We start from the raw sequence: 57,671 nt of genomic DNA, 5'->3' as shown, positions 1-57,671 counted from the left end.
GTCGCCGACAGCGACATTTCCATCTGCGCTTCGAGCTGGCTGTCGATGTAGTTGCTGGCCAGGGAGTTGGCGATGGCGGCAGCGGTCAGGCGATCCGGCAGATCGACGGAGATGTTGACCAGTTGGCTCTTGCCTTCGACCCAGATGTTGGTGCGGTCCATCAGGATCTTGGTGACGATATCGAGCAGCTCGGCCTCGGTCATCGGCTTGGCCGGCTCGGGCTCGTCCACCAGGCCGGTGATCGACAGGGCGCTCTGCAGGCCGCGGGTGATGCCACCGAAATTGATCAGCGGTTGCGGCTGCTGGCGCGGGTCGAAGTCCGGGTGTTCGGTGAGGTTGAGTTCACGAACCACTTTCTCGGCGACCACGCGGCTCTTGATCAGGCCGAGTTGGGTCTGCAGGTACTCGTTCACCGCACCGGTGGTGTCGGTGACCTGCTGGAAGGACACCAGCTGGGTGCCCTTGGTCTCGATCATCACCGAGGCGACGGCACGGTAGATCGGCGTCATGCGGGAGACGGCGACCGCGGTGATCAGGGTGACCACCACGACGAACAGGGCGATGGCCCACTTGCGCATCCATACGGCATTCCAGATGCGCCGCAGGTCGATGTAATCGCTATCTGCTTCCGAGGGCGAGGGTTGCCACTGTCGGATCGTTCGTGCAGGACTGTTCATATTCAGAAGAACCCTTGATCGATGGTGATGGTGTCACCCGGCTTGACGAGGGTGTCGAGCGTGGCTTTTTCCGAGGCGCGGGATTCGCCCGTGCCGCGTGCGATGGTGATGCGTTTGGTCGAGGCGCGTTCGGTCAGACCGCCAGCCAGTGCGATGGCACGGTCCAGGGTCAGGCCGGGTTGATAGGGGTAGCCACCTGGGGATTTCACTTCACCGCTGATGTAGAACTCGCGGTAGGTGGAGACGGCGACCGAGACGCGCGGGTCGACCAGGTAGCCATCGGCCTTGAGGCGCTCGGTGATGATGCGCTCGATGTCGGCTGCGGTCTTGTCGCTGGCTTCGATGGCGCCGAGAAACGGATAGGAGAAGGTGCCTGCATCGTTGAGACGGATTTCCTCGAAGGACAGATCCGGCTCGCCGAAGACGCTGATCTTGATCACGTCGCCAGAGCTCAACCGATACTGCGGGTTGGCCTGTGCGCTGGCTGCGAATGCGAGCATCAGCAGCAGCGAGAAGGCTTTGAACAGATAGTGGACTGACATCCGCATACTCCTTGTAGTTGCTAGTTCATCAGGCGCTGGAAAAAGGGCGCCCGCCGCTCGCCTGGTAGGACAAACGGGAAAAGGTTGATAGGGGTGGTGACGACTGCATCGTCACCCTGCTGAGGAGCCCGGGTGTTAGAGGCTCAAGCTCAACGACAGCTGATAGATGTTCCGGTCATAGGATTTCTCCCGCACGCTCGAATCATTTTCGGTGTGGCGGTAGCCCAGCGATACATCAGCCCAGCGAAGCGGGGAATAGGTCAGCTCCAGGCCGTAGCCGGTACGGTCGTCCTTACGATCGGTCGCCTTGTAGTCACGTTCGGAGTAGCGGTAGAACAGCTCCGAGCTGATGAAGGCCGACCATTCGTGTTCCCAACCCAGGCGTGTGGTGGTGTCCTCGACGGTACTGGCACCATCTTCGCCTTCATCGAAAGAGCGACGCGTGTCGAGTTTGACGATGGAGTAGGTGCGCGGTTCCCACTGCACACCAACTTCCCACATTGGGCTGGTGTAGTCCTGGCGAGTGCTGCTGTCGAAATTCTTGCGCTGGGCACCCAGGCGTACGGTGCCGGAGGTCTTGGCGGTGGCGTCCCAGGTGGCGCCGAACAGTGCGGCGTCATCGGTGCTGTCGCGGTCGCTGTTGCTGAGCACGTACTGGTTGATGGTGTGGCGCAGCTCCACCAGGGAGCGGGCGCTGCCACCCAGGCGGTGATACCAGACGGTGTTGAGCATGGTGCTGTCGCGATCCTGGTCTTCGTTCAGGTCGCCACTGTTGCGATAGCGAATGGATTCGTAGTTGACGCCGAAGTCGATCTGGTTGAGCCCGGTCTGGGTACCGTAGGTGTACACGGCACCGGCCACACCGCGGTTGTACTTGTCGTTTTCGTCATCGTCGGGGTCCCTCACGTCGGTGGTTTCCTCGACGCGGTGATAACCCAGATTCCAGCGCAGGCGATTGCGCGAGTTGAATTCCATGATGCTGCGAAAGCGCAGGTGCTGGTCGGTGTGGCTGGCGTTGTCGTCGGAGTGGTAATTTTGATCGTTGATTTCGTACTCGAGCTGGTAGCCGGTGTTGCGGGTCTCGGCGCTGAGCAGGAATTTCGGGTTGATGCTGGTCACCCAGGAGGAGCGAACGTTGTCGCTCAGGCCGCGGTAGTTGCTGTCGTAGCTTTCGCCGACATCCAGAGTTGGCGTGAACTCGAACCCAGCCAGGTCGATGTGTTGTGGGTCTGTGGCCCAGCTGGCTGTAGACAGCGTACCTGCTAGTGAAGCCGTCAGTATCGTGGTGAGTTTCATGGTGCCAAATCCCTTCTCGGGGTCTATCACTTGATGGGCTAGGTCGCTTGGCATCGTGATCGGGTGCTGACAAAAGGGGTGTCAGTTACCTATCGCATTGACTTGCGGCCATTTTTCATGAGTCATTGGTTGTCGGCTCTCCTAAGAAGTTCCCCGGGGGCCAGTAAACTCGTGACCTGCGACACCATAAAAAAATACTGAACTTTTTCGTGCGTGTTTTTGGCGCATGAGCGCTGTATTCGCCGCCTGCCGGTGCGCCCTCCGGCAAAGCATCGCCGCAGAGCGCTCCATTGGATACTCCGGCTATCCGTGTAATGCGCTGATTTCGCGAGTTGAATAATAGGCTCAGCGCATGACAGCCAGATTAATTGGCAGTGCTTATATATAAGGTGAGCAATGTCCGTGCCGGGCTGGATATTGGCTGAGAGCAGCGCTTTATACTCGAAAAAACCGTGGCGATAGTTGGCGCAATACTGGCGGCAGTTTTCCGTTGATGCGCACTTCATAAGACTGACGATAGCTACTCAAGGTGTCATTTCGAAAACGCCCGGCTCGTGGAGCCCCTACTCTGGAGGCATTAGGCTATCAGCAGAGTCTGGCGATGATGCCGTCCAGGTATCCGCTGCACGGGGCGTAGCCTGTAATGACAACGGCTCATTGCTGCGTGCAATGAAGCACTTTTATATATAGGCATGAGTCGTTAATTGCTGGCCAACTGCCATGGCAGGCATCGGTCAGTGCGGCATAACGACATCATTGCCGAACTTGTTCGTGGCTATATAAGGAAAGATAGAAGTGGCAGGCTATTCATTGATAGCTGCCCGCCGGTATATAGGAAAGCGGCGCTGTATACCGCCTCGTCTTTTTCATCTCTTCGAAACGACTTGCGGGTTGGCCAGCACGCAGTTTTCGCCAGCGAAGAAGGCGCGTACATTGGCGAAAGCGTCACCGAAATACAGCTCATAACCGTCGCGCTCCACATACCCCAGATGCGGTGTGCACAGCACGCCCGGATGGCGCAGCAGGGGATGATTCGCATCGAGCAGCGGCTCCTGCTCGAAGACATCCAGCGCTGCGAAACCGGGGCGGCCCTTATTCAAGGACGCTAGCAATGCGCCCGGCGCGATCAGTTCGGCGCGGCTGGTGTTGACCAGCAAGGCGCCAGGCTTCATCAGCGCCAGATCGGCAGCGGTAACCAGGTGCCGAGTGCTCTGGGCCAGGCGCAGGTGCAGGGTGAGCACATCGGCTTCGGCGAAAAAGGCTTCGCGCGACGAAGCGGCCTGGTGGCCATGGGCAACCGCGGCTTGGCGTGATGATTCGCTACCCCATACCAGCACGGGCATCTCGAAGGCCTGGGCGTAACGGGCCAGGCGTTGGCCGATCTTGCCGTAGCCCCAGATGCCCAGGGTTTGCCCGGCCAGGCGCTGACCGAGGTTGGTCTGCCACTGGCCGGCGTACATGGCCTGCATGGCCGGGAACAACTGGCGCCGCGCATTGATGATCAGCGCCCAGGTCAGTTCGGCCGGCGCGATGGGTGAGCCGCGGCCTTCCATCACCGCCACGCCATGGCGGGTGCAGGCCTCTACATCCAGATGGCTGGACACCTTGCCGGTCTGACTGATCAGCTTGAGGTTCGGCAGGCATGCCAGCAGTGCTTCACCTACGCGGGTGCGTTCGCGGGTCAGCACCAGCGCATCGGCATCGGCGAAGCGTTCGGCCAGCACCTGCACGTCATCCACGGCGTCGTGATAGAGGCTGACCTGATGGTCGGCCAGGGTGGCGAAGCAGTCGAGGCTACGAATGACGTTCTGGTAGTCATCGGGGATGACGATATGCATGGCTGCTCCAAAAACGGTTCAGGCTCCCGAGGAAGTCGGATTCGGTGGGGGTCAGCTGGCGCTGTGCAGCGCCGCTGCCTTGCAGCGGACTCGCCCGATTCGCCAGATGGGCAAGGCTACCATCATAGCCACCAGCGCCCATACGGTCTGGCTGATCGAGCAGCTGGATACTCAGGTCACCGTTGGACAGCGACAGGCCGGGGCGCAGGCTCTGTTCCATAGGCTGACGTCGGCAGGCTGCTTGGACCGGTACTTTGATTGGGCTCGGGGGCAACGGTCAGTTCGCGTTTCCGTGAGCCACCGCTATAAGGAGCCTGTGGTACTGGCCCGTGCACCTCGTGGCGATCATCACCGGTGCCATTTTCGGTAATGGGAAGCCGTTGATCCGCCTGTCGGCGGGGTCGAACGCCAGGCCGCTTCGGTCAGTCGGTTGCATATCAATCACCGAACGGAGCGAACGCGATGTCCATTTCTGATAAACAAGGCAGCAGTAACGTCCAGGGTTGGGAGCGCGCGTTGTCCATTGGCAGCGGTATCGCCATGGCCCGCGGCGGCCTCAAGCGCGGCGGCGTGCTCGGCCTGATGCGCGCGGCGTTCGGCGGCATGCTGGTGGCCCGTGGCCTGAGTGGCCATTGCCGGCTCAAGAGCATCATGGAAGACGCCCGCTCGATGCGTCCTGAAGTCGACCGAATCACTGATACCGTGAGCCGCCTGGAAGGCGAGATCGCCGAGCGGGTCAAGCCAGTCGTCAAGAAAGTCAGCGACGGCGTTTGATACCCTGCAACCCCCGACCGCCCCGCCTGAACGGGGCGGTTTCGTTTCTGCCATCGGCGAGGAAATCCCATGAGCAATCCCTATAGCGCCACCGCCCCGACGCCCGCCGAAGTGCAGGCGATACCCGGTATGACCCTGCTTGAGTTCGGCACCGACTGGTGCGGCCACTGTCAGGCTGCCCAGCCGCTGCTGGCCAAGGTGCTGGCGGATTACCCCGAAGTGCAGCACCTGAAAATCGAGGATGGCAGTGGCCGGCCATTGGGGCGCTCCTTGCGGGTCAAGCTGTGGCCGACCCTGGTGCTGCTGCGTGATGGCGTTGAGGTCACTCGCCTGGTACGGCCGACCAGCGACAGCGTGATCGAGGAGGCACTCGAGCAACTGGTCGGCGAGGGTTGAGCTCGTCACTTTTCCTGAATTTTCCCGCTGTGGGGCGAGTCCACCAGATAGACCCACAGTGGAGACCATCATGAGCACATCCAAGCAATCGCCCACGCCCCACGAGATCGACGACATGGAGGATCGCATGGGGTCGATCGAGCAGCTCGACTTCAGCGACCGCCAGGATGATCGCGAAGGGCGTATCGGCGACCGTCGCCCAGCCGACGAGGTGCAACACGAATACCCCGACGAGCGCGTTCGCGAAGCGGGGCAGAGCGGCGGCGAAACCCTCAGGGAAGGCCGCCACGAAGATGGCGTGAGTATGGACGACCTCAGCCCGGAAACCCTGATCGACGATTCCGGAGCTCGTTCGCCAAACGAGCGCGGTGACGACAAACCTGCTGATCGTGACCTGAGCATCGTCAGCGAAGGCGATATCGGTGCCGGCGAAGGCCTCGATGAAGAAGAGATGGCGCGGCGTCGCCCCCTCGATGGCGTGCCGTGGGACGGCAAGCCGCAGCCTTGAATCAATCAAAGGCATGGCCTCGGAGGCGATGCCTTTTTCGTTTCAGCCAGGCGGTTATCGATCGATTTGACAGTCATGCGGTTGCAAGCTTACGTTTACGTAAAGGTAATTGTCGGCTGGCTATCCACCATGAGCGTCTCCCACAGCATTTCCGATCTCGCCCAGGAGCTGGGCGTCACCACCCGCACCATTCGCTTCTACGAGGAGCAGGGCATGCTCGCGCCCGAGCGGCGTGGTCAGGAACGCATCTACAGCGCCCGTGACCGGGTGACGCTGATGCTGATCCTGCGTGGCAAGCGCATCGGCTTCTCCCTGGCCGAGTGCAAAGAATTGATCGACCTCTACGATCCGGCCGGCGGCAACCGCAAGCAGCTCGACCATTTCCTGGAAAAGATCGCCGAGCGCCGCGAGCACCTCGCTCGTCAATTGCTCGACATCCAACAGATGCAGCGCGAACTCGATACCGCCGAGCAGCGCTGCCTGACGGCCTTGAAGGACATTCCCATCAGCGCTTGATCGCCACCCTTGACCCATCCAAACAACTACAACAATGGAGCGTCGTGAGATGAACACCCTGCCGGGCCTGAATTTCTTCCTCGGTGAGGAAATCGACATGCTGCGCGACGCGGTCGCCGGTTTCGCCGCCAAGGAAATCGCCCCACGCGCTGCCGAAGCCGACCGCAAGGATCAGTTTCCCATGGACCTGTGGCGCAAGTTCGGCGACATGGGGCTGCTCGGCCTGACCGTGAGCGAGGAGTATGGCGGCGCCGGCATGGGCTACCTGGCACATATGGTCGCCATGGAGGAAATCTCCCGCGCCGCCGGCGGCATCGGCCTGTCCTACGGAGCCCATTCCAATCTCTGCGTGAATCAGATCAACCGCAATGGCAGCGACGAACAGAAGCGCCGCTTCCTGCCCAAACTGATCAGCGGCGACCATATCGGCGCACTGGCCATGAGCGAGCCCAACGCCGGCTCCGACGTGGTGTCGATGAAGCTGCGCGCCGACCGCAAAGGCGATCATTACGTGCTCAACGGCAGCAAGATGTGGATCACCAATGGCCCGGATTGCGACGTGCTGGTGGTCTATGCCAAGACCGATCCCGCCGCTGGCGCCAAGGGCATGACCGCCTTCATTCTCGAGAAGGGCAGCAAGGGGTTTTCGGTAGCCCAGAAACTCGACAAGCTCGGCATGCGCGGCTCGCATACCGGCGAGCTGGTGTTTCAGGATGTCGAGGTGCCGGCCGAGAACGTGCTGGGCGGCGTCGGCGAGGGCGCGCGGGTGCTGATGAGTGGCCTGGATTACGAACGCGCCGTGCTCTCTGGCGGGCCGTTGGGGCTGATGCAGGCTGCCATGGATGTGGTGGTGCCATACGTTCACGACCGCAAGCAGTTCGGCCAGAGCATCGGCGAGTTTCAGCTGATCCAGGGCAAGCTCGCTGATATGTACACCACCCAGCAGGCTTGTCGCGCCTACCTGTACGCCGTCGGCAAGCAGCTCGATGCGCTGGGCAGCGAGCACGCGCGCCAGGTCCGCAAGGATTGCGCCGGGGTGATTCTCTACGCCGCTGAAAAGGCCACCTGGCTGGCCGGCGAGGCGATCCAGATCCTCGGCGGCAACGGTTACATCAACGAGTTTGCGGTCGGCCGCCTGTGGCGCGACGCCAAGCTCTACGAGATCGGCGCCGGCACCAGCGAGATCCGCCGCATGCTGATCGGCCGCGAGCTGTTCAACGAAACGGCTTGATCGGAGCCCCTCGTCTTCCTGTTTCAGGACACCGTTGACGCTCAGCTCGTTTTAACGGTGTCCGTCAGTCGGAGCCGCGCCATGGCAACACTGCACACCCAATTGAATGTCCGCTCCCTTGAGTACGCCGCCAACCGCGAGGCGATGCTCGCTCAGGTCGATGAGCTACGCACCTTGTTGGCCCAGACCCGCGAGGGCGGCGGGGCCAAGTCCCAGGAGCGGCACACTGCGAAGGGCAAGCTGCTGCCGCGCGAGCGCATCGACCGGCTGCTCGATCCCGGTTCGCCGTTTCTGGAAGTCGGCGCGCTGGCCGCTTATCAGGTGTATGACGAAGAGGTTGCCGCCGCCGGGGTGATTGCCGGCATCGGCCGGGTCGAGGGCGTCGAGTGCATGGTCATCGCCAACGACGCCACGGTGAAGGGCGGCAGCTATTACCCGCTGACCGTCAAGAAGCACCTGCGTGCCCAGGCCATCGCCCTGGAAAACCGCCTGCCGTGCCTCTATCTGGTGGATTCCGGTGGCGCCAACCTGCCGCGCCAGGACGAGGTGTTCCCTGATCGCGAGCACTTCGGGCGGATCTTCTTCAACCAGGCCAACATGAGCGCCCAGGGCATCGCCCAGATCGCCGTGGTGATGGGCTCGTGCACCGCTGGCGGCGCTTACGTGCCGGCGATGAGCGATGAAACCATCATGGTGCGCGAACAGGCGACCATCTTTCTCGCTGGCCCGCCGCTGGTGAAGGCCGCCACTGGTGAGGTGGTCAGCGCCGAGGAACTCGGCGGCGCCGACATGCATTGCAAAACCAGCGGCGTGGCCGACCATTACGCCGAGAACGACGAACACGCGCTGGCCCTGGCGCGGCGCTGCGTGGCCAACCTCAACTGGCGCAAGCGCGGCCAGTTGCAGGTGCAAACGCCAGTAGTGCCGCGCTATGCCGCCGATGAGTTGTACGGGGTGATTCCCGCCGACGCCAAGCAGCCGTTCGACGTGCGCGAGGTGATCGCGCGGATCGTCGACGGCTCGCAGTTCGACGAATTCAAGGCGCTGTTCGGCACCACCCTGGTGTGCGGCTTCGCCCATCTGCACGGCTACCCGATCGCCATCCTGGCCAACAACGGCATCCTGTTCGCCGAGGCTGCGCAGAAGGGCGCGCACTTCGTCGAACTGGCTTGCCAACGCGGCATTCCGTTGCTGTTCCTGCAGAACATCACCGGTTTCATGGTCGGCAGGAAATACGAAGAGGGCGGCATCGCCAAACATGGCGCCAAGCTGGTCACCGCGGTGGCCTGCGCCCGGGTGCCAAAGTTCACGGTGATCATTGGCGGCAGCTTCGGTGCCGGCAATTACGGCATGTGTGGCCGTGCCTACGACCCACGCTTCCTGTGGATGTGGCCCAACGCGCGGATTGGCGTGATGGGCGCGCAGCAGGCCGCGGGCGTGCTGGTGCAGGTTAAGCACGAGCAGGCGCAGCGCGCCGGCCAGGTGTTTTCCGCCGAAGACGAGCAGCGCCTCAAGCAGCCCATCGTCGAACAGTACGAGCGCCAGGCCCATGCCTTCTATTCCAGTGCACGGCTGTGGGACGACGGCGTGATCGATCCGGCGCAAACCCGCGAGGTACTGGCCCTGGCGATTTCCGCCAGCCTCAGTGCGCCCATCGAGCCGACACGCTTCGGCGTGTTCCGCATGTAATCCGTGGGAGGGGCTTTAGCCGCAACAGCTTCAGCAGAGCTCGCGGCCAAAGCCCCGCCTACCAGAGCCAGCGCCTATTTCGAGCCTATCGCCATGACCCACTTCAGCACCATCCAACTAGAAAAAGACCCGCGCGGCGTCGCCACGCTGTGGCTGAACCGTGCGGACAAGCACAACGCCTTCAATGCCGAGATGATCGCCGAACTGATCCAGGCCCTTCGCCAACTGGCCGCCGACGACGGCCTGCGCTTCGTGATCCTGCGCGGGCGCGGCAAGCACTTTTCTGCCGGCGCGGATCTGGCCTGGATGCAGGCATCGGCCAAGCTGGATTACGCCGCCAACCTGCACGACGCCCATGAGCTGGGCGAGTTGATGAACCTGCTCTACCACCTGCCATGCCCGACCCTCGCGGTGGTGCAGGGCGCGGCGTTCGGCGGTGCGGTAGGCCTGACCGCCTGTTGCGACATCGCCATCGGTGCCAGTGACGCGCTGTTCAGCCTCTCCGAAGTGCGCATCGGCCTGGCGCCCGCGGTGATCAGCCCTTACGTGGTGCAGGCCATCGGCGAGCGGGCGGCACGCCGTTATGCCCTGAGTGCCGAGCGCTTCAGCGGTGAACGCGCCCGGGAGCTGGGCCTGCTCGCCGAGTGCTATCCGCTGGCCGAGCTGGAGAGCGAGCTGGAGCAGTGGATTGCCACGCTGCTACTCAACAGCCCGCAGGCCATGCGCGAAACCAAAACGCTGCTGCACGGCGTCGGCAGCGGCGTGCTGAGCGACGCCCTGCGCCTGCGCACGGAAAGCGTGATCGCTGGCATCCGCATCAGCGAAGAAGGGCAGGAGGGTCTCAACGCCTTTCTGCACAAACGCACACCCGCCTGGCAGGCCCAGTCATGGAAACCATCACCACACTGCTGATCGCCAACCGTGGCGAAATCGCCTGCCGGGTCATGCGCACTGCCAAGGCGCTGGGGCTTACCACGGTGGCGGTACACAGCACCATCGACCGCAACGCCCGCCACGTACGCGAAGCGGACATCGCCATCGACCTGGGCGGCGCCAAGCCCGGTGACAGCTACCTGCTGATGGACAAGGTCATCGAGGCTGCAAGAGCCAGCGGCGCCGAGGCCATCCATCCCGGCTACGGCTTCCTGTCCGAGAACGCCACCTTCGCCCGCAAGCTCGAAGCTGCCGGGCTGATCTTTCTCGGCCCACCGGCCAGCGCCATCGATGCCATGGGTAGCAAGTCGGCGGCCAAGGCGCTGATGGAAGCGGCCGGCGTGCCGCTGGTGCCCGGCTACCACGGCGATGATCAGGATGTGGAAACCTTCCGCAAGGCTGCCGAGCAGATCGGCTACCCGGTGCTGCTCAAGGCTACGGCTGGCGGCGGCGGCAAGGGCATGAAGATCGTCGAGCGCGAGGCCGACCTGGCCGATGCCCTGGCCTCGGCGCAGCGCGAAGCGCGGTCGGCGTTCGGTGATGGGCGCATGCTGGTGGAGAAATACGTGCTGCAACCACGCCACGTGGAAATCCAGGTATTCGCCGACGGACATGGCAACTGCCTGTACCTGAACGAGCGCGATTGCTCGATCCAGCGCCGCCATCAGAAAGTGGTTGAAGAGGCCCCGGCGCCCGGGCTGTCGCCCGAACTGCGCCGGGCCATGGGGGAGGCCGCGGTACGGGCCGCCCAGGCCATCGGCTACGTGGGCGCCGGCACCGTGGAATTCCTGCTCGATGTTCGCGGCGACTTCTTCTTCATGGAGATGAACACCCGCCTGCAGGTCGAGCACCCGGTGACCGAAGCGATCACCGGCCTCGACCTGGTCGCCTGGCAGATCCGCGTAGCCCGTGGCGAGCCGCTGCCGATCGGCCAGGAACAGGTGCCGCTGCTGGGGCACGCCATCGAGGTGCGCCTGTATGCCGAGGATCCCGAAGGTGGCTTCCTGCCGGCCAGCGGGCATCTCGACCCGTATCGTGAGCCCGCGGCAGGGTCGGGGCGACGGGTCGACAGTGGTGTGGCGCAGGGCGACGAGGTGTCGCCGTTCTACGACCCGATGCTGGCCAAGCTGATCGCCTGGGGCGAGAACCGCGAGGAAGCCCGGCAGCGGCTGCTGGCCATGTTGGCCGAGACGCTGGTGGGGGGCTTCAAGACCAACCTGGCGTTTCTGCAGCGCATCCTCGCTCACCCGGCTTTCGCCGCTGCCGAGCTGGATACCGGCTTCATCGAACGGCATCAGGCGCAGTTGCTGCCGCCTGCGCCAGCGTTGCCGGAGGCCTTCTGGCAGCAGGCGGGCGCGGCCATGTTGGCTACCGATGCCACCCGCCAGCGAGCAGACGATCCGTTCTCGCCTTGGGCAGCACGTAATGCCTGGCGCAGCGCCTTGCCCGCTATCACGCCGATGACGCTGACGTGTGGCGAGGTCACCCGTTGCGTACACGTCGAGCCGGTAACCGCGCCGAAAAACGCGGTGCGTGAAGGCGATACGCTGTACCTGCGCTGGGGCGTGGAGTGGCTGGCGGTGCGTCGTTTCGATCCGCTTGCCGCCGCCGCGGCCAGTACGGCGCAGCAGGGTGGGCTCACCGCGCCCATGAACGGCAGCATCGTGCGCGTCCTGGTTGCGCCCGGCCAGTCCGTCGAGGCGGGCGCCGCGCTGGTGGTGCTGGAGGCCATGAAGATGGAGCACAGCATTCGCGCGCCCCAGGCCGGCACCATCAAAGCCGTCTGCTGCGCTGAGGGCGAGCTGATCGCCGAGGGATCGGTGCTGGTCGAACTGGAGGCACAGCCATGAGCCTGCCCCGGCATGTTCGCCTGGTGGAAGTCGGCCCTCGTGACGGATTGCAGAACGAAAAGCAGCCGATCAGCGTGGTCGACAAGGTGCGCCTGGTCGATGACCTGAGCGCCGCCGGGCTTGGCTATATAGAAGTCGGCAGTTTCGTGTCGCCCAAGTGGGTGCCGCAGATGGCCGGCAGCGCCGAGGTGTTTGCCGGCATCGCCCAGCGCCCCGGGGTCACCTACGCGGCGCTGGCGCCCAACCTGCAGGGGCTGCAGGCCGCGCTCGATGTCGGTGTGCGCGAGGTGGCAGTGTTCGCCGCGGCCTCCGAGGCCTTCTCGCAGCGCAACATCAATTGTTCCATCGCCGAGAGCCTGAAGCGCTTCGAACCGCTGATGGACGCGGCTCGGCAGCATGGCGTGCAGGTGCGCGGCTATGTGTCCTGCGTGCTCGGTTGCCCGTACGAGGGCGCCATCGCCGCCGAGCAGGTGGCGGCGGTAGCGGGCGAGTTGCGGGCCATGGGCTGTTACGAGGTGTCCCTGGGCGACACCATCGGCGTGGGTACCGCAAGCGCGGTGCGGCGGTTGTTCGAGGTGGTGGGCCGGCAAGTGCCGCATGACCGCCTGGCTGGGCATTTTCACGATACCTACGGGCAGGCGCTGGCCAATATTTACGCGAGCCTGCTGGAGGGCATCGCGGTGTTCGACAGCTCGGTCGCCGGGCTTGGCGGCTGCCCCTATGCCAGGGGGGCGACCGGCAACGTGGCCAGTGAGGACGTGCTCTATCTGCTGCAGGGGCTGGGCATCGAGACCGGGGTGGATTTGCCACGGCTGATCGAAGCGGGGCAGCGCATCAGCCGCGTGCTCGGGCGTGAGTCCGCCTCGCGGGTCGCCCGGGCGTGGTTCCAGGCAGGCCACCAGTGAACTTCTGCGAGCAGAAAAACTCTTATCGGCTAGTCAGTTACGTCGCTGTTTCGCGAGATCGGCGCGGCGTGCTAACGATCAGGTTGGCTTCGATGCCACCGCTCGCCACTTCTCGCAGAGCGCGTGTGGTCTGCCTGGATAAATCCAGGCGCCGCGGCTTGCGTTGACACACTCACACACCCTAAGCTCGCGCCTTCACTCGATAGCCCTAGGGCGCAGCGGACAAGGAATCAGCATGAAACAGCATCGTTTGGCAGCAGCGATCGCCCTGGTGGGCCTGGTGCTCGCCGGTTGTGATTCGCAAACCAGCGACGTAAAACTGGAAACTCCGGCGCAGAAGGCGTCCTACGGTATCGGTCTGAACATGGGCAAGAGCCTGGCTCAGGAAGGTATGGACGACCTGGATCCGAACGCCGTTGCCCAAGGCATCGAAGACGCCATCGGCAAGAAAGAACAGCGCCTGAAGGACGAAGAGCTGATCGAGGCCTTTGCCTCTCTGCAGAAGCGTGCCGAAGAGCGCATGACCAAGATGAACGAAGAAGCTGCCGCAGCGGGCAAGAAATTCCTCGAAGAGAACGGCAAGCGTGACGGCGTCACCACCACCGCTTCGGGCCTGCAGTACGAAGTGGTCAAGAAGGCCGATGGCGCTCAGCCCAAAGCTGATGACGTGGTTACCGTTCACTACGAAGGCAAGCTTACCGACGGCACCGTGTTCGACAGCTCCATCGAGCGTGGCACCCCGATCGACCTGCCGGTTGGCGGCGTGATCCCCGGTTGGGTCGAAGGCCTGCAACTGATGCATGTCGGCGAGAAGGTCAAGCTGTACATCCCGGCCGAGCTGGCCTACGGCGCCCAGAGCCCGAGCCCGGCCATTCCGGCCAACTCGGTACTGGTGTTCGACCTCGAGCTGCTGGGCATCAAGGATCAGAACGCTCAGGAGCAAGCTGCTCCGCAAGCGCCTGAGGCCGCTCCGGCCCAATAAGCGTCAGCTGCTTGAAACAACGCCCCGCCTGTCGGGGCGTTGTCGTTTTTGGCGGGTTCCTAATCGCAAAGAACAGGAATTACAAGCCTTGACAGTGCGGTTATGCACACTGTGACAAAGCTTCTTATTCAGTTGGTCAGGTTTTTAACGAAATCTTTTGATTTTTTTAACTAGTTGATTTAGCAAGGTTTTATCGGCTGGATAAAAAATGTCCGATCTGTGGCGAGGCCGCATGGCAGGGGGCTTTGGTAAGCTAATCCCATAACTGTTCACAAGGTTATCCACAGCTATGGTGGATAACCACAGACAGCCCAGCAGCCGTGCGGGCTGACGAGGAGTGGTCATGAAAGCACCGTGGAATTTTGCCCGTTACCTGCCCGTCGCCCAGCGCTTCCTCAAGCGTGGTCGTTTGCCGGCATTGTTGCTCGCCGTGACCCGCAAGAGCGGAGGTGGGGCACGCAGCCTGTCGTCGTTGCGAAGCGACCTGAGCTTGCTGCAGGAGCTGTGCGTGGCCTGGTGGCGGGGTAGCTATCGGGCGATCAACCCCCAGGCGCTGGTGGCCATCGTGGCCGGCCTGATCTATTTCGTGTCACCACTCGATGCCATTCCCGATTTCATTCCTGGCCTCGGCCTGATCGACGACCTGGCGGTACTCGCCTGGGTGATGAAAACCTGGGGCGGCGAATTGGACGCGTTCCGCACCTGGCGCGATGCCCAGGATCGGGAAACCCGCGAGGCCATCGCCAAGCTGCCGGTGGCCGAGCGGGTAACCTGAGCGAAACGGCCTATCAGGCGCTAAAGCCGCCGTCCAGGGTCAGTGCGGCGCCGGTCACCAGCCCGGCCTCGCTGCCTGCGAGCCAGGCCACCATGCCGGCGATCTCGTCGCTGCGGGCATGACGCTTGATCGCCATGAAACTGTGCATCAACGCGTTCTGCGGGCCGTCGGCGGGGTTCATGTCGGTGTCGGTCGGGCCTGGTTGCACCACGTTCACGGTGATGCCGCGTGGGCCGAAATCACGGGCCAGGCCCTTGGCCATGCCGGTCAGCGCCGCCTTGCTGGCGCCATAGGCGGCAACGCCCTGCATGGGCGCACGGTCAGCGATGTTCGAACCGATGAAGATGATGCGCCCGCCGTCCGGCATTTGTCGTGCAGCGCTGATGGCGGCGTGGTAAGGCGCCTGGATGTTGATGGTGAACAGCCGGTCGATGGCATCGGCATCCAGTTCCAGCGGGTCGCCGGCGATGAAGATGCCGGCGTTGACCACCAACACGTCGAGGGCGCCCAGGTTTTCGATGCCTGTGGTCAGGGCCTGGCGGTCGGCGCTGTCGAGTTGCACGGCGGTGCTGCCGGTTTCCTCGGCGAGCCTGAGGGCCGGCGCCGCCGAACTGGCGTAGGTGAAGGTGACCTGCGCGCCGTCGCGGGCGAAGCGGCGTACCAGGGCAGCGCCGATACCGCGGCTGCCGCCGAGGACGAGGACGGATTGGCGATTCGAGTGGGGCATGGGATGAGCTCCTGTCAGAAGGTTCAGGTCAATGACCGGCGACGAGCACGTCGCTGCGACGCTGGCCGGAAGGGAAGCCGTGCTGGCTGGCCGCCGAGGCGATCCACAGGGCGATCAGTAGCAATGCCAGCATGGTCCAGGGGAATGCGCCGACGCCGAACTGGCCGAGCAGCAGGCCGCCACTGAGGCCGGCTGCGGCAATCGCGCTGTTCCAGATCACCACGTTCATCGACATCGCCACGTCGGCGCCGGGGCCGGCGGCATCGGCCAGGGCCGTCTGCAACAGCGTTGCGGCGCCACCGAAGGTCAGCCCCCAGACGAACACGCCGGCATACAGCACGCTGGCCGATTGGGCATACAGGCCGAACAGCAGGGCGACCAGGGCGAAGGTCGCGAGGCTGATGATCACCGCCTGGCGCAGGTGACGGTCGACCAGGCGGCCGGTGATCCAGATGCCGATCAGCGCGGCGACACCGAATGCCAGCAGCACGATATCGACCTGGCTGCCCAGCCCGGCCGGGGCGATGAAGGGCGCGATGTAGGTGTAGAGCATGTTGTGGGCGAGCATCCAGGTCAGCACCACGGCCAGTACCGGGCGCACGCCTGGCGTCAGCAATACCGCGCGCAGGGGCACACGCTGGGTACGCGCCTGGCCGGGATAGTCCGGCACCTTGGCCAGTACCCAGACGATGAGCCCGATGCTCAGCAGCGACATCAAACCGAACGCCGTGCGCCAGCCCACCATGCCGCCGAGCCAGGTGCCGATGGGCACGCCGAGGGACAGCGCGATGGGCGTGCCGACCATGGCCAGCGCCAGAGCGCGCCCCTGTTGATGCGGGGCGACCATGCGCCGGGCATAGCCGGCGATCAGGCTCCAGGCCAGGCCCGCCGCCATGCCGGCGAAAAAGCGCGCGACCAGAGTCAGCACATAGTTGGACGACCAGGCCGTGATCGAGTTGAACAGTAGAAAACCGATGATTGCCAGCAACAACACGTTGCGTCGCCGCCACCCCTGGGTGGCGATGGTCAGCGGAATCGCCGCCAGCAGCGAGCCCAGGGCATAGAGGGTTACCAACTGGCCGGCCAGTGCGGGCGAGACGTCGAGGCCGGCACTGATTTGCGGCAGCAGGCCCGCCGGCAGGGTTTCGGTGAGAATGCAGATGAAACCGGTCATCGCCAGGGCAAGCAGCGCGGACACGGGCAAGGCGTCGGGTTTCGTGGAGTCGGTCATGGGGAGGTACTCATTTATATATCGATCGGTATAAATGTAGGCCTGTCGGCTCCCGGTGGTCAATGACTTTTGTATCGACTAGTATTTATATCGTCAGGCAGGAGGATTCACATGGCACAGATGGGGCGCCCACGCACATTCGATCGGCAAGCAGCACTGGAGCAGGCCATGCATTTGTTCTGGGAGCACGGCTACGAAGCCACGTCCTTGAGTCAGCTGAAGGCAGGTATTGCCGGCGGCATTTCAGCGCCCAGCTTCTACGCCGCGTTCGGCTCCAAGGAGGCGCTCTACAACGAGGTGATGGCGCTGTATCTGCAGACCCATGGCAGGGTGACCGAAAGCCTGTTCGATGACACGCTGCCGCCCCGCGAGGCCATCGAACTGGCGTTGCGGCGTTCGTCCAAAATGCAGTGCGAAGCGGGCCATCCACGCGGCTGCATGGTGGCCCTTGGGGTGATTGGCGTATGCACGCCTCAGGACGGCGCGACGCTGCCGAGCGAGAATCGCCAGCGCACGCGAGAAGGTATTCGTGCCTGTATCGAGCGGGCCATCGCCGATGGCGAGCTGGCCGGCGATACCGATGTTCAGGCACTCACATCGGCTTACGACAGTTTTCTGCTGGGGCTTTCCACTCTGGCCCGTGACGGCATCGAGCATTCAGCGCTGGATGCCGCGGTGACCCAGATCATGAAACTGTGGGACGGCTGCCGTCGCTAGCGCCGGTACATAGCCGCTACCGTTATTCGATACTGCGATCGATACGGGCTATCTCCCGGACGGAAAGTGGCCGCCAGTCATCTTCGCCGATGCCGTAATCTTCAAAGGTGCCGTCGAGCGCTTCTTCGAGCGACAGCCACAGGTGGTCGCCTTCAAACTGACCGCTGGCGAAGTCGGTGTAGCGCAGTTCCAGGTAGACCACGTCGTCGTCTTCGCTAAGCAGCGCGAACAGCACGATAGCCGTTACGTCCGGGCGCTCAGGGCAGGGTTTGCGGCATTCGGCGAACAGGTAGTGCAGCGTTGGCAGGTCGCTCATGGGCAGCTTCATCGGGAGGAAGCCTGATCGTATCGCAAATGAGGCCTGGAAGGGCAGGCCCAGCCAATGGCTGGGCCGCCTCGCGTTCAGTCGCGCTCGAGCAGCAGCGCCACACCCTGGCCGCCGCCGATGCACAGGGTCGCCAGGCCTCTCCTGGCATCGCGCTTGAGCATTTCGTGGAGCAGGGTGACCAGCACCCGGCAGCCGGATGCGCCAATCGGGTGACCGAGGGCGATGGCGCCGCCGTTGACGTTGACCTTGTCGGCATCCCAGCCCAGCTCCTTGCCGACCGACAGCGCCTGGGCGGCGAAGGCTTCGTTGGCTTCGATCAGGTCCAGCTGATCCAGCGTCCAGCCGGCTTTCTCCAGGCTGCGGCGGGTGGCTGATACCGGGCCGATGCCCATGATCGCCGGGTCGACGCCAGCGTTGGCGTAAGCTTTGATCCGCGCCAGCACCGGCAGGCCGAGCGCCTCGGCCTTGCTGGCGCTCATCAGCAGCACCGCTGCGGCGCCGTCGTTGAGGCTCGAGGCATTGCCGGCGGTCACGCTGCCGTCCTTCTTGAACGCGGGCTTGAGCTTGCCCAGGGTTTCGGCGGTGGTGCCGGCGCGCGGCTGTTCATCGGTGGCGAAGGCGACAGGCTCGCCCTTGCGCTGGGGAATCAGGATCGGAGTGATCTCGTCGGCGAAGCGCCCGGCCTCGATGGCGGCGACGGCCTTCTGCTGTGAAGCGGCGGCGAAGGCGTCCTGCTCTTCACGGCTGATGGCGTATTTGGCCACCAGGTTCTCGGCAGTGATGCCCATGTGGTAGTCGTTGAAGGCATCCCACAAGCCATCGCTGATCATCGTGTCGACCAGTTGCCCGTGGCCCATGCGCAACCCGGTGCGGGCCTTGGGCAGCACGTAGGGCGCCAGGCTCATGTTCTCCATGCCTCCGGCGATGATCACCTCGGCATCACCGCAGCGGATTGCCTGGGCGCCCAGGTGCAGGGCCTTGAGGCCGGAGCCGCAGACTTTGTTGAGGGTCAGCGCCGGTACCGCGTGGGGCAGGCCAGCCTTGATGGCCGCCTGACGCGCGGTGTTCTGGCCGGCGCCGGCAGTCAGCACATGGCCAAGGATCACTTCGTCGACCTGTGCGCCATCCAGACCGGTCTGCTCGAGCAACCGGCGGATCACCGCGGCGCCCAGATCGGTGGCTGGCACATCGGCCAACGCGCCCTGGAAGCTGCCGATGGCGGTGCGGGTGGCGGCGACGATGACGACTTCTTGCATGACGTTCTCCTGACCAGATGGGCGGATGTTGTTATTGGCCGGTACGATCCTGACGCCGCCTCAGCCGCCATGCAAGTCCAGGCTTTTCGATTGGTTGTATCGATAATGGCGTATGCCGGGCAGCCAGGCTGCGTGCTAGATTCCGGGCGTCTTCAATTCCACCAGGAGCATTCCCATGCCTGAATCCCGTGCAACGGTCACCACCAGACAGGGGCTGCGCTGCCTGACCCGCCTGTGCCGGCACTGGAGCCACAAGTTCCAGGTGAGCTTCGACGAGCAGCGCGGCGAGATCATCTTCGACCCGGCGCGCCTAGTCCTGACCCGTTTCGAGAGTGGCCTGACGGCGGTCATCAAGGCGCCAGACACCGACACGCTCGATCACCTCGAGCCCGTGGTGGCCGACCATATGCAGCGCATGGTGGCCGACGAAACCCTGCAGATCGACTGGCAGCGCTGAGCGTCCTGACGCCTCACTCCCGAGAGCGGCGAACGTGCTGGTAGACTAGGCGGCTTTGAACGCCATCCTGGATCGTCAATGGATCGTCCCGTCTTTCGTCGCACCTTCCTTCACCCGCGGTTCTGGCCGCTGTGGGCCGGGCTCGGCCTGCTGTGGCTGACCGTGCAACTGCCCTACGGCGCGCTGCTGCGTCTGGGCCGTGGCCTGGGCTGGCTGATGTATCACACGGCTGGCTCGCGTCGGCGCATCGCCACGCGCAACCTGGAACTGTGCTTCCCGCACATGCCGGCAGACAAGCGCGAGCGTCTGCTCAAGGAGAATTTCGCCTCCACCGGCATCGCCTTCTTCGAGATGGCCACGAGCTGGTGGTGGCCGCGCCACAAGCTGGCGCGCCTGGCCCACATCGAGGGCATCGAGCATCTGCAGCAGGCCCAGGCGCAAGGGCAGGGCGTGATTCTCATGGCCGTGCACTTCACCACCCTGGAAATCGGCGCCGCCCTGCTCGGCCAGGTGCACACCATCGACGGCATGTACCGTGAGCACCGCAACCCGGTGTTCGATTTCGTGCAGCGTCGCGGCCGCGAACGCCATAACCTGGACGCCACCGCCATCGAGCGCGAGGACGTGCGGGCGATGATCAAGGTGCTGCGCGCCGGCAGGGCGATCTGGTACGCACCGGATCAGGACTACGGCCGCAAGCAGAGCCTGTTCGCGCCGTTGTTCGGCATTCAGGCGGCGACCGTCACGGCCACCACCAAGTTCGCGCGCCTCGGCCGCGCCATCGTGTTGCCGTTCACCCAGATGCGCCTGCCCGATGGCGGCGGCTATCGTTTGACCATCCACCCGCCGCTGAGCGATTTTCCCGGTGAGAACGAAGAGGCCGATTGCCTGCGGGTCAATCAGTGGGTCGAACAGGCCATCGTCACGTGCCCCGAGCAGTATCTGTGGGCGCATCGGCGCTTCAAGACCCGTCCAGAAGGCGAGCCCAGGCTCTACTGACCATCCGAAGCGGAATCGACGCAATGAAGCAGGACGCTAGCGACAACCCGGCCACCACCGGGCTCATCCTTTCCGGCGGTGGCGCACGGGCCGCGTATCAGGTCGGAGTGTTGTCGGCGATCGCCGAGCTGCTGCCCGAGGAGTCGTCGCACAATCCCTTTCCGGTCATCGTCGGCACCTCGGCGGGGGCCATCAACGCCGTCAGCCTGGCCTGTGGGGCGCTGCACTTTCGCGAGGCGGTCAAGCGCCTGAGCAGCGTGTGGCGCAGTTTCCATACCGAGCAGGTGTACCGCAGCGACTGGCCCGGCGTGCTGCGTCAGGCCAGCCGCTTCATCGGCCACAGCATGCTCGGCCTCGGCAAGCAGGTGCCGGTGGCGCTGCTCGACAGCTCGCCGCTGGCCAAGCTGCTCGAACGGGAACTGGATTTCTCCGGCATCGCCGCTGCGGTTCGCCATCGCCAGCTGCGCGCCGTGGCGGTGACCGCGTTCGGTTACGAGTCGGCCCAGGCGGTGACCTTCTATCAGGGCCGCGCGGCCATCGACCCCTGGTTCCGCCATCGTCGGGTCGGCGTGCCGACACGCCTGGCGTTGCCGCACCTGCTGGCCAGCACGGCGATTCCGCTGATCTTCGAACCGGTGAAGATCAACCGCGAGTACTTTGGCGACGGCGCCGTGCGGCAGATGGCGCCGATCAGCCCGGCCCTGCACCTGGGCGCGACCAAGGTGCTGGTGGTGGGGGTCAGCGGCAACCCGGTCGGCAACCAGGCCGGCGGCGCACCGGCGCCGGTACCGGGCGGCGTGCAGCCGAGCCTGGCGCAGATCGCCGGGCACATGCTCAACAGCACCTTCATCGATAACGTGGAAAGCGATATCGAGCTGCTCGAACGCCTCAACCAGCTGGGCCGCCTGGTGCCCGCCGAGCAGCGCAGCCGCACCTATGGGCTGACCCCGGTGGAGGTGCTGGTGATCTCGCCGAGCCAGCCGTTGGACGTGATCGCCGCGCGCCACCGCCGCGAGATGCCGGCGGCGCTGCGCCTGTTCCTGCGTGGCCCTGGGGCGACCCGCGAGGGCGGCGGCGGGGTGCTGAGCTACCTGCTGTTCGAGCCGGGCTACTGCAGCGAGCTGATCGAACTGGGCTACCAGGACGCCATCGCCAAGAAGGCGCAGATCCAGGCGTTTCTCGGTCTGGTGCCTGCTACTACGGGGTGAACCGTCGAACCTGGGTATCGCTTCGCTCAACCCAGGCTGCCTATCTGACTGCACAGGCTTTCAGCCAAACCGTTCCAGCTGCATTTCCTGCAAGCGGCTCAGGGTGCGGCGAAAGGCGAAGGCCAGATAGCCTTCGGTATACAGCGCCTCCAGCGGCACGGCGGCTTCCACGTACAGCGGCACGCGACGGTCGTAGCACTCGTCCACCAGGGCGATGAAGCGGCGCACGGCATTGTCGTGAATCGACAGCGCCGGCAGCTGGCGGTCGCCGGCTGCCACCCGTTCGGCGGCGTCTTCGGTGCCGCGGGCGATCTTCGCCGGGCGCTGCTGGGCGCTGAGGGCCGGTACGCCGCCCAGCACGATGGCCTTGAAACGATCACAGAGCAGGATGAAGTCCCCGGTCGCCAGCGGTTGCTCGCAAAGCTGGTCGAACCCACCGTGCAGCACCCGTTCGCTGTGGTCGTGCACGGTGATCCGACGATGGCCGACCTGCAGCGGCTCGTGGCTGACCGGCTCGCCCTGGCGCAGTGCCGCCAGTAGCGCGGGCAGGGCGCTCGGCTGGCCGGCTTGGCGCAGCCAATAGCGCTGGTGCCGTTGGCCGGGGTGCTGGCGATGATCCTGGCTGCCGTCCACCGCCACCACCTGCATGTGCTGCAGCAGGGCGTCGATGGCGGGCAGGAAGCGCTCGCGGTTATGGCCGCCAGCGTACAGCTGCTCCGGCGGCTGGTTGGAAGTGGCGACCAGCACCACGCCCTCGTCGAACAGCGAACGAAACAGCCGCCCGAGCAGCATGGCGTCGCCGATGTCGCTGACGAACAGTTCGTCGAAGCACAGCACGTGAATCTCCGCCGCCAGTTCCCGGGCCAGCACCTGCAGGGGCTCGGCAGTGCCAGTCAGCTCGAACAGGCGGCGGTGCACCCAGCCCATGAAGTGATGGAAGTGCTGGCGCCGGGCGGGCACCTGCAATACTCCATGAAAGCTGTTCATCAGCCAGGTCTTGCCACGCCCCACCGGGCCCCAGAGATAGACGCCCTGGGGCAAGGCACCGCGCTGCAGGGCTTCGTAGCAGCGCTGTAATTGTTCGACCGCGTGCTGCTGGGCGGCATCACTGACGAAGCCCTGCTGTTCGACGGCCAGGCGGTACGCCTCGAGCGGCGTGCGGGTGTGGATATTCATGCGTCGGGCGCCTGGAAGATGGCTTCGATAGGGTGTTCGAACAGCCGGGCGATCTTGAAGGCCAGGGGCAGGCTAGGGTCGTAGCGGCCGGTCTCGATGGCATTCACCGTCTGCCGGGAGACGCCCAGGCGTTCACCCAGCTCGGCCTGGGACAAGCCCTGGTCATTGCGCAACTCGCGCACCCGGTTGATCACCGGTAGCGCCTCCAGCCCAGCCACGCGCCAAGCGCCCACAGGGATGCCAGCACGGGCCAGACGAAGAACATCGACAGACGCGGAAAGCCGGCGGTCTCCAGAAAACCGTAGCTGAAGGTGATCAGCGCGGTACCGACGAAGGCGATGGCCAGCGCTTCGAAGTGAATGCTACGAGCCAGTTCATCGAGTTGGCGAACCTGGGCCACGACGGTTACGGCCACTGCGATCAAGGGCGGCACGGGAAGCAGTGCGCAGAGTGTGCGCAGGCCGCCTTCGGGCAGGTTGACGAGCAGCAGGGCGCTGACCACCACAGCCGTAGCGTAGGCCGCCATGGTCAGGGTGAAGTGGAGGATGAAACGACGGTTAGTGGGCACGAGAGACTACCTGAATGGAAAGCGTGCTTTACATTAGGCATTACGGTGGAGTGAGTCAAGTAAGCTTTACATCGGTCGATCAGCGTCCGTCCACGACACGACCTGCCAGCGCGAGCGAGCCACGTGATTGGTGCGCTGACAGGGGGCTGTACACGGCGCTTTCCGTGTCCTGAATATCGCCAGGAGTCCGCGACGTCTGCGGCGAGTCGGTGCCCATGGCCTGCAAAACGTCCATGGCCTTGTTGGCCAGTCAGCGCAAGGGCCGGTGAGACAGCGCGGCCCGATCACTGCTCTCGGGACGCCAACTACCGATCCCCAGGCACGCCCGCGGTCTTCCAGTCAGGCCGCGGTGCGTTCGAGGGTTTTGCGACAGTGCGCCAGGGCATCGCGAACCATGAAGTTGACCAGGGTTGGCGACACCCCCAGTTCTTCGGCGATGTCCTTTTGCTGCATGCCGTGCAGGCGGTACATCTCGAACGCATAGCGGGTGCGAGCGGGCAGTTCGCCGAGGGCGGCGTCGATCAGGCCGAGGGTTTCCCTGTGCAGGCTGGTGCTCTCCGGGGTGTCCGAGTGAACGGCCGCGTTGAGGCCTTCCTCTTCCGACCCGGTGTACTTCTGCTCCATCGCCTGCTTGCGATAATGATCGATCGCCAGGTTGCGTACGATTCTGAATACGTAGCTCATCTGGGCTTTCAGCGGCAGGCTGATGCGACTCGTTCCCGCCAGTCTCAGGTAGGCGTCCTGTACCACATCCTCGGCCCTGCTATGACAACCGGTGATGCGTGCCGCGGTCTTTACCAGGGTCGAACGGTTATCCATCAACGCTTGCATCAAGGAGGGCGATCCGTTGGAGGAGGGGTCCGCGATTCCGTAATCCTGCATGGTTGTTCCTACACGAAGAGGGGCTGCTGGGCAGGTTGATCCTTCACAACGCGGAGTAAAGTAGGCTTTGTGAGAATGCATGTCAAATACGAATGATTATAATTAATTTTATGCATTGCGGATGCCAAAGTCAGGACCTGGGCACTGATTCAGGGATGACGAACTGACGTGCCGACAATTTAAGCAGCTGCCTACTGCGTCGATGGCCGCGGCGCCTGCCGATAGCCAGATGGCCGAGCCCGGTTAATTTTTCTCGCCAACTATCCGTCATCGAGTGATGAATCTCCGGCTTGCAAGCACGCTCAGTGGTGCGCCTGCGCCGGTCACCAGCGATTAGGTGCAGACATGACGGACACTTTCGAACGCCCGACTTCCATCGCCCAGGCCCTGATGCGGGCGGCGGCCAGCCGGCCCGGACACCTGGCGCTGCGCTTCCTGGGGCAGGAGGGCGAGCAGACCCTGAGCTATGGTCAGCTCGACCGGCAGGTGCGTACCATCGCCGCCGCGCTGGAGCAACGCTGCGTGGCCGGCGAGCGTGCAGTGCTGTTGTTTCCCAGTGGGCCGGACTACGTCGCCGCATTCTTCGCCTGCCTGTATGCCGGGGTGATTGCGGTGCCGGCCTATCCGCCGGAAAGCAGCCAGGCGCACCACCTGCGTCGCCTGCTGTCGATCCTCGACGATGCCGAGCCAGCGCTGATTCTCACCACTGCGGCGCTGGTCGACACCCTGCACGGACAATTGGCCGACAGCGCCGACCTGGTGCCCGAGGTGCTGGCGGTGGATGCGCTGGCGGCCGACGGCGGCGATGCCTGGCAGCCGCCCCAAGTGCAAGCGCAGGCCATCGCGTTTCTGCAGTACACCTCGGGTTCCACCGCAATGCCCAAGGGTGTGCAGGTCAGCCATGCCAACCTGGAAGCCAACGAGTGGCTGATCCGTCAGGGCTATGGCATCGACGAACAGGACGTGATCGTCAGCTGGCTGCCGCTGTACCACGACATGGGGTTGATCGGCGGGCTGCTGCAGGGCATCTACAGCGGCGTGCCGGTGGTGCTGATGTCGCCGCAGTATTTCCTCGAGCGGCCCGTACGCTGGCTGGAGGCCATCAGCCGCTACCGGGGCACGGTCAGCGGCGGGCCGGATTTCGCCTACCGCCTGTGTGTCGAGCGTATTACCGAGAGCAAGTTGGCCGGTCTCGACCTGGGCCACTGGCGGGTGGCCTTTTCCGGTTCCGAGCCGATTCGCCAGGACAGCCTGGCGGCGTTCGCCGAGCGCTTCGTCGCCTGCGGGTTCCGGCCCCAGGCCTACCTGGCCAGCTATGGCCTGGCCGAGGCGACGCTGTTCGTCAGTGGCGGACGCCCGGGGCAGGGCATCGCCGCCTGGTCGGTGGATGGTGCAGCCCTGGCGGCCAATCGTGCCGAGGCAGGCGAGGGCGCCACGCTGATCAGTTGTGGCTGGGAGCAGCCCGAGCACCCGTTGCGCATCGTCGATCCGCAGAGCGGTGCAGGGTTGCCCGACGGCCAGGTTGGCGAGATCTGGTCGAGCGGGCCGAGCGTTGCCCAAGGCTACTGGCGCAACCCGCAGGCCAGTGCCGCCACCTTCGTCGAGCGCGACGGACACACCTGGCTGCGCACCGGTGACCTGGGCGTGCGTCACCAGGGCGAGCTGTTCGTGACCGGGCGGTTGAAGGATTTGCTGATCCTGCGTGGGCAGAACCTCTACCCGCAGGACATCGAGCGCACCGTCGAAGAACGGGTGGTCGAAGTACGGCGCGGGCGGGTGGCGGCCTTCGCGATGGATCAAGACGGGCAGGAAACACTGGGCGTGGCCGCGGAAATCAGCCGCCGCACGGCGCGCCAGGTGCCGACCGGCGAGTTGATCGAGCGTATCCGCCAGGCGGTGGCCGAAGCCCATCAAGAGGCGCCGGCGCTGGTGCTGTTGCTCGAGCCTGGCAGCTTGCCCAGAACCTCCAGCGGCAAGCTGCAGCGCAGTGCCTGCCGCCAGCGCTTGGCGGCGGGCGAACTGGCAGTGCTCGCGCAATCGCATGCCGGGCGAGATGGTGTCGGTACGCTGCAGGTGCCGGCGGCCACTATCGAACAGCGGATCACGGCGCTCTGGTGCGAAACGCTCAAGTGCCAGCGGGTCGATCCCGAGGCGCATTTCTTCGCCCTGGGCGGCAATTCGATCCAGGCCGTGCAACTGATCGCCGAGTTGCGTGACGAGCTGGGCCTGGACATCCAGTTGGGCACGCTCTACGAGGCGCCGACCCTGGCGCGTTTCCTCGCTGCGGTGACCGAGCTTGGCCATCACCGCAGCCCTATCCCGCGGCTGCCGCGCGACGCCGCGCTGCCGCAGTCGGCGGCGCAAAACCGCCTGTGGTTTCTCTGGCAACTGCACCCCGAGAGCGTTGCCTACAACATTCCCGGCGGTCTGCGCTTGCGCGGCGAACTGGATGCGAAGGCCTTGCAGCGCGCCTTCGACACCCTGGTACAGCGTCATGAAGCGCTGCGTACCCGCTTCCTGCAGGAGGGCCTGCAGCGCATCCACGCCGCGGGTGACTGGAGCCTGCTGCGCGAAGACCTGAGCGGCTACCCGGCCGCCGAGCGCGAGAGCCGCGCTCGTGAGATCCAGGAACACGAAGCGCACAGCCGCTTCGATCTGGAACAGGGGCCGCTGTGGCGCATCAAGCTGGTCAGCCTCGACGAGGACGATCACCTGCTGCTGGTGACCCTGCAGCACATCATTGCCGATGGCTGGTCGCTGGGTATTCTGCTCGACGAATTCGCCCGCCTGTATGCCGCCTATGTCCAGGGCCAAGACCTGGCGCTGCCGCCGCTGGCGATCCAGTACGCCGACCACGCCGCCTGGCAGCGCGAGCACCTGGACGGTGCCGAGCAGCAGCGCCAGCTGGACTACTGGCGTGGCGCCCTGGAGGGTGAGCGTGAACCGCTGGCGCTGCCGCTGGATCGCCCGCGCAGTGCCACGGTGTCCGCCGCCGAGCGCCTCAGTCTGCGCCTGGACAAAGCGCTGTGCGATCGCCTGCAGAGCCTGGCGCGCAGCTGCCAGGCGAGCAGTTTCAGCCTGCTGCTGGCAGCCTTCCAGGCGCTGCTGCAGCGTTACACCGGGCAGGCCGACATCCGCGTCGGCGTGCCCAACGCCAATCGGCCGTTGCGGGAAACCCAGGGTCTGATCGGCTTCTTCATCAACACCCAGGTGCTGCGCAGCCGCATCGATTCGCGCGAGGATTTCCACAGCTTGCTGGCCGCCGTCGGCGCCAGCGTGCAGGCGGCCCAGCTCAATCAGGCCATCGGCTACGAGCAGGTCAGCGCCGCCTTGGGCGACGCGGCGGCCTTCGAGGTGATGTTCAATCACCAGCAACGCAACAACGATGCCCTCAAGCGCCTACCCGGGCTGCTTGCCGAGGAACTGCCCTGGCACAGCCGCGAAGCCAAGTGCGACCTGCAGTTGCACAGCGAGGAAGACCCGCAGGGGCGTATTCGCCTGTCGTTCGACTATGCCGTCGAGCTGTTCGACGCCACCACCATCGAGCGCCTGGCCGGGCATTTCGTGGCCCTGCTGGAGCAGGTCTGCGCGCACCCTGGGCAGGCGCTGGGCGACCTGCCACTGCTGGGCGAGGCGGAGCGCCGCCAGTTGCACGACTGGGGCCGCGACCCGCAGCCGCAGCCGGACTGGGCACTGGCCCAGCGGCTGACCCAGCAGGCCGCCGCCAGCCCCGGGCAGATCGCGCTGCTGGCTGGGGAACGGACCCTGAGCTATGCCGAACTGGAGCGCAAGGCCAACGCGCTGGCCTTGCGCCTGCGCGCGCTGGGGATCGGCCCCGAGGTGCGCGTCGGCGTGCTGGCCGAGCGCTCGCTGGAGCTGATGATCGCCCTGGTGGCCATCGTCAAGGCTGGTGGTGCCTACGTGCCGCTGGATCCGGACTACCCCCGCGACCGCCTGCAGTACATGATCGAGGACAGCCAGGTAGCCCTGCTGCTGGGCCAAACGCGGGTCCTGGAGGCGTTCGAGCTGCCCGAGCGACTGGCAACCCTGGCGCTGGACGACGTGGCCGAGGGCGTCGGCGTAGACGCCGGACCGTCGAGCGCGGTGCACGCGCACAACCTCGCCTACGTGATCTACACCTCCGGCTCCACCGGCCTGCCCAAGGCCGTGGGCGTCGGTTACGGCGCGCTGATCGAGCGCCTGCACTGGATGCATGCGCACTATGCCGTCGGCCCCGGCGACGTGCTGCTGCAGAAAGCGCCGCTGAGTTTCGACGTGTCCGTGTGGGAGTGCCTGTTGCCACTGGTCAGCGGCGCACGGCTGGTGCTGGCAGGGCAGGGCGAGCACCGCGATCCGCAGCGGCTGGTGCAGTTGGTGTGCGAGCAGGGCGTGACCCTGCTGCACTTCGTGCCGCCGCTGCTGCAGCTGTTCGTCGACGAGCCTGAGGTTGGCGCCTGCACCAGCCTGCGCCACCTGTTCTCCGGTGGCGAGACGCTGCCGGCCGAACTGTGCCGGCGTATCCACGAGCGCCTGCCGCAGGTGGTCCTGCACAACCGCTACGGGCCGACCGAGAGCGCGATCAACGTGATCCACTGGCGCTGCACCGGCGAAGAGGCGGTGCGGGTGCCGATCGGCCGGCCGTTGAGCAACGTGATCAGCGAGATCCGCGAGGCCGACTGGCAACTGGCCGCGACTGGTGCCCGGGGTGAGCTGTTGCTCGGCGGCAGCGCCCTGGCTCGTGGCTATCTTGGCCAGCCGGCGCTGACCGCCAGCCGCTTCCTGCCCGCCGAAGGCGGTGGACGGCTGTACCGCAGCGGCGACCTGGCGTGCTGGCGAGGTGACGGGGTGCTGGATTATCTGGGGCGCCTCGACGAGCAGGTCAAGCTGCGTGGCGTGCGCATCGAGCTGGACGAGGTCCGCAACGCCATCCTCGCCCAGCCCGGGGTACGCCAGGCTCTGGTGGTGCTCGGCGACGGCCCTGGCGGCGGCCAGTTGCTGGCCTACCTGGTGGTGGCCGGCGAGGAGTCCGCGGCGGCTCTGGCCGAGCGCATTCGTGGCGCCTTGCGCCAGGTCCTGCCCGAGCCGATGCTGCCGGCCCATATCCTGCGCCTGGAGCAGTTCCCCCTGACCCCGAGCGGCAAGCTCGACCGCCGCGCGCTGCCGCAGCCGGATGCCCTGCAGCGGCCCTACCGCGCTCCGGGCAACGACCTGGAGCGTGGCCTGGCGACGATCTGGAGCGAGATCCTCGGTGTGCAGCGGGTCGGCCTTGACGACGATTTCTTCGAGCTGGGCGGCCATTCGCTGCTGGCCACCCGGATCGTCTCCCGGGCGCGCCAGGCGTTCGCCGTCGAGTTGCCATTGCGCAGCCTGTTCGAATCGCGCCGCCTGCAGGACTTCGCCGCCTGGGTGGCGCGTGCGCAGGCCGAGGGCCTGAGCGACAGCCAGGGCGCCATCGCGTTGATCGACCGCAACCAGCGCGTACCGTTGTCCTACTCGCAGCAGCGCATGTGGTTCCTCTGGCAGATGGACCCGCACAGCCCGGCGTACAACGTCGGCGGCATGGCGCGCCTGCGCGGGGTGCTCGACGTCGCCGCCTTCGAACAGGCCCTGCAGGCGCTGATCCAGCGCCACGAGAGCTTGCGCACCACCTTCCCCAGCGCCGACGGTAAACCCTGGCAACGCATCGCCGCACAGTCGGACGTGCGTCTGGAATGGCTGGATCTGTCGGCGCAGAGCGAAGCCGAGCGTGAAGCCGGCATCCAGCGCCTTGCCGAGCAGCAGGCCCACGCGCCCTTCGACCTGGAGCGCGGGCCGCTGCTGCGCGCCTGCCTGGTGAAGTGTGCCGATCGGGAGCACCAGCTGCTGATCACCCTGCACCACATCGTCACCGAAGGCTGGGCCATGGACATCTTCGCCCGCGAGCTGTCGGCACTTTACGCTGCCTTCGTCGACGAGCGCGAGTCGCCGCTGGCACCCCTGCCAGTGCAATATCTGGACTACAGCGCCTGGCACCGGCAGTGGCTGGAGGGCGGCGAGATGCAGCGCCAGCTCGACTATTGGCAGGCCCAGCTGGGCGGCGAGCAGCCGCTGCTGAGCCTGCCTGCCGACCGTCCGCGGCCGGCGGTGCAGAGCCATCGGGGCGAACTGCATCGCTTCGATCTGGATGAGGAGTTGGCGCGGCGGGTGAGCCGCTTCAACAGCGAGCGCGGGCTGACCCTGTTCATGACCGTGACCGCTGCCCTGGCGGCCCTGCTGTACCGCTATGGCGGCCAGGACGACCTGCGCATCGGCGTGCCCCTGGCCAACCGCATCCGTCCGGAGAGCGAAGGGCTGATCGGCGCGTTCCTCAACACCCAGGTGCTGCGTATCCGGCCCAATGGGCAGATGCGCGTCAGCGAATTGCTCGAGCAGGTGCGCCAGGTCGCCATCGATGGCCAGTCGTACCAGGACATTCCCTTCGACCACCTGGTCGAGGCCCTGCACCCTGAACGCAGCGCCGCCTTCAACCCGCTGTTCCAGGTCATGTGCAACGTGCAGCGCTGGGAGTTCCAGCAGCAGCGCGAGCTGGCCGGCGGCCTGCAGGTCGACTACCTGGTCAACGATGCACGCGCCACCAAGTTCGACCTCAACCTGGAGGTCACCGACTTCGACGCGCACCTGCGTTGCTGCCTGACCTACAGCACCGACCTGTTCGACGGCGCCCGCATCGCGGCCATGGCCGAGCACTGGCAGCGGCTGTTGCGCGCCATGCTCGACACGCCGGATGCGCACCTCAGTGAGCTGCCGCTGCAGGGTGACGGCGAGCGCCAGGCGCTGCTGGACAATGGCCGTGGCATCGCCGCTGGCGCGCCACCGGCCAGTGTGCAGGCGCTGTTCCAGCGCCAGGTGCTGGCGACGCCGGATGGCCGGGCGCTGACCTGCGCCGGCCAGTCGCTGAGCTACGCCGAACTCAATGTCCGCGCCAACCGCCTGGCCCACCGCCTGATCGAGCTGGGCGTCGGCCCGGAGGTGCGGGTCGGCCTGGCCCTGCGCCGTTCGCTGGACATGGTGGTCGGCCTGCTGGCGGTGCTCAAGGCCGGGGGCGCCTATGTGCCGCTGGACCCGGAGTACCCGTCGCAGCGCCTGCGCTACATGGTCGAGGACAGCGGCATCGGCGTGCTGCTCGGGCATGACGCGCTGTTCGACCAGTTGGCGCCGCTGCCCGATTCGCTGCAGGCCTGGAGCCTCGAGCAGGACGGCCCGGCCCTGGCGGCCTACCCGAGCGCTGACCCGGCCGAGCGCAGCCTGCCCGGACACCTGGCCTACCTGATCTACACCTCCGGCTCCACCGGCCTGCCCAAGGGCGTGGCCGTGGCCCAGGGGCCGCTGGCCATGCACCTGCAGGCGGTGGGCGAGCTGTTCGGCACCACCCCGGCCGACTGCGAGCTGCATTTCTATTCGATCAACTTCGACGCGGCCAGCGAGCGCCTGCTGGTGCCGCTGCTGTTCGGCGCCGAGGTGGTGCTGCGTGAGCAGGGGCAGTGGGACGCCGAGTCGATCTGCGGCCTTATCCGTACCCACGGTATCAACGTACTCGGCTTCACCCCCAGCTACGGCGGGCAACTGGCGCAATGGCTGCGCAGCCGCGACGAACGCTTGCCGGTGCGTCTGATCATCACCGGCGGCGAGGCGCTGACCGCGGAACACCTGCATGGCCTGCGCGAGCGCTTCGCCCCGCAGGCGGTGATCAACGCCTACGGGCCGACCGAGACGGTGGTCATGCCGACCGCCTGCATCGCGCCCGCCGAGCTGCCGGAAGGCCTGGGCAGCGTGCCGATCGGGCGGGTGGTCGGCGACCGCGGCCTGTACGTGCTGGACGCCGACCTGGCGCTGGTGCCGGCCGGTGCCAGCGGCGAACTGTATGTCGGCGGCTACGGCCTGGCCCGCGGTTACCTGGGTCGCGCCGGGCTGAGTGCCGAGCGTTTCGTGGCCGATCCCTTCACCGACCAGGGCGGGCGCCTGTACCGCACCGGCGACCTGGTGCGCCAGGGCCGTGACGGGCAACTGGAATACCTGGGGCGTATCGACCAGCAGGTCAAGGTGCGGGGCTTCCGCATCGAGCTGGGCGAGGTCGAGGCCAGCCTGCTGGCCCACGAGCAGGTGCGCGAGGCCGTGGTGCTGGCGCTGGACGGGCCGTCCGGCAAGCAACTGGTCGGCTACCTGCTGGCCGAGGAGGGCGTTGCGGCCCGCGAGCTGGTCGACGCGCTCAAGAGTCGGCTGCACGCGGCCTTGCCGGAGCATATGGTGCCCGCCCACCTGCTGGTGCTGGAGCGCTTCCCGCTGACCGCCAACGGCAAGCTCGACCGCCGTGCCCTGCCGCAGCCGGATCTCAGTGCCGCGCAGAACCACTATCAAGCACCGCGCAATGCCGTGGAACAGAGCCTGGCCGAGGTCTGGCAGGCGGTACTGGGGGTGGCGCGCATCGGCATCGACGACAACTTCTTCGCCCTGGGCGGCGATTCGATCCTGTCGATTCAGGTGGTCAGCCGGGCCCGCCAGGCCGGCGTGCATTTCAGCGCCAAGGACTTGTTTCTGCACCAGACCGTGCGCACCCTTGCTGCTGCTGCACGACAGAGTGAGTGCCTGAGCGTCGACCAGGGACCGGTGTTGGGCGAGACGGCCCTGACGCCGATCCAGCACTGGTTCTTCGAGCAGCGCCACGGCGACCCGCAGCACTGGAACCAGTCGCTGCTGCTGCAGGCGGCCGCGCCCCTGCAGGCCACCCTGCTGGAGCAGGCCTTGCAGACCCTGGCCAGTCACCACGATGCCTTGCGCCTGCGCTTCACGGCAGCGGGTGGCGCCGAATTCGTCGCCCATGAGCCGAGCCAGGCCCTGCTCTGGGTGCGTGAGGCCGACGACGACCAGCGCCTGGCGCTGTTCGAACAGGCGCAGCGCAGCCTCGACCTGCAACAGGGGCCATTGCTGCGCGCCGTGTTGGTGCCCGGCGTGCAGCCACGGCTATTGATCGCCGTGCATCATCTGGCGGTGGATGGCGTGTCGTGGCGGGTGCTGTTGGAGGACCTGCAGAATGTCTATCGCCAGCTGGAGAGTGGCGAGGCGCCCGGCTTGCCGGCCAAGACCCATTCGCTGCGCGACTGGGCGGCGCGCCTGCAGGCCTATGCCGGCAGCGAATCGCTGCGCGAAGAGCTGGGCTGGTGGCAGGCCCAGTTGCAGGGCGCCGATGACAACCTGCCGCTGGACGGTGCCGGCCAGCCGAACCTGGAGCGCGACGCGTGCCGGGTCAGCCTGACCCTGGACGCCGAGACCACGCGGCAGTTGCTGCAGCAGGCGCCCCAGGCCTACCGGACGCGGATCGACGACCTGCTGCTGACCGCCCTGGCGCGCACCCTGTGCGCCTGGACCGGCTCCGACGCGGCGTTGGTGCAACTGGAAGGCCATGGCCGCGAGGCGCTGTTCGACGACATCGACCTGAGCCGCACCTTGGGCTGGTTCACCAGTGCCTACCCGGTGCGCCTGGTGCCTGCCGACGACCTCGGCGGCAGCCTCAAGGCGATCAAGGAACAGTTGCGCGCGGTGCCGCACAAGGGCCTGGGCCACGGCGTGCTGCGCTACCTGGCCGACGAGCCGAGCCGCGCCGCCATGGCCGTGCTGCCCGAGGCGCGGGTCACCTTCAACTACCTGGGCCAGTTCGACCAGGGTTTCGCCGCCGATGCCTTGCTGCGCCCGCTGCAGGAGCCGGGCGGGGCCCAGCATGCCAGCGAGGCGACACTGCCGAACTGGCTGAGTGTCGACAGCCAGGTGTATGGCGGTGAGCTGAGCCTGCGCTGGACCTTCAGCGACAGGCTGTTCCAGCGCGACACCATCGAGCGCCTGGCAGAGCGTTACGCGGCCGAGCTGCGCGCCCTGGTCGAGCATTGTCTGACGCCTCAAGCGGGCGGGGTGACCCCGTCGGACTTCCCGCTGGCGCGCCTCGAACAGGCGCAGCTCGATGCACTGCCGCTGGCGTTCGACGCCATCGACGACCTCTACCCGCTGACGCCGATGCAGGAAGGCCTGCTGCTGCACACTCTGCTCGAGTCCGGCACCGGCATCTACTTCATGCAGGACCGCTACAGCATCGACAGCGCGCTGGACGTGGAGCGCTTCGAGCGCGCCTGGCGCCTGGTGGTCGCCCGTCATGAAGCGCTGCGCGCCTCCTTCGTCTGGAACGCCGGCGAGCAGATGCTGCAGATCATCCACCGCGGCGATGGCGACGGCGTGCAATTCCTCGACTGGAGCGCGCTGCCGCAAGACGGGCACGAAGCCCGTTTGCAGCAACTGCTCGAAGACGAGCGTCTGGCCGGCTTCGACCTGTTGCAGCGCCCGCCGTTGCGCCTGCGCCTGATCCGCCTGGCCCATGACCGCCACTGGTTCATCATGAGCAACCACCACATCCTCATCGATGCCTGGTGCCGCTCGATCATGATGGGCGATTTCTTCGCCTTCTATCAGGCCCTCGGCGAAGGCCGCGAGGCCGACCTGACGCCGGCACCGCGCTACCGCGAGTTCATCGCCTGGCTGCACCACCAGGGCCTGCAACAGTCCCGCGACTACTGGCGCCAGGCCCTGGCCGGCTTCGAGCGGCCCACGCTCATCCCCAGCGACCGGCCGATCCGCCACGACAACGGCGGCATGCAGGTCGGCGACCTGTACAGTCGCCTGTCGGTGGAGCAGGGCGTGCGCCTGCGCGACCTGGCGCAGCGCCATCAGTTGACCGTCAACACCTTCGCTCAGGCGGCCTGGGCCCTGGTGCTGCGCCGCTACAGCGGCGACCGCGACGTGTTGTTCGGCGTCACCGTGGCCGGGCGCCCGGCCAGCCTGCCGCAGATGCAGCACTGCGTCGGCCTGTTCATCAACAGCATCGCGCTGCGGGTGCCCATGCCGGCGGCCGGCGAGCGCCTCGGCGTGCGTCAGTGGCTGCAGCAGCTGTTCGAGCGCAACCTGGAACTGCGCGAGCACGAGCACCTGCCGCTGGTGGACATCCAGGCCTGCAGCGAACTACCCAACGGCCAGCCGCTGTTCGACAGCCTGTTCGTGTTCGAGAACGCGCCGGTGGACGCCGGCGTGCTGCAGGGCGCCGAGGGCCTCAAGGCCCGCTCCGGGTCTGGCCGCACCCATACCAACTATCCGCTGACGGTGGTCTGCTACCCGGGCGACGACCTCGGCCTGCACCTGTCCTACGACCGCCGCTTCTTCGATGAGGCAACCGTGCAGCGCCTGCTCGGCGACTTCCAGCGTCTGCTGCTGGCCCTGGTCGACGGTTTCGAGGGCGACGTCGCCGAGCTGCCGCTACTGGCCGAGGACGAACGGCATTTCCTGCTCGAACAGTGCAACCAGAGTGCCCGCCACTACCCACTGGAGCAGGGCTATGCGCCGTTGTTCGAGGCGCAGGTGGCGGCCCATCCGCAGCGTATCGCCGCCGCCTGCCAGGGCGAGCATTGGAGCTATGCCGAGCTCGACCGGCGCGCCAATCGCCTGGCCCATGGGCTGCTCGCGGCCGGCGTGCAACCAGACCAGCCGGTGGCCCTGCTGGCCGAACGTTCGCTGGCCCTGCTGGGCATGATCAACGGCACCTTCAAGGCCGCCGCCGGCTACTTGCCGCTGGATCCGGCGCACCCGCGCCAGCGCCTGGCCCAGGTGGTCGAAACCAGCGGCACGAGCGTGCTGGTCTGCAGCGCCGCTTGCCGCGAGCTGGCCGAGGAACTGCTCGATGAACTCGGCTGCGCTGGTGGACGCCCACGCCTGCTCGTTTGGGAGGAGGTGCAGCGCAGTGACGTCGAGCACAGCAGCCCGGGGCTCGCCGTCAGCGGCCAGCACCTGGCCTATGTGATCTACACCTCCGGCTCCACCGGTGTGCCCAAGGGCGTGGCGGTGCATCAGGCGGGCATGCTCAACAACCAGTTGAGCAAGCTGCCTTACTTCGGCCTGGACGAGCAGGCGGTGATCGCCCAAACCGCCTCGCAGAGCTTCGACATCTCGGTCTGGCAGTTCCTCGCCGCCGGTTTGTGCGGGGCGCGGGTCGAGATCGTCCCGGACGTGATCGCCCATGACCCGTCAGCTCTGCTGCGCCACGTGCGCGACAGTGGCATCAGCGTGCTGGAAAGTGTGCCGTCGCTGATCCAGGGCCTGCTCGCCGAGCCGCCGGCCGAGCTGGGCCGGCTGCGCTGGTTGCTGCCCACTGGCGAAGCCATGCCGCCTGAGTTGGCCCGCCAGTGGCTGGCGCGCTACCCGGGGATCGGCATGGTCAACGCTTATGGCCCGGCCGAGTGCGCCGACGACGTGGCGCTGTACCCGGTCGACACTGCCTCTTGCACCAGCAGCTACCTGCCGATCGGTACGCCGACCGACAATAACCGCCTGTACCTGCTGGACGACGAACTGCGGCCGGTGGCCGCTCGGGCCCAGGGCGAGTTGTTCATCGCCGGCACCGGCGTAGGGCGTGGCTACCTCGGCGATCCAAAACGCACCGCCGCCAGCTACCTGCCCGACCCGTTCGGGGCGGCGGGTCAGCGCCTGTACCGCAGTGGCGACCTGGCCCGGCGCCGTGACGATGGGGTACTGGAGTACGTCGGGCGTGTCGACCATCAGGTGAAGATCCGTGGTTACCGCATCGAACTGGGCGAAATCGAGGCGCGCCTGCGTCAGCGCGCGGATATCCGTGACGCCGCCGTGGCCACTCAGCAGACCGCCAGTGGCCACTACCTGGTGGGCTACGTGGTGGCGCGCGACGAAGCGCCGGACTTCGAGGCGATCAAGGCGCAGCTGGCCCTGCATCTGCCCGAGTACATGGTGCCGCGCCACTGGCAGGCGCTGCAGAGCCTGCCGCTCAATCCCAATGGCAAGCTCGATCGCAAGGCCTTGCCTGCCATGGCGTTCAGCGCCAGCCAGGCATACCAGGCCCCGGTCGGCGAGCTGGAGAGCACCCTGGCGCGGATCTGGGGTGAAGTGCTGGGCGCCGAGCGGGTCGGCGCCACCGACAACTTCTTCGACCTCGGCGGCCACTCCCTGCTGGCCACTCAGATCGCCTCGCGGGTACAGCAGGCCCTGCAGCGCAGCGTACCGCTGCGGGCGATGTTCGAGTGCAGCACGGTACGCGAACTGGCCCTGCACATCGAAGGGCTCGAGGGCGCGGCGCTGAACGAGCAGAAGGTCGAGCGGATCGACGACCTGATGGCGCGGCTGGAGGCGTTGTGACGGCGGGTGCTTGTGCATCGATGCAACGGCACAGGCACCGCCATGCCCGGAGCAAAGCCTTCTGGTTGTTCTTGGACGAAAGTGAAAGTAACCCCCAAAAAAAGCGGAAAAGTGACGCGTGAGCGCCCGTTCAGCAGGCGGGCTCACACCGTAGGTACTACAGGTAAGAGAACCAGGCTTTTCACCCTATTCAGGAGCGTCACCATGAGCACAGCGTTAGCCGAAAGCCCGGGCACGACCCAGGACGAGGACAAGGACTACCAGTTCGCCGAGCACCCCATACTTAGCCGGCAGAAGCAGCAGGAATCCAATGCCCGCAGCTACCCTCGGCGCATCCCCCTGGCGCTCAAGCGGGCCCGCGGCATCCATGTCGAGGACGTCGAAGGGCGGGTGTTCATCGATTGCCTGGCCGGCGCGGGCACCCTGGCCCTGGGCCATAACCATGCGGTAGTCACCGAGGCGATCCGCCAAGTGCTCGACGACGAACTGCCGCTGCACACCCTGGATCTGAGTACGCCGGTCAAGGATCGCTTCGTCCAAGACCTGTTCGCCGTGCTGCCGCCGGCCTTCGCTGCCAAGGCGAAGATCCAGTTCACCGGGCCGACCGGCACCGATGCCGTGGAAGCCGCCCTGAAGCTGGTGCGCATCGCCACCGGGCGCAGCACCGTGCTGGCTTTCCATGGCGGTTACCACGGCATGAGCCAGGGCGCGCTGAGCCTGATGGGCAACCTCAAGGCCAAGAACCCCCTTGGCTCGCTGCTCAGCCACGGCGTGCAGTTCATGCCGTTTCCCTACGATTACCGCTGCCCCTTCGGTCAGGGCGGCGAAGCCGGGGTGCAGACCAACCTGCACTACCTGGAGAACCTGCTCAGTGACCCAGAGAGCGGGGTGCAGCCACCGGCCGCGGTGATCGTCGAGGTGGTACAGGGCGAGGGCGGGGTGATCCCGGCCGCCAGCAGTTGGCTGCGCGGGGTACGCGAGATCACCAGCCGGCACCATGTACCGTTGATCATCGACGAGATTCAGACCGGTTTCGGCCGTACCGGCAAACTGTTCGCCTTCGAGCATGCCGGGATCGTGCCGGACGTGGTGGTGCTGTCGAAGGCCATCGGCGGCAGCCTGCCGCTGGCGGTGATGGTCTACCAGGACTGGCTCGACAGCTGGCAGCCCGGCGCCCACGCTGGCACCTTCCGTGGCAACCAGATGGCCATGGCCGCCGGCTCGGCGGTAATCCGCTACATCGAGAAGCACGACCTGGTGGCGCATGCCACCGCCATGGGCCAGCGCCTGCGTGGCCACCTGCTCGATCTACAGCGGCGCGTGCCGCAGCTGGGCGACGTACGTGGGCTGGGGCTGATGCTCGGCGTGGAAGTGGTCGACCCCCATGGCCGGGCCGATGCCCAAGGTCACCCCCCGCACAATGGCGCCCTGGCCAGCTGTATCCAGCGCCAGTGCCTCAAGCGTGGGCTGATCCTCGAACTGGGCGGCCGGCATGGCAGCGTGGTGCGCTTCCTGCCGCCGTTGATCATCAGCGCCGAGCAGGTGGACCAGGTGGCGCGGATCTTCGCCCGGGCCGTACAGGCGGCCATCGCCGCGGGCAATGAATAGTCTGGACCAGCCGGTAGCCTGGATTAGCCGCGTAGCGGCGTAATCCGGGTTGCATTCATCCGCGCCGGCGCATTTTCACCCCTGGATTGCCCGGATCAACCCTTCGGCTGATCCAGGCTACGACCGCCGCCGGATCGGTGTCTGGACGGCGGTAATTTTCCCCGCCGTCGGCTCGTCTTGTCAGGTGATAGCCCATGGGGGCTTGGTATTCAAGGAGAAACAGCATGACCTCAGTATTCGACCGCGAAGACATCCTGTTCCAGGTGGTGATCAACCACGAAGAGCAGTACTCCATCTGGCCGGACTACAAGGAAGTCCCGAAAGGCTGGCGCACCGTCGGCAAGAGCGGCTTCAAGAAAGAGTGCCTGGCCTACATCGAGGAAGTCTGGACCGACATGCGCCCGCTCAGCCTGCGCCAGCACATGGAAGAGCAGGCGCGCCAGAAACAGCAGGCCGAGGCCGCTCACTGAGGTTCGTGCCATGACCGCCGTGCAACTCTTCTGCCTGCCCTACTCGGGCGCCAGCGCCATGGTCTACAGCCGTTGGCGCCGCAAGCTGCCCGAATGGCTCAGCGTGCAGCCGGTGGAGCTGCCCGGGCGTGGGGCGCGCCTCGGCGAGCCGCTGCAGACCGACATGCAGGCGCTGGCGCGGCAATTGGCCAGGGAACTGCTGCCGTGCCTGAAAGGGCCCTATGCGCTGTTCGGCCACAGCCTCGGCGCCTTACTGGGACTGGAAATGGCCCATGCCCTGCGTGAACTCGGCGCGCCTGCACCGACCTCACTGTTCGCCTCTGGTACGGCGGCGCCGAGCGAGCGCGATGACTACGCGCGGGGCTTCGCCGACCCGAAGAGCGACGACCAGCTCAAGGAGGAGTTGCGTGAGCTCAACGGCACCCCCCAGGAAGTGTTGGACAACGACGAACTGATGGCCCTGACCTTACCGATCCTACGCGCCGATTTTCGCCTTTGCGACCTCTATGTCCATCGGCAGCGGCCATGCCTGAGTTGCCCGCTGCACGTATTGGGTGGCAAGCAGGACAGGGCGACCCAGGAGCAGCTGATCGCCTGGCAATTGGAAAGCGATGCTAGCTTCTCCCTGGAGATGCTGCCCGGTGGGCACTTCTTCATCCATGAACACGAGACCAAGGTGCTGCGCATCCTGCGTGCCAACCTGGAAGTGGATTTGCGCCGCTACCAGCGAGCCATTGGCCTACCGGCTGCCCAGCAGCAGTTCGCCCGCGCCTGAGAGCGTCGGCTGCTGGCGCGCACGCGGCTGGGGCTTCCACGTCGAGCGACCACGGATAGACGCCGTTCGCACGCGTCGCAACGCGAGGGGTAGCAGCAAGGCGCAAGCGGCCCTTCGGCGGTTAATTGTGGGAGCGCGCCATGCGCGCGAATTCGCGGGCGCGGCCCGCTCCCGCAGGGGGCATCGAAAGGCCGCTTGCGCCGGCGGATTCAATTGGTCGTCGCAAGTAGGCGTTGCGGCCATGGCGCGGGTATCGCCAAGCACCTCACTCCAGGGCGCGGCCCAGTCGCCAGTAGCCCATGAAGGTCAAGGCGCGGCGATCCAGACCCAACTCGCCGACCAGATGGCGACGAATCGCCATGACCGCCGCCGACTCGCCCGCCACCCAGGCATAGAATTCGCTGCCGGCCGGTTTGGCGCGGTCCCAGAGGAACTGCGTATCGATATCTACGTCCTCGATCGTCTGCCGGCCCTTGGCGCGTGTCGCCGAATCCGGCAGCAGCGCCTGTTGCAGGGCGGCGTGGCGCATGCCGGCGCCGTGTTCGAGTGCCAGCTCGTCGCGCACCAGCCAGTTCACCTCGGCGGTGCCTGGCTGGCGCAGTGTCTGGCGATCAGCCGCGTGGGGCACCTCGATGAAGGCCTGCACCGCCGGCGGCTGCGGCCAGTCGGCCAGTGCTTCGAGAATCCCGGCGATCGCCGGCAGCGCCGTCTCGTCACCGATCAGCAGCACGTGGCGAACCCCTGCCGGCGGCTGCCATTCGTAGCCGCCGGGGTCGCCCGTCGACTCGCCATCCGGCGCCACCATCTGCAGGCGGTCACCGGGGCGGGCATGGATGGCCCAGCGCGATGCTGGGCCGTTCTCGCCATGCAGCACGAACTCCACGTCCACCTCCGACTGGGCGCTGCGCAGGCTGCGGATGGTGTAGGTGCGCATCGGCGGTCTTCGCTGCTGCTCCAGGCTGCGCAGGGTCTGGTGCCAGTCGTCGCGGTGTGGCAGTTGCGGCGGGGCGCCATCGGGACCGGGGAACAGCAGCTTGATCCGCTGATCCGGGGCCAGGGTGTTCATCAGGTGTACATCCGCGCCGGTGAAGACGAAGCGGGTCAGCGACGGGCTGACGGTGATGCGCTGTTTCAGCTCTATGTCGAAGATCCGATAGCGGGCCGATTTGGCCAGCCCGGTGCGCTGTGCGAGCTGGCGCAGGTTGCGGGTGACGGTATTGGCGAGAGACATGGCAGGACCTATTGCTGATGATGTTCAGCAAAGAGACGAAGGGGCGCGTGGCAAATACACGCCCGATGCACCGGCGCCAGCCGTGGCCTGGATTGGCCGAGGCGTTATGCGGGCATCACATATCCGCCTCTGCGCTTATCCGTCGCCAGGGTGCAGGAACGGGAACGCTGGAGGCAGGCTGCTTGAAAAGCGAAACCCGGGTAACGCCGCTGCGCGGCTAATCCAGGCTGCGCCATTAGTGCGCCGATCGGCACGAACAGCGGCAGGTTCTTCAATCATTGATGCAGGAGCGAGGCCTTGAGCCGGTTCTTCAGCGGCTTATCGTCACTCCCGAACATCCGCGCGACGTCGCCCAGCGCTCCACTCCCGAATGCGGCTGTACCTCGTAGGCCCGGTTGGCCGAAGCCCAGACGACAGGTCGGCATGGGGGTTGCCAGCAGAGTCGGAGCCTTTCTAATCATTCGTGCAGCATGTCAAGGCGGAACAGGATTTTGTCCAGGTCGATTACAGGGGAAGTTCGGCCACATTCCTGCCTCTATGAGAAGGGCATCCGGCCGTCACGCTCACGGCTGGTGTCCGGGAGCGAGGTGGCTGTGCAATTCTTCAGTGAGGGCGTTCGTCGGGGTTTCAGCTGGGGCCGCGCTGGCCGGCATGGTTGGCTAAATCGCCGCCGTGAGGATTCGTTTGAGTTTCATAGTCACCGCTAGACTGCCAGGAATACGCCCGACATGAATGCCGAACAGACCCTCCAGCTCGCCCGCCGCTTCATCGAACTGTCGCCGGAGAAACGGCGTCTTTTCCTCAATGGGATGCAGGCCGAGGGCATCGATTTCTCCCTTTTGCCGATCCCGGCCGGCGTTACCCGTGACGAGCGCGACGGGCTATCCTACGCCCAGCAGCGGATGTGGTTCCTTTGGCAACTCGATCCGCAGGGCGCCGCCTACAACCTGCCCATGGCCGTGCGCCTGAACGGCGAACTGAACGATGCTGCCCTGCAGGCCGCCTTCGATGGCCTGGTGGCTCGCCACGAGACCCTGCGCAGCCTGTTCGGCGAGCAGGATGGCCAGGTTCGCCAGCGTATCCTCGAGCCGTTCGCGGTGGCCATCGCCCGCCATGACCTGAGCGCTGTTCCTGCCGCAGCGCAAGAGCAGCAGGTGCGTCAGCGCGCCGATGCCGAGGCCCTGGCGCCGTTCGACCTGGCCCAGGGCCCGTTGTTGCGCGTACAGCTGCTGAAGTTGGCCGAGCAGGAACACGTGCTGCTGCTGACTCTGCACCACATCGTCGCCGATGGTTGGTCTTACAACGTCCTGATCGATGAATTCATCCGCCTTTACGATGCAGCCTGCAGTGGCGTCGAGGCCGACCTGCAAGCGCTGCCGATCCAGTATCGCGACTACGCCTTGTGGCAGCGCAGCTGGCTGGAGGCTGGCGAGCAGGAACGCCAGCTGGACTATTGGCGCGGCAAGCTCGGCGGGGATCATGCGCCGCTTGAACTGCCCATCGACCATCCACGGCCGCTGTCGCCGAGCTACCGCGGTGCGCGCCACCAGTTCCAGGTCGCCCCGGCTTTGGCTGAGCGCTTGCGTGGCCTGGCCCGCGAGCAGGGCGTGACGCTGTTCATGGTCCTGCTGGCCGCCTTCAAGGTACTACTGCACCGCTACAGCGGTCAGCAGGCGATCCGCGTCGGCGTGCCGGTGGCCAACCGCAACCGTACCGAGGTCGAAGGGCTGATCGGCTGCTTCATCAACACCCAGGTCTTGCACACGGAGGTCGATCCGCTGATCGACGTAAGGCAACTGCTGCAGCGGGTCAAGGACGCCGCCCTGGGCGCCCAGGCGCACCAGGAACTGCCGTTCGAGCGGTTGGTGGAGGCGCTGGGGCTGGAACGCAGCCTGAGCGTCAGCCCCCTGTTCCAGGTGCTCTACAACCATCAGTCACAAGTGGCGGATGCCGCTGCGATCAAGGGGCGATCCGGCCTGAGCCTGGCGGCGCTGGAGCGTGAGACGCGTATCGCGCAGTTCGACCTGACGCTGGATACCATCGAGCAGGGCGGCAAGCTGTTCGCCGCCTTCGGCTATGCCACCGACCTGCTCGACCGCTCCACCGTGGAGCGCATGGGCGTTCACTACAGCCGCTTGCTGGAAGCCCTGGTCGATGCTTCGAGCGGGCGGGTCGGCGAACTGGCGATGCTCGACGACGCGCAGCGCCAGCAGATCCTCCACGACTGGAACGCCACCCAGACCGACTATCCACTCGAGCGCTGCGTACACCAGTTGATCGAAGCGCAGGTCGAGCGCTCGCCACAAGGCCCGGCCCTGGTCTTCGGCGGGCAGTCCCTGAGCTATGCCGAACTCAATGCCCGGGTCAACCGCCTGGCTCATCGCCTGATCGCGCTGGGCGTGCAGCCCGACGCACTGGTGGGCATTGCGGTGGAGCGTTCCATCGAGATGGTGGTGGGCCTGCTGGCGATCCTCAAGGCCGGCGGCGCCTACGTGCCGCTGGACCCGGACTACCCGGCCGAGCGCCTGGCCTACATGCTCGAAGATAGTGGCGTGAAGCTGCTGCTGAGCCAGTCGCACCTTGACCTGCCGCTGGCCGAGGGCGTGCAGCGCATCGACCTGGATCGGCTTGACGGCGGGCTGGAAAGCCAGGCCGAGCACAACCCTGAAGTAGCGCTGGGCGGCGAGAACCTCGCCTATGTGATCTACACCTCCGGCTCCACCGGCAAACCCAAGGGCGCCGGCAACCGCCATTCGGCGCTGACCAACCGCCTGTGCTGGATGCAACAGGCCTATGGCCTGGATGCCAGCGATACAGTGTTGCAGAAGACCCCGTTCAGTTTCGACGTGTCGGTGTGGGAGTTCTTCTGGCCACTGATGACCGGTGCCCGCCTGGTGGTCGCGGCGCCGGGGGATCACCGCGATCCAGCGAAGCTGGTGGAGGTGATCAACCGTGAAGGTGTGACCACGCTGCACTTCGTGCCCTCGATGCTGCAGGCGTTCCTGCAGGACGACAAGGTGTCCAGCTGCAGCAGCCTGAAACGCATCGTCTGCAGCGGCGAAGCGCTCCCGGTGGACGCACAGCAGAATGTATTCGCCAGGCTGCCGCAGGCGAACCTGTACAATCTTTATGGGCCGACCGAGGCCGCCATCGACGTCACCCACTGGCGTTGCCTGGAAGAAGGCCGGGACGCGGTACCGATCGGCAGGCCCATCGCCAACCTGGCTTGCCACGTACTCGACGCCGACCTGCAACCGGTGCCGGTCGGCGTGCTGGGCGAACTGTACCTGGCCGGTGCGGGCCTGGCCCGGGGGTATCACCAGCGCCCGGCGCTGACTGCGGAGCGTTTCTTCGCCAGCCCGTTCGGCGATGGCGCGCGCCTGTACCGCACCGGAGACCTGGCCCGCTACCGCGGCGATGGCGTGATCGAATACGCCGGGCGTATCGACCACCAGGTCAAGCTGCGCGGCCTGCGCATCGAACTGGGCGAGATCGAGGCACGCCTGCTGGAGCACCAGTGGGTGCGCGAGGCGGCGGTACTGGCCGTGGAGGGCAAGTCTCTGGTGGGCTACCTGGTACTGGCCGAACACCCGTCCGACTGGCGTGATGCGCTGGCCACGCACCTGGCGCGGCACGTGCCGGAGTACATGGTGCCGACGCAGTGGGTCGACCTCGCGCAGATGCCGCTGAGCCCCAATGGCAAGCTCGATCGCAAGGCGCTGCCGGCACCCGATGGCGTTTTACAGGCCGACTATGCCGCGCCGCAGGGCGAGCTCGAAACGCGCATCGCGGCGATCTGGCAAGACATACTCGGGAGCGAACGGATCGGGCGCCACGACAACTTCTTCGAGCTGGGCGGCGACTCCATCGTCTCCATCCAGGTGGTCAGCCGCGCCCGGCAGGCCGGTATCCAGTTCACCCCCAAGGACCTGTTCCAGCACCAGACGGTGCGCAGCCTGGCGACGGTGGCCGAGGTCGGCGCGACGACCCTGCCGATCGACCAGGGGCCGGTCACCGGCGACGTCGCGTTGACGCCGGTGCAGCGTTGGTTCTTCGAGTTACCCATGACCGGGCGCCACCACTGGAACCAGTCGTTGCTGCTCGAGGCACGGCAACCCATCGAGCCGGAGTTCCTCGAACAAGCCTTACGAGCGGTGGTGAGTCATCACGACGCCCTGCGCCTGTGTTTCGTTTGTGAAGCAGGCCAGTGGCGTCAGTGGTATGCCGACGCCGATGACCACCACGACCTGCTCTGGCAGGGAGAAGACGGCGAGGTTTTCTACGACGAGGTGCAGCGCAGCCTGGATCTCGCCAGCGGTCCCTTGCTGCGGGCCGCATTGCTACACCGCCCAGGCGGTGGCCAGCGCCTGCTCCTGGCGGTCCACCACCTGGTGGTGGACGGGGTGTCCTGGCGCATCCTGCTCGAAGACCTGCAGGCCGCCTATCAGCGTCTGGCCGCGGGCCACGCACCGGCATTACCGGCCAAGACCAGCTCCTACCAGGCTTGGGCAGCCCGTCTGCAAGGGCATGGGCAAGCACAGCAGCAGGCGTTGGCCGACTGGCTGTCGCGCCTGGACGGCCCCGTGCAAGAGCTGCCGCAGGACGATCCCCAGGGTGGGTTGCTCAACGCGCAGGGCGCTGCGCTGGAAACCCGGCTGGATGCCGGGCTTACCGAGCGTTTGCTCAAGCACGCCCCAGCTGCCTACCGCACCCAGGTGAACGACCTGTTGCTCACGGCCCTGGCGCGCGTGCTGTGCCGATGGAGCGGCGGCGAATCGGTATGGGTGCAGATGGAAGGGCATGGCCGCGAAGACCTGTTCGAGGATATCGACCTGACGCGCACCGTTGGCTGGTTCACCAGCCTGTACCCGGTGAAGCTGACGCCAGCCGCCCAACTGCCGGACTCGCTGAAGGCCATCAAGGAGCAGTTGCGCAGTGTGCCTGACAAGGGCCTGGGCTATGGCCTGCTGCGCTACCTGGGCGACGATGCCAGCCGCCAGGCCCTGGCCGAGTTGCCGCAGCCTCGTGTCACCTTCAACTACCTGGGCCAGTTCGACGGTCAGTTCGATACCGGCACCCTGTTCGTTCCTGCGGGCAAAGGGGCTGGCCAGACGCAGGCCGCTGATGCCCCACTGGCCAATTGGCTGAGTGTGGAAGGCCAGGTGTACGGCGGCGAACTGTCCCTGCGCTGGGGTTACAGCAGCGCGATGTATCGGCAAGAAACCATCCAGCGCCTGGCCGATGAACTGGTGGATGAACTGCGTGCAGTGATCGAGCACTGCAGCAACGCGCGAAGCGTTGCGGTGACGCCCTCCGATTTCCCGTTGGCGACACTGACCCAGGCGCAGCTCGATGCATTTCCCCTGCCAGCGCGGAACATCGACGATATTTACCCGCTGTCGCCGATGCAGCAGGGCATGCTGTTCCACAGCCTGTACGAGCAGGCGGCAGGGGACTACGTCAACCAGTTGCGGGTGGATGTGCAAGGGCTGGACGTGGAGCGTTTCCGCGCAGCCTGGGAGGCGACGGCCGCCGCCCACGACATCCTGCGCAGTGCCTTCGTTTGGCAGGAACTCGAATCCCCGGTCCAGGTGGTGCACCAGCAGGTACAGGTGCCGTTCGCCCTGCATGACTGGCGTGGCCAGCCTTCACAGGCGCAGGCACTGGCTGCGCTGGGCGAGGCCGAGCGCAGCCAGGGCTTCGACTTGTCCCAGGCGCCGTTGCTGCGCCTGGTGCTGGTGCGCACCGATGCGCAGATTCATCACCTGATCTACACCCACCACCACATCCTCATGGACGGCTGGAGCAACGCGCAACTGCTGGGCGAGGTGCTGCAACGCTACGCGGGGCAGACGCCGCAGGCGCCGGTGGGTCGCTACCGCGACTACATCGCCTGGCTGCAAGGGCAGGACAAGGCGGCCAGCGAGGCGTTCTGGCGGGAGCAACTGGCCGAGCTCCAGGAGCCGACCGTGCTGGCGCAAGCCGCTGCAGGTAGTGGCGAGGTGCGTGTCGAAAGCGGCCATGTTCTCAAGCATTGCTCACTTGATGCCGTACGCACTGCTCGCCTGAATGCATTCGCCCGTGAGCAGAAAGTCACCGTCAACACCCTGGTGCAAGCCGCGTGGCTGTTGCTGCTGCAACGCTACACCGGCAACGCTTGCGTGGCGTTCGGCACTACCGTGGCCGGGCGTCCGGCGGAGCTGGTGGGCATCGAGCAACAAGTCGGCCTGTTCATCAACACCTTGCCGGTAATCGCCGGATCGCGCCCGGACCAGAGCGTGGCTGCGTGGCTGGCTGCCGTGCAGGCGCAGAACCTCTCGCTGCGCGAGTTAGAACACACGCCGCTGGCGAACATCCAGCGCTGGGCCGGTCAGGGCGGTGAGTCGCTGTTCGACACGCTTCTGGTGTTCGAGAACTTCCCCATTTCCGAAGCGCTGCAACACGGCACTGCCCAGGGCGTGGTGTTCGGCGAAGTCGCCAATCAGGATCAGACCCACTATCCGCTGACCCTCGGCGTGACACTGGGCGACACCCTGGCGCTGCACATGAGCTTCGACCAGATGCATTTCAGCGTCGCCACCGTGGAGCGATTGAGCGTGCAATTGTTGCACCTGCTGGAGCAGTTCGCGGTCAGCGCCGAGCGTCGTCTCGGTGAAATCGCCCTCGCCACTGCCGAGGAGCACGCACGGCAGCAGGCGCAAAACCATCCTCAGCCGTATCCGCTCGATCTGCTAGTGCACCAGCGTTACGCACGGCTAGCGGTGCAGCAACCGGATCGCACCGCCGTCATCTTTGATGGCAAGCATTACAGCTATGGCGAACTGGACGCCCGGGCCAACCGTCTGGCCCATGCGCTGGTGGCGCGAGGCGTGCGTGCCGAAGTGCGGGTCGGCGTGGCGATGCCGCGCAGTGAAGGCCTGATTGTCGCCTTGCTGGCAGTGCTCAAGGCCGGCGGCGCCTATGTCCCGTTGGACACCAGCTACCCGCGCGAGCGTCTGGCGTACTTGATGCGGGATTCCGGGCTGGCGCTGTTGCTGACCGATTCTCGGGTGTCGGCGCAACTGCCAATCGACGACGTACTGAGTGTGCTGGAGCTGGATCGTCTCGACCTCAACGGCCATTCGGTGCAGGCGCTGGAGGTGGCGCTAGAGCCGGACAATCTGGCGTACGTGATCTACACCTCCGGTTCCACCGGCAACCCGAAGGGGGTCAGCGTCACCCACGGGCCGCTGGCGATGCATTGCCAGGCCATTGGTGAGCGTTATGAAATGCGTGATAGCGACTGTGAGTTGCATTTCATGTCGTTCGCCTTCGACGGAGCCCACGAGCGATGGCTGACCAGCTTGACACACGGCGGTTCGCTGTTGATCCGCGATGACAGCCTGTGGACGCCGGAGCAGACCTACGATGCGATGCTCGAACATGGCGTTACCGTGGCCGCGTTCCCGCCAGTTTACCTGCAACAGCTGGCCGAACACGCCGAGCGCGTCGGCAATCCGCCGGCAGTGCGCATCTATTGTTTTGGCGGTGATGCAGTGCCCAACGCGAGTTTCGAGCGGGTCAAGCGGGCACTGAACCCGGCCTACATCATCAACGGCTACGGGCCGACCGAAACGGTGGTTACCCCGCTGATCTGGAAGGCCGGTCGCGAAGTCCCTTGCGGCGCCGCGTATGCACCGATCGGCAGTCGCATCGGCGACCGCAGCGCCTACGTGCTCGACGCCGATCTGAACCTGCTGCCGCAAGGTATGGCCGGCGAGCTGTACCTCGGTGGCAGCGGCGTGGCCCGTGGTTATCTGAATCGTCCAGCGATGACCGCCGAGCGTTTTGTGGCGGACCCGTTCAGCGCGACCGGTGGCGTGCTGTACCGCACCGGCGACCTTGTGCGTCAGCGTGCCGACGGCAGCTTCGACTACCTGGAGCGCATCGACAACCAAGTGAAAATCCGTGGTTTCCGCATCGAACTGGGCGAGGTCGAGGCGAGCCTGCAGGCCCTGGAGGGCGTACGCGAGGCGGTGGTGGTGGCCCAGGAAGGCGAGGCCGGCAGCGGCAAGCGCCTGGTGGGCTACGTCGTCGCCAGCGACGACGCGGCCGGTTTCTTCGAGGGCTTGCGCGAGCAGCTCAAGGCCAGCCTGCCGGCGCACATGGTGCCGGCCCATCTGATGCGCCTGGAGCGCCTGCCGCTGACGCCCAACGGCAAGCTCGACCGGAAAAATCTGCCCCGCCCGGATCTCAACCAGCTGCAGCAGCCCTACGTGGCCCCGCAGAACGAGCTGCAACGGCAGTTGGCGCGGATTTGGGAAGAGGTGCTCAAGCTGGAGCAGGTCGGCCTGAACGACAACTTCTTCGAGCTCGGCGGTGATTCGATCATCTCCATCCAGGTGGTCAGCCGCGCGCGTCAGCTGGGCGTCCGTCTCACCCCGAAAGACCTGTTCCAGCACCAGACCATCCAGGCGCTCGCCAGCGTGGCACGCCAGGGCGAAGCGACCCTGGCCATCGATCAGGGGCCGGTGCGCGGCGAGTCGCCGCTGCTGCCGGTGCAGCGGATGTTCTTCGACAACAACATCCCCCAGCGGCATCACTGGAACCAGTCGGTGATGCTCAAACCGACCCGCCCCCTGCAGCCGGAAGCGCTCGAGCGGGCCCTGCAACACCTGGTGGAACACCATGACGGGCTGCGCCTGACCTTCAGAGAAACCGAAGTGGGCTGGACTGCCCGCTACCAGGAGCCGCAGGCCCAGGGCGAAGCGCTGCTGCAACAAGCCCGAGTCGCCGACGCCCAGGCGCTGCATGAGCTGGGCAACGCCGTGCAGCGCAGCTTGAGCCTGCAACAGGGCCCCTTGCTGCGTGCACTCCTGGCCACCCTCGATGACGGCAGCCAGCGCCTGCTGCTGGTCATTCATCACCTGGTGGTGGACGGCGTGTCGTGGCGCATTCTGTTCGAAGACCTGCAGCTCGCCTATCGCCGCATCGAAGGTCGCCAGACGGTCGCGCTGCCGGCCAAGACCAGCTCTACCAAGGATTGGGCCGAGCAGTTGCAGGCCCATGCCCGGAGCACCGCCATGCAGGCGGAGCTGGGTTACTGGCTGGCGCAGCTGCAGGGCGCCTCCGTGTCCCTGCCGTGCGACCACCCGCAAGGCGCCCTGACCCACCGCAATGCCGTGGCGGTCCGTCGCCGCCTGGATGCCGGGCTGACCCGCCGCCTGCTGCAAGAGGCCCCGGCGGCCTATCGCACCCAGGTCAACGACCTGCTGCTGACGGCGCTGACCCGTACCATCGCCCGCTGGACCGGTGAAGCGAAGGTGCTGGTCCAGCTCGAAGGGCACGGACGTGAGGACCTGTTCGACGCCATCGACCTGACCCGTACCGTGGGCTGGTTCACCAGCGTGTTCCCGGCCCGGCTGAGCGCCGAGGGGGACCTCGGGGCCTCGCTCAAGGGCATCAAGGAACAGCTGCGGGCGATTCCCAACAAGGGCATCGGTTTCGGCGTACTGGCCCACCTGGGAGAGCCCCGAGCCCGCGTCGCGCTGGGCCAGTTGCCCGTGCCGCGCCTGACCTTCAACTACCTGGGGCAGTTCGACGGCAGCTTCGATGAGGCCGATACCGCGCTGTTTGCCCCGACCGCGGAGTCGGGGGGCGAGGAGGTCGACCTGGAGGGGCCACTGGGCAACCAGCTGGCCCTGGACAGTCAGGTGTTCGGCGGCGAGCTGGACCTCAGCTGGACCTTCAGCAGCGCTCTGTTCGAGGTCGCCACCATCGAGCGCCTGGCCGATAACTACCAGAACGAGCTGCGTGCGCTGATCGAGCATTGCTGCAGCGCCGCGAACCAGGGCGTGACCCCATCTGACTTCCCCCTGGCCCGCCTGACCCAGAGCCAGCTGGATCGCCTGCCCATTGCGCCAGCGTTGATTGAAGATGTGTATCCCCTCTCGCCGATGCAGGCCGGGATGCTATTTCACAGTCTGCTGGAGCGCGAAGCCGGTCACTACATCAACCAGATGCGGGTTGCAGTCGAGGGGCTGGACGTCGAACGTTTCAAGCGTTCCTGGCAGGCGGCGGTCGACCGCCATGAAGTGTTGCGGGCCAGCTTTGTCGAGGCCGGTGGTCAGCCGATACAGGTGATCCGCAGGCAGATGCAGATGCCATTCGTCGAGCTGGACTGGAGCACACGCTGCGACCTGGAGCAGAGCCTGGACGCCTGGGCAGAGGAGGATCGTGGCAAAGGATTCGACCTTCACGGTGACCCGCTGCTGCGGGTGGCAGTGATTCGTACCGGCAGTGATCGTCATCAGCTGATTTACACCCATCACCATATTCTGCTCGACGGCTGGAGTAGCGCGCGCTTGCTGGGCGAGGTTTTACAGGGTTACTCAGGAAGCCCGATCGAGCAGGGAGGCAGCAGCCGTTACCGGGACTACATCGATTGGCTGCAAAGACAGGACGCATTGGCTAGCGAGAACTTCTGGAAGCACCAACTCAGCTCGCTCGACGCGCCGACTCGATTGTCTCAGGCGATTCGGCACATCGATCAGTTGGCCTGTTCCGGCTATGGCGACTACCGACAGACCTTGGACCGCGAACAAACGCGAGCCCTTGATGAGTTTGCCCGCAACCAACGGGTCACTCTCAATACGTTGATTCAGGCCGCGTGGTCATTGCTGTTGCAGCGTTACACCGGCCAGCAGAGCGTTGCCTTCGGCACTACGGTGGCAGGGCGCCCGGCCGATTTACCTGGCGTGGAGGAGCAACTGGGGCTGTTCATCAATACCCTGCCAGTCGTAGTGGCTGCGCAGCCCGAGCAACAAGTGGGGGTATGGTTGCAGGCGCTTCAGGCGCTGAATCTGAGGCTACGTGAGCACGAACACAGCCCGCTGTACGAAATCCAACATTGGGCTGGTTGGGGGGGCGAGGCGCTGTTTGACAGCATATTGGTGTTCGAGAACTATCCCGTATCACAAGCCCTGCAACAGGGAGCCCAGGATGGACTGGTGTTTCAGGACGTCAGGAATCACGAACAAACCAACTACCCGTTGACCCTACTGATCGAGCAGGGGCAAACCCTGACGATCCATTATGGCTATAACCGCGAGCACTTCAGTGACGACGGCATACAGCAGATTGCCCGCCACGTCGGCAATCTGCTGGGCGCGCTCGTTCGCGACGATCAGGTTTGTCTTGGCGAGCTGATGCTGCTGCAAACCGGGGAACAACAGCGCCTCGTACAGCAGCCGAACCGCGCGGCGGTGAGCTATCCGAATGATCAGAGTATCCACCGCTTGATCGAGATACAGGCGCAACAGCGGCCGGAGGCCATCGCGTTGATGTTCGGCGAGCAAGCGCTGAGTTATCGCGAGCTGGACCAGCGTGCCAACCGCTTGGCGCATCGCTTGCGCGCGCTCGGTGTGGGGCCGGAAGAGCTGGTGGGTATTGCGGTCGAACGCAGTCCGGAGATGGTGGTAGGGCTGCTGGGCATCCTTAAAGCAGGGGGAGCCTATTTGCCGCTGGACCCGCACTATCCTCGAGAGCGTCTGGCCTACATGCTGCATGACAGTGGCATCCGTTTGCTGCTGACGCAGGCCCATCTGCTACCCACACTGGCGATCCCCGAAAACGTCGCTTGTCTGGATTTGGTGTGGCGCGATGACTGGTTGGCGGGTTACCCCGAAACCAGCCCGGACAATCTGGTGCAGCCGCAAAGCTTGGCCTATGTGATCTACACCTCCGGCTCCACCGGCCAGCCCAAGGGGGTATGTGTCGCCCATCGGGCTTTGGCAATGCACTGCCAGGCGGCCGCCGATATCTATGGCGTGTCCATGGACGACTGCCTGCTTCAGACCGCATCCATCAGCTTCGATGCCGCAGCTGAGCAGATTTTCATGCCGCTGATCCAAGGCGCGCGGATCGTGTTGGTTGATATCGCCAACTGGGAGCCAGAGCGCCTGGTTGACGAGGTACAAAGCCGTCAGGTGTCCGTGCTCGACCTGCCGCCCGGCTATGTGCAGCAGTTAGGTGATCTGGGCAGCAACCCCCTCAAGGTCAGGAGCTGCATCCTCGGCGGTGAGGCTTGGGATTTACGGTTGATTGAGAGTAACCCGGGGCTGCAGGCACAGCAGTGGTTCAATGCTTATGGGCCAACCGAAGCCGTCGTCAGTCCGTTGATTTGGCCGGTGGACAGGACGCGGGTGTTCGCTGGGGGCTATGCCCCCATAGGGCACCCCGTCGGCGCGCGCCGGGTCTACCTGTTGAATCAATGGCTGGAGGTGTCACCCCGGCATGTGGCTGCGGAGCTGTATATCGGTGGCGCGGGACTGGCGCGGTCTTATTACGACCGCCCGGCACTGACGGCAGAGCGCTTTATTCCCGACCCGTTCGACCAGCAGGGTGGCGGCCGGTTGTACCGGAGCGGTGATCTGGCGCGTTACCGTGATGACAGTGTGATCGAGTATTTAGGGCGTATTGACCAGCAAGTGAAAGTGCGCGGTTTCCGTATTGAACTGGGCGAGATCGAAGCGCAACTGCTCGCCCATCCGCTGATCCGTGAGGCGGCGGTCGTCGCCCAGGAAGGCCCCCTGGGCAGCCAGCTGGTGGCCTACCTGGTGCCCCACGAGGCTCTGGAGGTTGCGCAGCTGCGCAGCCAGCTCAAGGCGACCCTGGCGTCGGTGCTGCCCGGCTACATGATCCCCGCCCATTGGCTGGTGCTCGACCGCTTACCCCTCACGCCCAACGGCAAGCTCGACCGCAAGGTGCTACCGGCGGTGGATGCCAGCCAGATGCAGGCCGCGTATGTCGCGCCGCAATCGGAGCTTGAGCAACAGGTCGCGGCAATCTGGCAGAAGGTGCTCACCGTGGAACGCATCGGTCTGAACGATCACTTCTTCGAACTCGGCGGGCACTCGCTGCTGGCGGTCAATGTCGTGTCGCGCATCGCCCTGGAACTGGGCCTGACGTTGACGCCGCAACTGTTATTCCAGCACCCCGTCCTGAGCGACTTTGTCGCTCGACTCCATACCGGAGGTGGGGTAGCCAACGAACAGAAACTGCACAAGCTGGAAGCCCTGCTTGACGATATGGAGGCGTTCTGATGGACACGAGTGTTGCGTTGAGGATTGCCAAGCGCTTTATCACTCTGCCGCTGGACAAACGTAGGCTCTACCTGGAAAAGATGCTCGAAGAGGGCGTCTCGCCGGCCAACCTGCCGATTCCGGAAACGCGCTCAAGCTTCGAGGCGATCCCGCTGTCCTACGCCCAGGAACGCCAGTTGCTCCTATGGCAGATGGACCCGCACAGCACCGCCTACCACATTCCCAGCGCCCTGCGTTTGAAGGGCACGTTGGATGTCGCAGCGCTGGAGCGTAGTTTCAACGCGGTGGTCGCCCGCCACGAAAGCCTGCGCACCAACTTCGTCGAGCAGGGTGAAACCTTCTGCCAGAAGATTCACGCTCAGATGCCGTTGACCGTCGAGACGCTGGCGTGCGGCAAGAGCGCCGACGTCTCGATCAAGGCTTTCGTCGAACAGCAAACCGCGCGGCCGTTCAACCTGCAACAGGGCCCATTGCTGCGGGTGTCGTTGCTCAAGGTCGGCGAAGACGATCATGTGCTGGCGCTGATTCAGCATCACATCATCTCCGATGGCTGGTCGATGCAGGTGCTAGTCGGCGAGCTCATCAAGCATTACGCTGCCGATACCAGCGGCCAGTCCCTGAACCTGCCTCCGCTGGAGGTGCAATATGCCGACTACGCGATTTGGCAGCGTCACTGGCTGGAGGCTGGCGAGCGTGAGCGGCAACTGAAATACTGGATCGACACCCTCGGCGGCGAACAGCCGGTGCTGGAGTTGCCGATCGATCATCCGCGCCCAGCGGTGCAAAGCTTCCGTGGTGCGCGCCTCGATTTGAATCTGCCGATGGCACTGGGCGATGCCCTCAAACAACTGGCCCAGCGCGAAGGCGCGAGTCTGTTCATGGTGTTGCTGGCGTCGTTCCAGGCCTTGCTGCACCGCTACAGCGGGCAGTCGCAGATCCGCGTCGGCGTACCGACCGCCAACCGCAACCGGGTGGAAACCGAAGGCCTGATCGGCTTCTTCGTCAATACCCAGGTGCTGAGCGCGGACGTCCACGGGCAACTGACGTTCAATCAATTGCTGACCCAGGTCAGGCAATCGGCGATGGCGGCCCAGGCGCATCAGGATCTGCCATTCGAGCAACTGATCGAAGCTCTGCAACCGGAGCGCAGCCTGAGTCACAGCCCGGTGTTTCAGGTGATGTACAACCACCAGGCAGTCAACGATCAAACCCAGCGTCAGAGCCAGGTGCAACTGCCGCAACTGAGCGTCGAGGACATCGTCTGGGACGGCCGCACCGCGCAGTTCGACCTGACCCTCTGCACTTACGAATCCAGCGAAGGCGTGGCGGCGGAGCTGACTTACGCCACTGACCTGTTCAAGCCCGAAACCATCGAGCGCCTGGCGCGCCACTGGCTGAACCTGCTGCACGGCATCGTCGCCGCGCCGAACCAGCGTGTCGGCGAACTGCCGCTGCTGGAAACCACCGAACATCAAGCGTTGTTGCAGGACTGGAAACGACTGGTCGATCACGCCGCGCCGACTCCGTGCGTGCAGCAACGCATTGCCCTGCAAGCCGAGCAGGCACCAGACGCCACCGCGCTGATCATCGGCGAAGACCAACTGACTTACGGCCAGTTGAACGCCCGCGCCAACCAACTCGCGCACAAGCTGATCGAACTGGGCGTCGGCCCGGATCGACTGGTCGGCATCGCCGTCGAGCGCAGTGTGGAAATGATCGTCGGCCTGCTGGCGATCCTCAAGGCCGGCGGCGCTTATGTGCCGCTGGACCCGGCGTATCCGGAAGATCGCCTGGCCTACATGATCGAGGACAGCGGCATCGAATTGCTGCTGACCCAGTCGCACTTGCAGACGCTGCTGCCGATCCCGGCCGGCCTTGCCACGGTGTTGCTGGATCAGCCGCAAGACTGGCTGGCGGCGTGCCCGACCACCGCGCCTGTGGTGGCAGTGAACGGCGAGCATCTGGCCTACACGATTTACACCTCGGGCTCCACCGGCAAGCCTAAAGGCGTGATGGTCCGCCACGTGGCCCTGAGCAACTTCGTCGCGAGCATGGTCGCGCAACCGGGCATCGCTGCGGCGGATCGCATGCTGTCGCTGACCACGTTCTCGTTCGACATCTTCGGCCTGGAAATCTACGGCCCGCTGCTGGCCGGCGCCGCCGTGGTGCTGACCGGCAAGGATGTGCATCAGGATCCGCAAGCGGTGCTCGAACTGATCGACCGTCACGGCGTGACCATGCTGCAAGCCACGCCTTCGACCTGGCGCATGCTGCTGGACAATGAACACGCCGCGATTCTCGACGGCCGTACCTTTCTCTGTGGCGGCGAAGCGCTGCCTCAGGAACTGGCGCAACGCATGCTGGCGCGCTCGCCGAAGGTCTGGAACCTCTACGGTCCGACCGAAACCACGATCTGGTCGGCGCTGCATCCGCTGAGCGTGGACAACAGCCGTCCGTTTCTCGGCAAACCGATCGACAACACGGCGCTGTACATCCTCGGCAGTGATCTGGAACTCAACCCGCTCGGCGCACCGGGTGAGTTGCTGATCGGTGGCGATGGCCTGGCACGGGGTTATTTCCAGCGTCCTGCGTTGACCGCCGAACGCTTTGTGCCGGACCCGTTCTCGACCACCGGTGAGCGCCTGTATCGCACCGGGGACCTGACCCGTTACCGCGCCGAGGGCGTAATCGAATACATCGGGCGGATTGACCATCAGGTGAAAATCCGTGGTTTCCGCATCGAACTGGGCGAAATCGAAGCACGCCTGCTGGCGCTCGACAGCGTGCGCGAAACCGTGGTCGTCGCTCAGG

35 protein-coding genes (2 of these 35 cut by a window edge) are annotated in these 57,671 nt (G+C 65.5%); 21 read left to right on the top strand and 14 right to left on the bottom strand.

All coding sequences use genetic code 11. From position 1 onward, the window contains the following. The 5 genes from BVH03_RS16750 to BVH03_RS16730 all read right to left on the bottom strand — a co-directional run. Positions 1-677 carry the beginning of a polysaccharide biosynthesis tyrosine autokinase gene (locus BVH03_RS16750; protein ID WP_075962220.1) on the bottom strand. It extends 1,555 nt beyond the left edge of the window, so only the first 677 of its 2,232 coding nucleotides appear in the window; the start codon lies at positions 675-677; its stop codon lies beyond the left edge, outside the window. A 2-nt stretch (positions 678-679) separates the two neighbouring features. Next, positions 680-1,219, bottom strand: coding sequence for a polysaccharide biosynthesis/export family protein (locus tag BVH03_RS16745; RefSeq protein ID WP_075962219.1), 540 nt, complete (start codon positions 1,217-1,219; stop codon positions 680-682). 135 nt (positions 1,220-1,354) lie between these two features. Further along, entirely contained in the window at positions 1,355-2,515 is a 1,161-nt protein-coding gene (locus BVH03_RS16740; protein WP_075962218.1) for an outer membrane beta-barrel protein, read from the bottom strand. 866 nt (positions 2,516-3,381) lie between these two features. Further along, positions 3,382-4,353 carry a D-2-hydroxyacid dehydrogenase family protein gene (locus BVH03_RS16735; protein ID WP_075962217.1) on the bottom strand — a complete coding sequence of 324 codons (972 nt, stop codon included), beginning with the start codon at positions 4,351-4,353 and terminating at the stop codon, positions 3,382-3,384. Beyond that, the gene (locus BVH03_RS16730; protein WP_075962216.1) at positions 4,331-4,573 is read right to left on the bottom strand and encodes a hypothetical protein; all 243 of its coding nucleotides are present in this window, start codon (positions 4,571-4,573) and stop codon (positions 4,331-4,333) included. Before BVH03_RS16730 ends, BVH03_RS16735 begins: the two co-directional genes overlap by 23 nt. 242 nt (positions 4,574-4,815) lie before the next feature. Between BVH03_RS16730 and BVH03_RS16725 the strand changes: the two genes are divergently transcribed. From BVH03_RS16725 to BVH03_RS16675, 11 genes are all read left to right on the top strand, one after another. After that, a complete protein-coding gene (locus BVH03_RS16725; protein ID WP_075962215.1) occupies positions 4,816-5,127 on the top strand; it encodes a YgaP-like transmembrane domain in 312 nt (103 codons plus the stop codon). 69 nt (positions 5,128-5,196) lie between these two features. Next, positions 5,197-5,523, top strand: a complete 327-nt coding sequence (locus BVH03_RS16720; protein ID WP_075962214.1) for a thioredoxin family protein — start codon at positions 5,197-5,199, stop codon at positions 5,521-5,523. 70 nt (positions 5,524-5,593) lie between these two features. Next, complete coding sequence (locus tag BVH03_RS16715) at positions 5,594-6,031, top strand: phosphotransferase system, HPr-related protein (RefSeq protein ID WP_075962213.1); 438 nt, start codon at positions 5,594-5,596, stop codon at positions 6,029-6,031. 129 nt (positions 6,032-6,160) lie between these two features. Further along, positions 6,161-6,547 carry a MerR family DNA-binding transcriptional regulator gene (locus tag BVH03_RS16710; protein WP_075962212.1) on the top strand — a complete coding sequence of 129 codons (387 nt, stop codon included), beginning with the start codon at positions 6,161-6,163 and terminating at the stop codon, positions 6,545-6,547. A gap of 49 nt (positions 6,548-6,596) precedes the next feature. Beyond that, entirely contained in the window at positions 6,597-7,778 is a 1,182-nt protein-coding gene (locus BVH03_RS16705; protein ID WP_075962211.1) for an isovaleryl-CoA dehydrogenase, read from the top strand. Between the two features lie 81 nt (positions 7,779-7,859). Beyond that, positions 7,860-9,467, top strand: coding sequence for a carboxyl transferase domain-containing protein (locus BVH03_RS16700; protein WP_075962210.1), 1,608 nt, complete (start codon positions 7,860-7,862; stop codon positions 9,465-9,467). 93 nt (positions 9,468-9,560) lie between these two features. Then, positions 9,561-10,379 carry a gamma-carboxygeranoyl-CoA hydratase gene (locus BVH03_RS16695; protein WP_075962209.1) on the top strand — a complete coding sequence of 273 codons (819 nt, stop codon included), beginning with the start codon at positions 9,561-9,563 and terminating at the stop codon, positions 10,377-10,379. Next, entirely contained in the window at positions 10,355-12,250 is a 1,896-nt protein-coding gene (locus tag BVH03_RS16690) for an acetyl/propionyl/methylcrotonyl-CoA carboxylase subunit alpha (RefSeq protein ID WP_075962208.1), read from the top strand. The genes BVH03_RS16695 and BVH03_RS16690 overlap by 25 nt, the downstream gene beginning before the upstream one ends. After that, entirely contained in the window at positions 12,247-13,155 is a 909-nt protein-coding gene (locus BVH03_RS16685) for a hydroxymethylglutaryl-CoA lyase (RefSeq protein ID WP_075962207.1), read from the top strand. The genes BVH03_RS16690 and BVH03_RS16685 overlap by 4 nt, the downstream gene beginning before the upstream one ends. 235 nt (positions 13,156-13,390) lie before the next feature. Further along, a complete protein-coding gene (locus BVH03_RS16680) occupies positions 13,391-14,137 on the top strand; it encodes an FKBP-type peptidyl-prolyl cis-trans isomerase (RefSeq protein ID WP_075962206.1) in 747 nt (248 codons plus the stop codon). Positions 14,138-14,480: 343 nt separating this feature from the next. Next, entirely contained in the window at positions 14,481-14,912 is a 432-nt protein-coding gene (locus tag BVH03_RS16675; RefSeq protein WP_075962205.1) for a YkvA family protein, read from the top strand. Positions 14,913-14,925: 13 nt separating this feature from the next. Here BVH03_RS16675 and bdcA read toward each other — a convergent pair whose 3' ends face one another. Continuing rightward, positions 14,926-15,639, bottom strand: a complete 714-nt coding sequence (bdcA, locus tag BVH03_RS16670) for an SDR family oxidoreductase (protein ID WP_075962204.1) — start codon at positions 15,637-15,639, stop codon at positions 14,926-14,928. A 28-nt stretch (positions 15,640-15,667) separates the two neighbouring features. Beyond that, positions 15,668-16,870, bottom strand: a complete 1,203-nt coding sequence (locus tag BVH03_RS16665; RefSeq protein WP_075962203.1) for an MFS transporter — start codon at positions 16,868-16,870, stop codon at positions 15,668-15,670. A 111-nt stretch (positions 16,871-16,981) separates the two neighbouring features. Here BVH03_RS16665 and BVH03_RS16660 point away from each other — a divergent pair, with 111 nt between their 5' ends. Then, positions 16,982-17,587, top strand: coding sequence for a TetR/AcrR family transcriptional regulator (locus tag BVH03_RS16660; RefSeq protein WP_075962202.1), 606 nt, complete (start codon positions 16,982-16,984; stop codon positions 17,585-17,587). A 22-nt stretch (positions 17,588-17,609) separates the two neighbouring features. Here the strand turns inward: BVH03_RS16660 and BVH03_RS16655 are convergent, their stop codons facing one another. Together BVH03_RS16655 and BVH03_RS16650 are read right to left on the bottom strand one after the other, a co-directional pair. After that, positions 17,610-17,903: a hypothetical protein gene (locus tag BVH03_RS16655; protein WP_256574725.1), complete on the bottom strand. Its 294-nt coding sequence runs from the start codon at positions 17,901-17,903 to the stop codon at positions 17,610-17,612. Between the two features lie 86 nt (positions 17,904-17,989). Continuing rightward, a complete protein-coding gene (locus BVH03_RS16650; protein WP_075962200.1) occupies positions 17,990-19,171 on the bottom strand; it encodes an acetyl-CoA C-acetyltransferase in 1,182 nt (393 codons plus the stop codon). Positions 19,172-19,346: 175 nt separating this feature from the next. On the opposite strand from BVH03_RS16650, the gene BVH03_RS16645 reads away from it, so the two are divergent. The 3 genes from BVH03_RS16645 to BVH03_RS16635 all read left to right on the top strand — a co-directional run bounded on the left by BVH03_RS16645 (position 19,347) and on the right by BVH03_RS16635 (position 21,835). Further along, positions 19,347-19,628, top strand: a complete 282-nt coding sequence (locus tag BVH03_RS16645) for a DUF2218 domain-containing protein (protein WP_075962199.1) — start codon at positions 19,347-19,349, stop codon at positions 19,626-19,628. 78 nt (positions 19,629-19,706) lie between these two features. Continuing rightward, complete coding sequence (locus BVH03_RS16640) at positions 19,707-20,627, top strand: lipid A biosynthesis lauroyl acyltransferase (RefSeq protein ID WP_075962198.1); 921 nt, start codon at positions 19,707-19,709, stop codon at positions 20,625-20,627. Positions 20,628-20,650: 23 nt separating this feature from the next. Beyond that, complete coding sequence (locus tag BVH03_RS16635; RefSeq protein WP_075962197.1) at positions 20,651-21,835, top strand: patatin-like phospholipase family protein; 1,185 nt, start codon at positions 20,651-20,653, stop codon at positions 21,833-21,835. A 60-nt stretch (positions 21,836-21,895) separates the two neighbouring features. Here BVH03_RS16635 and zapE read toward each other — a convergent pair whose 3' ends face one another. From zapE to BVH03_RS16615, 4 genes are all read right to left on the bottom strand, one after another. Next, positions 21,896-23,011, bottom strand: coding sequence for a cell division protein ZapE (gene zapE / locus BVH03_RS16630; RefSeq protein ID WP_075962196.1), 1,116 nt, complete (start codon positions 23,009-23,011; stop codon positions 21,896-21,898). Next, positions 23,008-23,205 carry a helix-turn-helix transcriptional regulator gene (locus BVH03_RS16625; RefSeq protein ID WP_075962195.1) on the bottom strand — a complete coding sequence of 66 codons (198 nt, stop codon included), beginning with the start codon at positions 23,203-23,205 and terminating at the stop codon, positions 23,008-23,010. Before BVH03_RS16625 ends, zapE begins: the two co-directional genes overlap by 4 nt. Next, positions 23,202-23,537, bottom strand: a complete 336-nt coding sequence (locus BVH03_RS16620) for a hypothetical protein (protein WP_075962287.1) — start codon at positions 23,535-23,537, stop codon at positions 23,202-23,204. The genes BVH03_RS16625 and BVH03_RS16620 overlap by 4 nt, the downstream gene beginning before the upstream one ends. A gap of 381 nt (positions 23,538-23,918) precedes the next feature. Next, positions 23,919-24,410 carry an RNA polymerase factor sigma-70 gene (locus tag BVH03_RS16615; protein WP_075962194.1) on the bottom strand — a complete coding sequence of 164 codons (492 nt, stop codon included), beginning with the start codon at positions 24,408-24,410 and terminating at the stop codon, positions 23,919-23,921. A 396-nt stretch (positions 24,411-24,806) separates the two neighbouring features. Here BVH03_RS16615 and BVH03_RS16610 point away from each other — a divergent pair, with 396 nt between their 5' ends. The 4 genes from BVH03_RS16610 (at position 24,807) to BVH03_RS16595 (ending at position 40,547) form a co-directional block, all read left to right on the top strand. Continuing rightward, positions 24,807-37,694 carry a non-ribosomal peptide synthetase gene (locus BVH03_RS16610; protein WP_075962193.1) on the top strand — a complete coding sequence of 4,296 codons (12,888 nt, stop codon included), beginning with the start codon at positions 24,807-24,809 and terminating at the stop codon, positions 37,692-37,694. A 204-nt stretch (positions 37,695-37,898) separates the two neighbouring features. Then, positions 37,899-39,302, top strand: coding sequence for an aspartate aminotransferase family protein (locus BVH03_RS16605; protein ID WP_075962192.1), 1,404 nt, complete (start codon positions 37,899-37,901; stop codon positions 39,300-39,302). A 224-nt stretch (positions 39,303-39,526) separates the two neighbouring features. After that, positions 39,527-39,772 carry an MbtH family protein gene (locus tag BVH03_RS16600; protein WP_075962191.1) on the top strand — a complete coding sequence of 82 codons (246 nt, stop codon included), beginning with the start codon at positions 39,527-39,529 and terminating at the stop codon, positions 39,770-39,772. 10 nt (positions 39,773-39,782) lie between these two features. After that, positions 39,783-40,547, top strand: coding sequence for a thioesterase II family protein (locus BVH03_RS16595; protein ID WP_075962190.1), 765 nt, complete (start codon positions 39,783-39,785; stop codon positions 40,545-40,547). Between the two features lie 265 nt (positions 40,548-40,812). Here BVH03_RS16595 and BVH03_RS16590 read toward each other — a convergent pair whose 3' ends face one another. After that, positions 40,813-41,778: a siderophore-interacting protein gene (locus BVH03_RS16590; RefSeq protein ID WP_075962189.1), complete on the bottom strand. Its 966-nt coding sequence runs from the start codon at positions 41,776-41,778 to the stop codon at positions 40,813-40,815. Positions 41,779-42,506: 728 nt separating this feature from the next. Between BVH03_RS16590 and BVH03_RS16585 the strand changes: the two genes are divergently transcribed. Next, positions 42,507-54,860: a non-ribosomal peptide synthetase gene (locus BVH03_RS16585; protein WP_075962188.1), complete on the top strand. Its 12,354-nt coding sequence runs from the start codon at positions 42,507-42,509 to the stop codon at positions 54,858-54,860. Continuing rightward, on the top strand, positions 54,860-57,671 hold the 5' end (the start) of the coding sequence (locus BVH03_RS16580) for a non-ribosomal peptide synthetase (RefSeq protein WP_083640081.1). It continues 12,242 nt past the right edge of the window; only the first 2,812 of its 15,054 coding nucleotides appear in the window; its start codon is at positions 54,860-54,862; its stop codon lies beyond the right edge, outside the window. Before BVH03_RS16585 ends, BVH03_RS16580 begins: the two co-directional genes overlap by 1 nt.

It is taken from the genome of Pseudomonas sp. PA15(2017) (genome assembly GCF_001945395.1).
Lineage (GTDB): Bacteria > Pseudomonadota > Gammaproteobacteria > Pseudomonadales > Pseudomonadaceae > Aquipseudomonas.
The sequence above is the reverse complement of the archived record's forward strand: the minus strand, read 5'-3'. Positions and strand labels throughout refer to the sequence as shown.

Coding starts and splice junctions, on each gene's coding strand:
- BVH03_RS16645 (WP_075962199.1), top strand. CDS start 19,347: ATGCCTGAATCCCGTGCAACGGTCACCACCAGACAGGGGCTGCGCTGC.
- BVH03_RS16745 (WP_075962219.1), bottom strand. CDS start 1,219: ATGTCAGTCCACTATCTGTTCAAAGCCTTCTCGCTGCTGCTGATGCTC.
- BVH03_RS16665 (WP_075962203.1), bottom strand. CDS start 16,870: ATGACCGACTCCACGAAACCCGACGCCTTGCCCGTGTCCGCGCTGCTT.
- BVH03_RS16740 (WP_075962218.1), bottom strand. CDS start 2,515: ATGAAACTCACCACGATACTGACGGCTTCACTAGCAGGTACGCTGTCT.
- BVH03_RS16680 (WP_075962206.1), top strand. CDS start 13,391: ATGAAACAGCATCGTTTGGCAGCAGCGATCGCCCTGGTGGGCCTGGTG.
- BVH03_RS16635 (WP_075962197.1), top strand. CDS start 20,651: ATGAAGCAGGACGCTAGCGACAACCCGGCCACCACCGGGCTCATCCTT.
- BVH03_RS16590 (WP_075962189.1), bottom strand. CDS start 41,778: ATGTCTCTCGCCAATACCGTCACCCGCAACCTGCGCCAGCTCGCACAG.
- BVH03_RS16735 (WP_075962217.1), bottom strand. CDS start 4,353: ATGCATATCGTCATCCCCGATGACTACCAGAACGTCATTCGTAGCCTC.
- BVH03_RS16640 (WP_075962198.1), top strand. CDS start 19,707: ATGGATCGTCCCGTCTTTCGTCGCACCTTCCTTCACCCGCGGTTCTGG.
- BVH03_RS16610 (WP_075962193.1), top strand. CDS start 24,807: ATGACGGACACTTTCGAACGCCCGACTTCCATCGCCCAGGCCCTGATG.
- BVH03_RS16690 (WP_075962208.1), top strand. CDS start 10,355: ATGGAAACCATCACCACACTGCTGATCGCCAACCGTGGCGAAATCGCC.
- bdcA (WP_075962204.1), bottom strand. CDS start 15,639: ATGCCCCACTCGAATCGCCAATCCGTCCTCGTCCTCGGCGGCAGCCGC.
- BVH03_RS16715 (WP_075962213.1), top strand. CDS start 5,594: ATGAGCACATCCAAGCAATCGCCCACGCCCCACGAGATCGACGACATG.
- BVH03_RS16600 (WP_075962191.1), top strand. CDS start 39,527: ATGACCTCAGTATTCGACCGCGAAGACATCCTGTTCCAGGTGGTGATC.
- BVH03_RS16585 (WP_075962188.1), top strand. CDS start 42,507: ATGAATGCCGAACAGACCCTCCAGCTCGCCCGCCGCTTCATCGAACTG.
- BVH03_RS16730 (WP_075962216.1), bottom strand. CDS start 4,573: ATGGAACAGAGCCTGCGCCCCGGCCTGTCGCTGTCCAACGGTGACCTG.
- BVH03_RS16720 (WP_075962214.1), top strand. CDS start 5,197: ATGAGCAATCCCTATAGCGCCACCGCCCCGACGCCCGCCGAAGTGCAG.
- BVH03_RS16695 (WP_075962209.1), top strand. CDS start 9,561: ATGACCCACTTCAGCACCATCCAACTAGAAAAAGACCCGCGCGGCGTC.
- BVH03_RS16605 (WP_075962192.1), top strand. CDS start 37,899: ATGAGCACAGCGTTAGCCGAAAGCCCGGGCACGACCCAGGACGAGGAC.
- BVH03_RS16660 (WP_075962202.1), top strand. CDS start 16,982: ATGGCACAGATGGGGCGCCCACGCACATTCGATCGGCAAGCAGCACTG.
- BVH03_RS16675 (WP_075962205.1), top strand. CDS start 14,481: ATGAAAGCACCGTGGAATTTTGCCCGTTACCTGCCCGTCGCCCAGCGC.
- BVH03_RS16725 (WP_075962215.1), top strand. CDS start 4,816: ATGTCCATTTCTGATAAACAAGGCAGCAGTAACGTCCAGGGTTGGGAG.
- BVH03_RS16595 (WP_075962190.1), top strand. CDS start 39,783: ATGACCGCCGTGCAACTCTTCTGCCTGCCCTACTCGGGCGCCAGCGCC.
- BVH03_RS16615 (WP_075962194.1), bottom strand. CDS start 24,410: ATGCAAGCGTTGATGGATAACCGTTCGACCCTGGTAAAGACCGCGGCA.
- BVH03_RS16685 (WP_075962207.1), top strand. CDS start 12,247: ATGAGCCTGCCCCGGCATGTTCGCCTGGTGGAAGTCGGCCCTCGTGAC.
- BVH03_RS16650 (WP_075962200.1), bottom strand. CDS start 19,171: ATGCAAGAAGTCGTCATCGTCGCCGCCACCCGCACCGCCATCGGCAGC.
- BVH03_RS16710 (WP_075962212.1), top strand. CDS start 6,161: ATGAGCGTCTCCCACAGCATTTCCGATCTCGCCCAGGAGCTGGGCGTC.
- zapE (WP_075962196.1), bottom strand. CDS start 23,011: ATGAATATCCACACCCGCACGCCGCTCGAGGCGTACCGCCTGGCCGTC.
- BVH03_RS16620 (WP_075962287.1), bottom strand. CDS start 23,537: ATGGCGGCCTACGCTACGGCTGTGGTGGTCAGCGCCCTGCTGCTCGTC.
- BVH03_RS16655 (WP_256574725.1), bottom strand. CDS start 17,903: ATGAGCGACCTGCCAACGCTGCACTACCTGTTCGCCGAATGCCGCAAA.
- BVH03_RS16700 (WP_075962210.1), top strand. CDS start 7,860: ATGGCAACACTGCACACCCAATTGAATGTCCGCTCCCTTGAGTACGCC.
- BVH03_RS16705 (WP_075962211.1), top strand. CDS start 6,597: ATGAACACCCTGCCGGGCCTGAATTTCTTCCTCGGTGAGGAAATCGAC.